The following is a 56,625-nucleotide window of genomic DNA, read 5'->3' as shown; positions in this document are numbered from 1 at the left end:
TCGCGCGCCGCGCCCTGGCCTTCGCCCCACAGTCGCACCTTCAGCGCACCGGGCCGCGCGGCGGCCCCGCGCACCTGGGCCAGCTGGTCCTCCGGCACGGTGAAGACGACATCGCGCGGGCCGTCGACGGCGACGCGCACGACCGGCGTGCCGGCCGCGACCACCATGCCGGGCTCGGCCTCGACCGCCGTCACCACGCCGGGCGCGTCGGCGACCAGCTGCGCATAGCCGGTCTGGTTGCCCTGGGCGCTGGCGGCCGCCTTGGCCTGCTCGAGCTGGGCCTGGGCGGCCTTGAAGGCGGTGTCGCGGCGCTCCAGTTCGGCCGCGCTGATGAAGCCCTGCTCCTTCAGCTCGACGAAACGCTTGTAGTCGGCGCTCATCTGGTCGCGGTTGACGCGCGCGGCCAGCAGGTTCGCCTTGGCCGATTCCTGCGCCAGCATCAGGTCCTGCGCATCGAGGCGGGCCAGCACCTGGCCGGGCTTGACCGTGTCGCCCAGATTGACGAGCCGGCTCTGCAGCTTGCCGCCGACGCGGAAGGACAGGCGCGACTCGGTGCGGGCGCGGATCTCGGCCGCGTACTCATGCGTCAGGCCGGCGGAATCACGGCTCAGCAGCTGGGTGCGCACGGCCCGCTCGGGTTCCGGCGCGGGCGCCTCCTTGCCGCAGCCGGCAAGCGCGAGCAGCGCGATCGACATCAGGGCCGGCGCCACCGCATGAAGCGCCTTGGACGGAACAGGGAGCATGAACACCTCGAACGACTCGGGTGGCGCCTCATAAAGGCCGGGCGCCGGTCTAACTGACTGATCGGTCAGTAATGTATGCAGCGCCCCCGGCGCTGTCAAACCGCGCGGCGCCGGGTACGCATCCGCTGCGCGCCGCCGACGCGGCAGCGCAATGGACACACAATCGCGGCCGTGAGCATAGAACACTACGAGAACTTTCCGGTCGCCTCCTGGCTGTGCCCGCCGCGGCTGCGGCCGGCCATCGCGGCGATCTACCATTTCGCCCGCACGGCCGACGATCTGGCCGACGAGGGCGAGGCCTCGCCGGCGCAGCGCAGCGCCGATCTGCAGGCCTACCGCGAGGACCTGCGGCGCGTCGTCGCCAGCCGGCCGCCCTCGCCGCGCTGGGCGCGGCCGGTGTTCGAGCCGCTGGCCCGCATGCTGGCCGAATATCGCCTGCCGCCCGCGCTGCTGCACGATCTGCTCGATGCCTTCGAGCAGGACCTGCACAAGAGCGAGTACGCCGACCGCGCCGAGTTGTTGGACTACTGCCGCCGCTCGGCCAATCCGGTCGGGCGACTGCTGCTGCATCTGTACGGCATCGCCGACCCGAGGGCGCTGCAACGCTCGGATGCGATCTGCTCGGCCTTGCAGCTGATCAATTTCTGGCAGGACATGACACGCGACTTACCCGCCGGCCGCGTCTACGCGCCGCTGGCCGACCTGGCCCGCCACGGCCTGACGGCCGCCGAGCTGCGCGAATGCCGCGACAGCCCACGGGCGCGCGCGCTGGTCGCCGAGCTCTGCGCCTGGGCCGGCGCGCTGATGCGCGAGGGCTCGGCCCTGGTGCACCAGATCCCGGGCCGCGCCGGCTGGGAGCTGCGGCTGGTGGTACAAGGCGGCCTGCGCATTCTGGAGAAAATCGAGGCCATGCATTTCGCGAGCCTGTTGCACCGCCCCGCCCTCACCGCCCTCGACGCCCCGCTGCTGCTGGGGCGTGCCCTGCTCATGCGCCGCGAGGGTCGCTCCGCATGACGCCCGAGCAATACGTCCAGGACAAGGCGGCCAAGAGCGGCTCGAGCTTCTATTACGCCTTTCTGTTCCTGCCGCCGCCGCGCCGCGCGGCAATCACCGCCTTCTACGCCTTCTGCCGCGAGGTCGACGATATCGTCGACGAGACGCATGACGCCGGTGTCGCCGCCACCAAGCTGGCCTGGTGGCGCAAGGAGGCGGCCGCCGCCTTCGCCGGCCATCCGACCCATCCGGTGATGCGTGCGCTGCTGCCGCATGTGCAGGCCTTCGACATCCGGCTCGAGCATCTGAACGCGGTCATCGAGGGCTGCCAGATGGACCTGGACCAGACCCGCTATCTGGACTACGCCGGCCTGCAGCGCTACTGCCATCTGGTGGCCGGCGTCGTCGGCGAGGTCGCCTCCGGCATCTTCGGCCGCAGCGATCCGCGCACGGTCGAATACGCCCACAAGCTGGGTCTGGCCATGCAGCTGACCAACATCATCCGCGACGTCGGTGACGACGCCCGCCGCGGCCGCATCTATCTGCCGATTTCGGAGTTGCAGCAGTTCGACGTCAAGGCGCACGAGATCCTCAAGCGGGAGTCGCCCTGGGGCTATAGCGAGCGCTTCACGGCGCTGATGAAGTTCCAGGCCGCGCGCGCCCATGCGCTGTACGACGAGGCCTTCGCGCTGCTGCCCGAGGCCGATCGCGCCGCGCAGAAGCCGGGCCTGATGATGGCCAATATCTACCGCGCGCTGCTGCGCGAAATCGAGGCCGAGAACTTCCAGGTGCTGCAGCAGCGCATCGCGCTGACCCCGCTGCGCAAGCTCTGGATCGCGATGAAGACGAACTGGCGCGGCCGGTGAGCAAGATCGCCGTCGTCGGCGGCGGCTGGGCCGGCTTGGCCGCCGCAGTGGCCGCCACCGAGCAAGGCCATGCCCTCACGCTGATCGAAATAGCACCGCAGCTGGGCGGCCGCGCGCGCAGCATTGCCGGCGCGGACGGCGAGCCGACGCTGGACAACGGCCAGCACATTCTGATCGGCGCCTACAGGGAATCGCTGGCCCTGATGCGCCGCGTCGGCGTCGATCCGGCGCAGGCCCTGCAGCGCCTGCCGCTGCGCCTGCGCTATCCCGATCACGAGGGTCTGGCCCTGCCCCCGGGCGAGCCGCAGTGGAGCTTTGTGCGCGGCGTGCTGGCCCATCGCCACTGGCCGCTGACCAGCCGCCTGCGTCTGCTGGCCACCGCCCTGCGCTGGCGGCTCGGCGGCTTCGATTGCGCGGCCTCGCTGAGCGTGGCCCAGCTCTGCGCGAGCCTGCCGCGGATCGTCAAGGAGGAACTGGTCGAGCCGCTGTGCGTGGCCGCGCTGAACACGCCGGCCGAGCGGGCCAGCGCGCGCGTCTTTCTGCGCGTGCTGGGCGATGCGCTGTTCGGCGGCGCCGGCGGCTCCGACCTGCTGCTGCCGCGCCGGCCACTGAGCGCCTTGCTGGCCGAACCGGCCGGCGACTGGCTGCGCGCGCAGGGCGCCGAGATCCGGCTCGGCAGCCGCGCCGGCGCATTGCAGGCGGAGAACGGCGCCTGGCGGCTCGACGGGGAGCGCTTCGACAAGCTCATCCTCGCCTGCCCGGCCGGCGAGGCGGCACGGCTGGCCGCCGACATCGCGCCCGCCTGGGCCGCGCAGGCCCGCGCCTTGCGCTTCGAGCCCATCGTCACCGTTTATCTGCACAGCGCCGGCTCGACCTTGCCGGCGCCCATGCTGGCCCTGCGCGAGAGCGCCGCGGCGCCGGCGCAGTTCGCCTTCGACCTCGGCCAGCTGGGCCAGCATGCGGGCCTGTTCGCCTTTGTCATCAGCGGCGCGGCGCCCTGGGTCGAGCGCGGCCTGGCCGAGACCGGCGAGGCGGTGCTGGCGCAGGCCATGCGCGAGCTCGGCTGGGCAAGGCCGCCGCGCGTGCTGCGCGTGCTGGCCGAGAAGCGCGCGACCTTTGCCTGCACGCCCGGACTGCAGCGCCCGGCCGCCCTGATCGCGCCGGGCCTGTGGGCGGCCGGCGACCATGTGGCCGGCCCCTATCCGGCGACCCTGGAGGGGGCCGTGCGCTCAGGCCTGGCGGCCGCCGCCGGCCTCGGCCAGATCGGCTAGGACAGCGCCGAAGCGGTGGAAGACGATGGACAGATGGCCCTCGTCCGCATACTCGCGCAGGCGGCCGTCGGCGAGCTGCCGAGCCATATGCCGCGCCATCGCCGGCGGCACATGGCGGTCGATGCCGCCCTGGTACAGATGGACCGGCATCGCGATGTCCTGCAGCGCAAAGCCGCGCGGGCCGGCAATCAGCTGCAGCTCGCGCGCCGGCCCGGCAACGCCCTGGCGGTAGGCCTCGGCCAGGCCGGCGGCTAAGCGGGCCGACTCGGCCGGATGCGCGGCCAGAAAGGCCTGGTCCGGCGGGGTCAGCAACTGGGCGATCATCTTGGCGGCCCGCCGCGGGTAACGGCGGAACATCAGCCGGTCCAGCGCCAGCAGCGGCGCGGCCGCCAGCGGATGCAGGCGCGCCAGGCGGAACATCAGGCCGAGGATGGGCAGTTGCCCGGCGCGCAGGGCCGGCTCGTCCATGGCGCCGATGCCGGCCAGCAGGCCCGCATACTCCAGCCGCGGCGCGAGCCGGTGCGCGCAGGCCAGCGCATAAGGCCCGCCGCAGGAGATGCCCAGCACGGCAAAGCGCGCATGGCCCAGCCGGTCGGCCAACTGGGCGACATCGTCGGCCCAGCCCAGGATCGTGCGTCGCGGCGCCGGATCGGAGGCGCCGAAGCCGGGCCGGTCCGGCGCGATCACCGCGACGCCGGCCGCCCTTCCCGGCTCGTGCAGGCCGAGGAACTGCGTGCGGCAGCCCGGAAAACCATGGAACAGGAACAGCGGCCGGCCCGCCGGGTCGCCGAAGCGGCAGAAGGCCAGCCGGCGGCCATCGTTCAGCAGACAGGTTTCGGTCAAGGGGGCGCTCGTCATGGCCGGCATTCTGGTCTAGCGCGGCGCGAACGGGGCAGCCAGCGGCTCGCCGATGAAGACCCCCTGCCCCGGCCAGGCCACGCTGCGCCAGTAGGCCTCCAGCGCCGTCGATCCCTGCAGATAGGACAGCAGCAGCAGTTGCGGATGCGGGAACTTCTGCAGATGGTTGCAGGGTTCGCTGACGTTGCCGTAGCTGGCCGTCGCGCCGGACTCCAACCACTCGATCGCATTCATCTGCCCCTGGCCCGGCGGATTGTCGAGCCGGCCACCGACCGAGGTCAGATGGTCGGCCAGCGCCCCGGGCAGCCAGTCGACCGCGTCCAGGCCCTGGACCCGTAGCAGCCCGGTCTGGTAGATCAGCGTGCGGGCCAGGGTGGCAGGCAAGGCCTGGCTCGATTCACGTCGAACCTCGAGGCCGAAGCGCGCCGGCAGGCGCCCGGCCGGCGGGAACAGCGCCGCACGCACATTGCGCGCCGCATCGGGCGTCGCGACGAAGAAGGCATTCGCCGGCGGCTGGCCCTCGGCCGGCAGGCTGTGGTCGGCGGCAATGCCGCGCTCGATCAGCGCTTCGGCATCGGCGACCGAGCGCGCCGCCAGCAGCATTGCCGGCCGCAGGCCCAGCTCGGCCTGCGGCCGCGCGCCGGTGTAGAAGACATAGGGCGAGGGCTTGGTCGGCGCACAACCGGCTTCGCACAGGCCCGGCTGGATGCCCAGGGCCAGCGCGCCGGTGATCGAGTTGCACTCGACCGCATAGGGCTGGCTCCAGGCCAGGGCCAGCCCTTGCACCGTGGCCGGCAGGCGCTCTTGCAGCTCGGCCTGCAGCGCCTCGAACTCGGCCCGGCTCAGCGAGGGCCGGCGCGGCAGGTGCAGCCGCAGGATCTGTGCCTCGGCAATGCCGCGCCGGCGGGCATAAAGCTCGCCGACCGCCACCGAATAGGGGTCGTCCAGATTGATCACCAGGCCCAGATCGGCCGCCTTCAGCCGGCCCTGGATGCGCGGCACCTGCAGCCAGCCCGCGGGTCGCGCCGTTGGCGCGGACCCAGGCCTCTGCCCCGCCGAGGCCGCGGTCGGCGGGGCATCCTGCGCCGAGGCCGCGCCGATCGCCAGCATCCAAAGCCCGCATTGCACGATGCGAAGCGCACCAGCTGTTGCAAAGCCGAAACTGCACAGAGCCGCGCGCCTAGATTTCGCCATCCAAAACAAAACAATCTCCCGCACAATCCGGTCCATGAAGAACAAAGAGGGTCAATCGCCGGCCATCCAGGTGCTGGAGCGCACATTCGCCTTGCTCGATGTGCTGGCCAGCCACCAGGATCCGGTCTCGCTGAAGGCGATCAGCGAATCGACGGGCCTGCACCCGTCGACCGCCCACCGGATTCTGAACGACCTGGCCCTGGGCCGCTTCGTCGACCGGCCCGAGGCCGGCAGCTACCGCCTGGGCATGCGGCTGCTGGAGCTGGGCAATCTGGTCAAGGCGCGGCTGGACGTGCGCGATGCGGCGCTGGGGCCCATGCGCGAGCTGCACAAATTCACCCACCAGCCGGTCAATCTCTCGGTGCGCCAGGGCGACGAGATCGTCTATATCGAGCGCACCTATAGCGAGCGCTCGGGCATGCAGGTGGTGCGTGCGGTCGGCGGCCGTGCGCCGCTGCACCTGACCTCGGTCGGCAAGCTCTTCCTGGCCAGCGACGATCCGCAGCGCGTGCGTGCCTACGCCACCCGCACCGGCCTGGCCGGCCACACCAAGAACAGCCTGACCGAGATCGGCGCGCTGGAGCGCGAGCTGGCGATGATCCGCCAGCGCGGCCTCTCGCGCGACGACGAGGAGCTGGAGCTGGGCGTGCGCTGCATGGCCGCCGGCATCTACGACGACCAGGCCAAGCTGATCGCCGGCCTGTCGATCTCGGCCCCGGCCGACCGGCTCGAGGAAGGCTGGCTGCCACGGCTGAAGGAGACGGCGGCGCATATCTCGTCGGCGCTCGGCTATCGGGGCTGAGCGCGGCCGAGCAGGCTTCAGGCCAAATGCAAACGGGCCCCGCGGGGCCCGTTCAGCTTTTGCGGCGGCGATCGCTCAACCGCCGAGTTTGGTCTGCGTGACCGCGGCGGCCGCGGCCGGATTGCCGCTCAGCCATTTGCGCACGCGCTCGGCGTCGCCGATACGCGCGTATTTGCCGGTCGAATCGAGGAAGACCATGATCAGCTTGCGGCCGGCCAGCTGGGCCTGCATCACCAGGCATTTGCCGGCCTCGTTGATGAAGCCGGTCTTCTGCAGGCCGATGTCCCAGCTGCCGCTGCGCACCAGGCCATTGGTGCTGTGGAAGGCCATCTGGCGGCGGCCGACCTGGACCTTGGCCTCCTTGGAGGTCGAGAACTCGCGCAAGAGCGGTACCTCGTGCGCAACCTTGACCAGGGCGGCCAGATCCTTGGCGCTGCTCTGGTTGCGGCTCGAGAGGCCGGTCGGCTCTACGTAATGCGTGTCCAGCATGCCCAGCTCTTTGGCCTTCGCGTTCATCGCGGTGACGAAGACGTCCAGGCCGCCGGGATAGTTGCGGCCCAGCGCATGGGCGGCGCGGTTCTCCGAGGACATCAGGGCCAGATGCAGCAGCTCGCCGCGGCTCAGCGTGGTGCCCACGGCCAGGCGCGAACCGGTGAACTTCTCGGTGTCCTTGTCCTCGTCGGTGATGGTGATCTTCTCGTCCAGCGGCTGGTTCGCCTCGACGACCAGCAGGGCCGTCATCAGCTTGGTGATCGACGCGATCGGCAGCACCGCCTGCGGGTTCTTCGAGAACAGCACCTCGTCGGTATCCTGGTCCATCACCAGCGCGACGCTGGAGGCCAGGTCGAGCGGATCATCGACCGCATGCAGGCCGTAGAGCTGGCCGAAGCTGGGCTTGGCGGCGATGGCCGGCACCACGCTGGCCTTGCGCGGCGAGCGCGAGGCCGGCTTGGCCTTGCGAACCTGCTGCTTCTGCGCCGTCGTGGCGGCCTCGGCCTGGGGTACCGGCAAGGCCAGCGCCGCGCCGGCCAGCGCCAGGCTCAAGCTCGATAAAACGGTGGAAAGATTCTTCAAGTCGGCCCCCAACAGCGGATCGCAGTTTATTGGATAGCAAAAACTCGCGCAAGATCAAAAACTTAGGCACGGCTCTTGAAGCTGTGCCTTTGCTCTCGATTTGCCTCGTTCCGGCCCCTGCGCCCGGTCTGGAAGACTGGCTTTCGCCGCCCCTAGCCTTGCGCCGCGACTCTCTCGGTCTTGCTCTGCAGCTTGTTCAACGCACTCAAATATGCTTTGGCCGACGCGACGACGATATCGGGGTCGGCCCCAACACCGTTGACGACGCGGCCGGCGTGCTGCAGACGCACCGTGACTTCGCCCTGCGATTCTGTACTGCCGCTGGTGATCGCATTGACCGAGTAGAGCAGCATTTCCGCGCCACTTTGCACGGTCGACTCGATTGCGCGCAGGCTGGCGTCGACCGGACCGTTGCCGTCGCTCTCGGCACGGTGCTCGACGCCGCCGGCCGCGAAGACGACGCTGGCATGCGGGCGCTCGCCGGTTTCCGAGCGCTGCGCCAGCGCGATCAGCCGGTAATGCTCCTGCTCGGCCGTCACCGATTCGTCCATCACCAGGGCGATGATGTCCTCGTCGAAGATCTCGTTCTTGCGGTCGGCCAGGTCCTTGAAGCGCACGAAGGCGGCATTGATCTCGGCCTCGGACTCCAGCGCGATGCCCAGTTCCTGCAGGCGCTGCTTGAAGGCATTGCGGCCGCTGAGCTTGCCCAGCACGATCTTGTTGGCGCTCCAGCCGACGTCCTCGGCCCGCATGATTTCGTAGGTGTCGCGCGCCTTCAGCACACCGTCCTGGTGGATGCCCGAGGCGTGGGCAAAGGCATTGGCGCCGACGACCGCCTTGTTCGGCTGCACGACGAAGCCGGTGGTCTGGCTGACCATGCGTGAGGCCGGCACGATCTGCGAGGCGTCGATATTGACGTCGAGGCCGAAGTAGTCGCGCCGCGTCTTCAGCGCCATCACCACCTCTTCCAGCGAGCAGTTGCCGGCCCGCTCGCCGAGGCCGTTGATCGTGCACTCGATCTGGCGCGCGCCGCCGATCTGCACGCCGGCCAGCGAGTTGGCCACCGCCATGCCGAGGTCGTTGTGGCAGTGCACGCTCCAGACCGCCTTGTCGGCGTTCGGCACGCGCTCGCGCAGGTTCTTGATGAAGTTGCCGTAGAGCTCCGGGATCGCATAGCCGACCGTGTCGGGAATGTTGATCGTCGTCGCGCCTTCCTTGATCACCGCCTCGACGACGCGGGCCAGGAAGTCCGGATCGGAGCGGTAGCCATCCTCCGGTGAGAACTCGATGTCGGCGCAGAGATTGCGGGCAAAGCGCACGGCCAGGATGGCCTGCTCCAGCACCTGCTCGCGCGTCATGCGCAGCTTCTTTTCCATATGCAGCTCGCTGGTCGCGATGAAGGTATGGATGCGCGAGCGCGCCGCACCGGCGAGCGCCTCGGCGGCGCGGGCGATGTCGCGGTCGTTGGCGCGGGCCAGCGAGCAGACGGTGCTGTCGCGCACCGCCGCGGCGATCGCCTTGACCGCCTCGAAGTCGCCATGGCTGGAGGCCGCGAAGCCGGCCTCGATCACGTCGACCTTGAGCCGCTCCAGCTGGCGCGCGATGCGCAGCTTCTCGTCCTTGGTCATCGAGGCGCCCGGCGATTGCTCGCCGTCGCGCAAGGTGGTGTCGAAGATGATCAGTTGGTCGGGCATGGGACGGCTCCTGCGGCAAATTCAAGCTGGCCACGCTGGGCGGCCCGGCGCAGGCCGGAGCTTATCGCCTTCAGCGAGGCCGAGACGATATTGGCGTCGATGCCGACGCCGAACAGGGTCAGGGCATCACCGATGCGCAGCTCCAGATAGGCGACCGCCTTGGCGTCGGCACCACTGCCGATCGCATGCTCGTGGTAGTCGAGCACGCGCACCGTCGTCGCCAGCTGCGCGTTCAGACCCTGGATGAAGGCGTCGATCGGGCCGGCGCCCTCGCCTTCGACGGCCAGCCGGCGCTGGCCCAGATCGGCATCGGCGCGCAGGCTGACGACGCCTGCCTCCGATTCGCTGAAGCTCAGGTGCAGCGGCGGCTGCGCGTCGCCGACGCCGTATTCGCGCGCGAAGATGGCCCAGATGTCGGCGGCGCTCTGCTCCTTGCCGCTGTCGTCCATCACCTGCTGCACGACCTGGCTGAACTCGATCTGCAGCCGGCGCGGCAGCTCGACACCGTACTCGGTCTCGAGCAAATAGGCGATGCCGCCCTTGCCCGACTGGCTGTTGACGCGGATCACCGCGTCGTAGCTGCGGCCCAGGTCCTTGGGGTCGATCGGCAGATAGGGCATGTTCCAGATCTCGTCGGCCTTGCGGGCGGCGAAGGCCTTCTTGATCGCATCCTGGTGCGAGCCGGAGAAGGAGGTGTAGACCAGATCGCCGGCATAAGGATGGCGCGGATGGACCGGCAGCTGCGTGCAATGCTCGGCGCAGCGGCGCACCTCGTCGATGTCGGAGAAGTCCAGCTGCGGCGACACGCCCTGCGTGTACAGGTTCAAGGCGATATTGACCAGATCGACATTGCCGGTTCGCTCGCCGCTGCCGAACAGACAGCCCTCGATGCGGTCGGCACCGGCCATCAGCGCGAACTCGCCGGCCGCCGTGCCGGTGCCGCGGTCATTGTGCGGATGGACCGAGAGCACGACGCCGTCGCGGCGCTCGATATGGCGGTGCATCCACTCGATCATGTCGGCGAAGATGTTCGGCGTCGAATGCTCGACGGTGGCCGGCAGATTGATGATGACCTTGCGCTCGGGCGTCGCGCCCCAGGCGGCGGTGACCGCATCGACGACGCGCTTGGAGAAGGCCAGCTCGGTGCCGGAGAACATCTCGGGCGAGTATTCGAAACCCCATTCGGTGCCGGGCCGTGCGTCGGCCATATCGCGGATCATCCGCGTGTGCGTGACGGCCAGCTCGACGATCTGCTCCTCGTCCAGGCCCAGCACGACCTTGCGCATCACCGGCGCGCAGGCGTTGTACAGATGGACGATCGCGCGCCTGGCGCCGACGAGAGCCTCGAAGGTGCGCGCGATCAGCGGCTGGCGCGCCTGCGTCAGCACCTGGATCGTCACGTCCTCGGGGATCAGATCCCGCTCGATCAGCAGGCGGACAAAATCGAAATCGGTCTGCGAGGCCGAGGGAAAGCCGACCTCGATCTCCTTGAAGCCGATCTTCACCAGCATCTCGAACATGCGCAGCTTGCGCTCGGCATCCATCGGCTCGATCAGCGCCTGGTTGCCGTCGCGCAGATCGGTGCTGAGCCAGATCGGCGCGCTTGTGAGCTGCGCGTCGGGCCAGGTCCGGTCGCGCAGGGCGACCGGCGCAAAGGCGCGGTACTTCAGGTTCGGTTGCTTCAACATGGGGGAGCTCCAAGTGAGATTCGCAACCTGCAGACTCGAAAAAGACTAACGGCCCGCTGCGGGTTGCATACGGGCCGTTGAGATCGATCGAGAGACGTTTTTCTGGACGTGCGCGATGGTCAGCGAACCCGGGGTTCACCTCGTAGTAGCAGCGCGATCGCGAAACGGTTCGACGTCATGGGGCTGGAATATAGCATGGGCCCGGGACGCTCGATCAACGGTGCAGACCCTGCTCGTCCGGCTCGTCGGTCGAAGTGGCGATCACGCTGACCGGCTTACCCTTCATGCGCTTGTAGCCGTAGACGACATAGCCCGAGAGGCCGTAGGCGCAGAAGATCGCGAACAGGCCTATCGGTGGGTTCTGGCTGATCAGCGCGATAGCCAGCGCGATCGCGACCAGCACGACGAAGGGCACGGTGCGCCGCGCGCCGACGACCTTGAAGCTGTAGAAGGGCGCGTTGGTGACCATGGACAGGCCGGCGAACAGGGTCAGGCCGAAGGCGGTCCAGACCACCCAGGGGAGGTTGGTGACCTGGCGCAGGCCTGCATCGTCGAAGGCCCAGATCATGCCGATCACGATGGCCGCCGCGGCCGGGCTGGGCAGACCCTGGAAGAAGCGCTTGTCGACGACGCCGATATTGACGTTGAAGCGCGCCAGCCGCAGCGCCGCGCCGGAGATGTAGACGAAGGACGGGATCCAGCCGAGCTTGCCCATGTCCTTGAAGGCCCAGATGTAGACGATCAGCGCCGGCGCGGCCCCGAAGCTGACCATGTCCGACAGGCTGTCCATCTGCTCGCCGAAGGCGCTCTGCGCATTGGTCATGCGGGCCACGCGGCCGTCCAGGCTGTCAAGCACGGCGGCGCAGAAGATCGCGATGCAGGCCAGCTCGAAGCGGCCGTTCATCGCCATCACGATCGCGTAGAAACCGGAGAACAGCGCCGCCAGCGTGATCGCATTGGGCAGGATGTAAATGCCCTTGCGGCGCGGCCGCAGCGGCGCCGGCAGTTCCTCGTCGTCCGGCAGCTCGTTCGGATTCTTGTTCTTCGCATCGGTCATGGGGCGGGAGGATAACAGGCCGGCCCCTGCGCCCCGATGGACCGAAGGCCTCAGTTCTTCAAGCCCAGCTGGCCCATCTGCCAGAGCAGGAAGCCGTAGATATCGGCGGCCAGCGCGATCGCCTGCGTGGCCGTGCTGCCGACGCCGTGGCCGGCCTGCAGATCCAGGCGCAGCAGCACCGGCTTGCCGCTGCTGCTGGCCGCCTGCAGCCGCGCGGCCGCCTTGGCGCTTTGCCAGACGTCGACGCGCGGATCGTTCATGCCATGCACCAGCAGCACCGCCGGATAGGCGGTGCCGTCCTTGATCTGGTGATAGCTGCTCATCTCCAGCAGGGCCGGGAACTCGGCCGCGTTCTTGGTGCTGCCGAACTCGGAGATATTGGTGATGCCGTTGGCGCTCTCCTCGACCCGCACCGTGTCCATGATGCCGACGTCGAACACGGCCGCCGCGAACAGCTCGGGCGACGTCGTCACCGCGCGGCCGACGAAGATGCCGCCGGCGCTGGTGCCCATCACCGCCAGCGTCTTGGGCGAGGCGATCTTGTGCGCTATCAGCCAGCGTGCGCAGGCCAGACCGTCCTTCCAGGTATTGGCCTTGCTCGCCTTGAAGCCGGCGCGGTACCAGTCGTCGCCGCGCACGCCGCTGCCGCGCACATTGGCCAGAGCCAGCACGCCGCCGCGCTCGATCCAGGCCAGCCAGGCCGGCGAGTAGCGCGCGCCAATCGAAAAGCCATAGGCGCCGTAACCGTAGAGCAAGGTCGGGTTGCTGCCGTCGCGCTGCAGGCCCTTCTTGTGCAAGAGCGTCAGCGGCACCCTGGCGCCGTCATGGCTGGCCACCTCGACGTCGACGACCTCGAGCTCGGGCAGGCCGGCCGGTGGCGTGCCGCCCTGCAGCCGGGCATCGACCGAGTTTGCGCCAGACAGCAGGAAGCTGCGCGGCAGCTGGGTCCAGCCGGCCAGCGTGTACAGCACATCGCCGTAGGCATGGGCCGGGTCGGCATGCAGCAAGGCCGCGCCCTTGAAGGGCATGGCGATCGGCTCGCCCAATCGGTCGCCCGGCTTGTAGCGGCGCAGCACCACGTCGGTGCCGATGCGCACGCTGGCGATCAGCGCATCGCGCGTCAGCACGAACTGCTCGAGCACCCCGCCCACCGGTGCGACGGCCACCTCGACGGCGCGCTTGAGATCGGGCTGGCGCAGATCGAGCTTGAGCACCTGCTTGCGCGGCGCCTTGGCGCGGCTCAGCAGATAGAGATCGTCGCCGCGCAGTTCCAGATCGACCAGCAGGTCGGCATAGCCGGCGATGCGCTGCCAGCGGATGCTGGGCTTGCCGAGGTCGGCCAGCGGCGCGGCGAACAGCAGGCCCTCCGGCAGCGTAGTGTCGGTGGTGCGCGCGATCGCCCAGCGGCTGCCGGGCGCGAAGCTCATCGTCGCGACGTCCAGCCGCGCCAGGCCCAGGCCGGTACTCACCGTGGGGCCGAACACCGGCTTGGCCTCGCTGGCCTTGTCGCCGACGCGCAGCCACAGCACGCGGCTGTCGAGGTAGGTCTCGCTGGCCGGCTCGCCGGCGGTCGGCGGCTTCAGCTGGTTGAAGGTCAGCGACTTGCTGTCGGGCAGCCAGCTGACCGGCGTCTCGTGCACACGCGGCACCGGCTCGCCGATGTTTTTGTTCTTGGCGATGTCGAGGATGTAGAGCGCCGCATCCTCGGAGCCGCCGGCCGACATGCCGTAGGCGATGTAGCGGCCGTCCCAGGAGGGCGCGAAGTAGTTGATCGCATGCGGCACGCCGCTGCGCTTGCTCTCGGCCTCGGGGTCGACCAGCACCTGCTCCTCGCCGGCCAGGCCCTGGCGCATCACCAGCTGGAACTGGCGCGCGCCGGCGGGCCGTTTCAAGTAGTAGATCCGGTCGCCCGGCATGCGCACGATGTCGCGCAGCAGATCGCCGCTGGCGGCGGTCAGCGCGGTGATGCGCTGCTCGATCGCGTCGCGCTGATCGATGCGGTCCAGCGTCTCGCGCGCATAGGCGGCCTGGCCGCGCAGCCAGTCCTGCACCGCGGGCGCCTTGACGTCTTCCATATAGCGATAGGGGTCGTGGACGACGACGCCGTGCAGGGTCTCGACGACGTCCTTGACCGGGGCCACCGGCGGCGAAGCGGCCTCGGCCATGGACAGCAGCGCGGACGTCAGCAGCAGCGCGCAGGAACGGGCAACGGTGGACATGGGAGCTCTCCGGATACGGGTCGTCGCCGACTGTAGCCGAGGCCTCCAAGGAAAAACCCCGCCGCAGCGGGGTTGTCGATCGGCCGGGCCGACGCTCAGCCCGTCCCGTGGCCGGGCCTGAGTCCGGCATCGGTCAGTGCACAGGCACTGCCCTCGGTCCGAATCTCAGTTCTTCGACTGGTCGACCAGGCGGTTCTTCTTGATCCAGGGCATCATCGCGCGCAGCTTCTCGCCGACCTGCTCGATCGGGTGCTCGGCGGTCAGGCGGCGGCGGCTCAGCAGGGTCGGGGCGCCGGCCTTGTTCTCGAGGATGAAGCTCTTCGCGTACTCGCCGGTCTGGATGTCCTTCAGGCACTGCTTCATGGCCTTCTTGGTCTCCTCGGTCACGACGCGCGGGCCGGTGACGTACTCGCCGTACTCGGCGTTGTTCGAGATCGAGTAGTTCATGTTGGCGATACCGCCTTCATAGATCAGGTCGACGATCAGCTTCAGTTCGTGCAGGCACTCGAAGTAGGCCATCTCGGGCGCGTAGCCGGCCTCGGTCAGCGTCTCGAAGCCCGCCTTGATCAGCTCGACGGCGCCGCCGCAGAGCACGGCCTGCTCGCCGAACAGATCGGTCTCGGTCTCTTCGCGGAAGTTGGTCTCGATGATGCCGGCCTTGCCGCCGCCATTGGCCGCGGCATAGCTCAGGGCCAGCTCGCGCGCCTTGCCGCTCTTGTCGGCATAGACGGCGATCAGGTGCGGCACGCCGCCGCCCTGGGTGTAGGTGCCGCGCACCGTGTGGCCCGGGGCCTTGGGCGCGACCATCCAGACGTCGAGGTCGGCGCGCGGCGTCACCTGGCCGTAATGGACGTTGAAGCCGTGCGCGAAGGCCAGCGAGGCGCCTTGCTTGATGTTGGGCTCGACTTCGTTGGCGTAGACGCCGGCGATCTGCTCGTCGGGCAGCAGGATCATCACGACATCGGCCGCCTTCACCGCGTCGGCGATCTCGGCGACCTTCAGGCCGGCGTTCTCGGCCTTGCTCCAGGACGCGCCGCCGCGGCGCAGGCCGACGGTGACCTTGACGCCGCTGTCGTTCAGGTTCTGCGCATGGGCATGGCCTTGTGAGCCATAGCCGATGATGGTGACGTTCTTGCCCTTGATCAGGGAGAGGTCGGCGTCCTTGTCATAAAAAACGTTCATGTCGTGCTCCAGGGAAAAATCGGTTCGGGATTGTTGGGAAGAAAGAGGTTCAGACGCGCAGGATGCGCTCGCCGCGGCCGATGCCGCTGGTGCCGGTGCGCACCGTCTCGAGGATGGCCGCGCGTTCGATCGCACCGATGAAGGCGTCGAGCTTGCCGGCGTCGCCGGTCAGCTCGATCGTGTAGGTCTTCTCGGTGACGTCGATGATGCGGCCGCGGAAGATGTCGGCGGTGCGCTTCATCTCCTCGCGCTCCTTGCCGACCGCGCGCACCTTGATCAGCATCAGCTCGCGTTCGGTGTAATGGCCCTCGGTCAGGTCGACGACCTTGACGACCTCGATCAGGCGGTTCAGGTGCTTGGTGATCTGCTCGATCACCTCGTCGGAGCCGGTCGTGACGATGGTCATGCGCGACAGCGAGGCGTCCTCGGTCGGCGCCACGGTCAGGCTCTCGATGTTGTAGCCACGGGCCGAGAACAGGGCGACGACGCGCGACAGCGCGCCCGGCTCGTTCTCGATGAGCAAAGCAATGATGTGTTTCATGATGGTGATCGTCCTTCGCGCTCTTCAGGCCGGCGGCGGTAACCGACGGCCCTTGGCCACGCTGTTCGATTGGCGAAAGTGGAAATGGCGGTGTCCGGGCCTTTGGACCTCTTCCCCGGCATCCCGGCCGCGCGCGGTAACGCAGCGGCGCGATGCCGACGTCGAGGCTCAGAGGTCTTCGGACCCCAGCAGCATCTCCGAGATGCCCTTGCCCGCCTGGACCATGGGCCAGACGTTCTCGGTCGGGTCGGTGCGGATGTCGAGGAATACCGTGCGGTCCTTCAGGCGGATCGCCTCCTTCAGCGCGCCCTCGACATCGCCGGGCTTCTCGACCAGCAGGCCCACATGGCCATAGGCCTCGGCCAGCTTGACGAAGTCCGGCAGCGCTTCCATATAGCTGTGCGAGTAGCGCTTGCCGTAGTCCAGCTCCTGCCACTGCCGCACCATGCCCAGGTAGCGGTTGTTCAGCGAGATCACCTTGACCGGCGTCTCGTACTGCTTGCAGGTGGACAGCTCCTGGATGCACATCTGGATCGAGCCCTCGCCGGTGATGCAGAACACATCCGACTCCGGCTTGGCCAGCTTGATGCCCATTGCATAGGGCAGGCCGACGCCCATGGTGCCCAGGCCGCCGGAATTGATCCAGCGGCGCGGCTCGTCGAAGCGGTAGTACTGGGCCGCCCACATCTGATGCTGGCCGACGTCCGAGGTGATGTAGGTGTCGCCGTCCTTGGTCAGCTTCCACAAGGTGTCGATCACCATCTGCGGCTTGATGAGCTCGCTGGACGGCTTGAAAGCCAGGCAGTCGCGGCGGCGCCACTCGTTGATCTGGCTCCACCAGGCATTGATCGCGGCCGAATCGGGCTTGGCCTGGGCCTCGCGGATCTGATGGATCAGTTCCTGCAGCACGTCCTTGACGTCACCGACGATGGGAATGTCCACGCGCACCCGCTTGGAGATCGAGCTGGGGTCGATGTCCACATGGATGATCTTGCGCTCGACCTGGGCGAAGTGGCGCGGGTTGCCGATCACCCGGTCGTCGAAGCGCGCGCCGACGGCCAGCAGCACATCGCAGTGCTGCATCGTCATATTCGCCTCGTAGGTGCCGTGCATGCCCAGCATGCCGAGGAACTGCGGATCGCTGGACGGCGTCGCGCCCAGGCCCATCAGCGTGTTCGTCACCGGATAGCCGAGCAGTTGGGTCAGCTCGCGCAGCTCGGCCGAAGCTTCGCCGAGGATTACGCCGCCGCCCGTATAGATATAGGGGCGCTTGGCCTGCAAGAGCAGTTGCACCGCCTTGCGGATCTGGCCGCTGTGGCCCTTGCGCACCGGGTTGTAGCTGCGCATCTCGACCTGCTTCGGATACTCGAAGCTGCCGGCCAGCTTGGTCATCGAGATGTCCTTCGGGATATCGACGACGACCGGGCCGGGACGGCCGGTGCGGGCGATATGGAAGGCCTTCTTCATCGTCAGCGCCAGATCGCGCACGTCCTTGACGAGGAAGTTGTGCTTGACGATGGGCCGGGTGATGCCGACGGTGTCGCACTCCTGGAAGGCGTCCAGGCCGATCGCCGGCGTCGGCACCTGGCCGGTCACGATCACCATCGGGATCGAGTCCATATAGGCGGTGGCGATGCCGGTCACCGCATTGGTGACGCCGGGGCCGGAGGTGACCAGGGCCACGCCGACATCGCCGGTGGCGCGGGCATAGCCGTCGGCCGCGTGGACCGCCGCCTGCTCATGCCGGACGAGCACATGCTGGATCGAGTCCTGCTTGTACAGCGCGTCGTAGATATAGAGCACGGCGCCGCCGGGATATCCCCAAAGGTATTTGACACCTTCGGCCTGCAGGCAGCGAACGAGGATTTCGGAGCCGTTGAGCTCCGAGGCTTGGGGGGAGGAGGAGTTTGGCTGCGCCCTGCTTTCCAATGCAGCGGCACGCTTGACTTCCGCGCTAGACATGTCCATTTCGAACCTCTGTGAATTTCTCTAACGAAAAACCATCGGTGCTCCTTCTCGCGCCCTCGTGAGGCGGATGTGGAGCCTGCGCGATCAACGAAACAGGCGCCCCGGTCGGGCGGCCAGCTTGAGACCAGATTCAGCTCTTGTGCGAAGCAGCATTATGCACGGTCCCGCGCCGGATCCGCGCCGCGAACGGCGAATCGCCCGGCCCGATGCGATAATTTGTCCATATCGCCAATCCGGGCTCCTCTTTCTTGGCCACCGACAAAGAACTCAACGACTTTCTGCGCAGCGTCGACAAACGCGCCTTCAAGCGCACCGCCTATATGGTGCGCGACGACGATGCCGCCCTGGACATCGTGCAGGACGCCATGATCCGGCTGGCCGAGAAGTACTTCGACCGCCCGGCGGCCGAACTCCCCCTTTTGTTCCAGCGCATTCTGTCGAATGCGACGATGGACTGGTTCCGCCGCCAGAAGGTGCGCAATGCGGTGATGCTCAATATGTCGGATTTCGAGTCTCCGGACCCGGAGTCGGAATTCGACCTACTGCAGATGCTGGAATCGCAGGACGGCGCGCTGGGCGCACTCAGTGCCGCGGACGAGGTCGCCCGGGCCCAGATCTTGCAAGCCATCGAACAAGAGGTTGCAATGTTGCCGGGACGTCAACGCGAAGCCTTCCTCCTGCGTTACTGGGAGGAACTGGATGTCGCGGAGACCGCCGCGGTGATGGAATGCTCGGAAGGCAGCGTCAAGACGCACTGCTCCCGGGCCGTTCACGCCTTGGCGAAGTCGCTGAAGGCCAAGGGGATCACATTATGAACAAGCAGCTGCATACGCATTTCGGACCCGAGTTGGAGGCGCGCACGACGCGCTTCGGCCTGCGCGTGGCCGCCGGCCTGTCCGAGCGCAGCGAGGCGCTGCCCCATGATGTGAGCGAGCGCCTGCGTTTCGCGCGCGAACAGGCGCTGCAGCGGGCGCAAAGCGCCCGCAAGGCGGCGGTCGGCCAGACCGAGCAGGCGGTCCAGACGGTACGCTCCGGTTCGGCCCTGGCCCTCGGCGGCCTGGGCGGCGGCTCCTCGCGCTGGCTGAAGTTCGCTTCCTTCCTGCCGCTGTTCCTGCTGGTGGTCGGCCTGCTGCTGATCCAGCATGGCCAGTGGTACGAGCAGATCCTGGCGGCGGCCGAGGTCGACACGGCGCTCTTGTCCGACAATCTGCCACCGGCCGCCTATGGCGATCCCGGTTTCTCGGAATACCTCAACGACGATGAGCAGCAAGAATGACGACAGGACCCGCATGACCCGGCTCCCGCTCGCCTGCCTGCTTTTCATCCGCCCTTCCCTCAGCCTCCTCGGCGCCGCCTGCCTGCTGCTGGCGGCGTCGTCGCATCCGGCCCGGGCCCAGGCCGAGGCCGCCGCCGCTTCGGCGCCCGCCGAGGCGGCGGCCAGCGCGCCGATCGTGAACACGCCGCCGCCGGTGGCACCGCAGCCACGCCCGCCGCGGACCGCGCCGCTGACCAGCCCGACGACCCTGCTGCCCCCGCCGCTGTGGCAGGAGCTCGGTCCGAACCAGAAACAGGCGCTGGCGCCGCTGGAGCGCGACTGGGACCGGCTCGACCCGTCCCAGCGCAGCAAGTGGCTGGAGATGGCGCCGCGCTTCGCCTCCCTGCCGCCCGAGGAGCAGGCCCGCCTGCACGAGCGCATGCGCGACTGGGCGCGGATGAGCCCCGTCGAGCGCCAGCAGGCGCGCGTCGGCTTCCAGGCCGCGCAGCAGCTCCATACCGGCGATCGCCAGGCCAAATGGGAGGCCTACCAGGCACTGCCTCCCGAGAAGCGCCAGGAACTGGCCGAGAAGGCGGCGCAGAAGCAGCAGGCGGACAAGCACGGCGGCGGCGCCAAGCCGCGGCCGGCCCCGGCTGCCGATGCCGCCCAGCCCAAGTCGAATCTGGTGCCGGCCCCGGCCAAGGGCCTGCCGCTGAAGCCGGTGGCGCCCTCGGTGCTGCAGGCCAAGCCCGGTGCCAGCACGGTGCTGATCACCCAGGGCGTGACGCCGCCGACGCACCAGCAGGCCGGCCAGACCAAGGTCTTCGCCGACCCGGAGCTGGTCGACAGCAAGACCCTGTTGCCGAAGCCGCAGGCGACGGCCTCCCGCTAAGCTTTCCGTCCCATGAGCGAACAAACCCTGCCGCCGGCGCCCGCCGCGGCGCCGGGCCTGGCGCGCCGCCTGGCCGCCTTCATCTACGAAGGCCTGCTGCTGTTTGCCGTCGCGATGGCGACCGGCCTGGTCTATTCGCCGCTGGCCCAGCAGCGCAATGCGCTGGAGCACCGCAGCGGCCTGATCATTGCGCTGGCGCTCAGCTTCGGCGCCTATTTCATCTACTTCTGGACCCGCAGTGGCCAGACCCTGCCGATGAAGACCTGGCATATGCGGCTGCAGCGCCAGGGCGGCGGCAATCTGGGCCTGGCGCAGGCGCTGCTGCGCTATCTGCTCAGCTATTGCTGGTGGGTGCTGCCCATCGCCGCGGCGGTGCAGATGCGGCGCTACGGGCTGGGCTTCGGGCCGATCGCCGCCGTCGGCAGCCTGGCCCTGCTCGGCTATGCGATGCTGTCCCTGGTGCTGCCGGGCCGGCAGTATCTGCACGATCTGCTGTGCCGGACCGAGCTGGTGACGCAGCGGCCGGCACCGAAAGCGCCCAAGCAATGAGCAACCCGCACAAGGGCCGCACCGGCCTGGACCGCCTGATGCGCGCGACCGGCTATTCGCTGGCCGGCCTGCGCGCCGCCTACCGCGGCGAGAGCGCCTTCCGCCAGGAGGTCTGGCTGACGGTGGTCGCGACGCCGCTGGCCTTCTGGCTCGGCCGCGACTGGGTGCAGATCGCGCTGCTGCTCGGCTCCCTGCTGCTGCTGCTGGTCGTCGAGCTGCTGAACTCGGCGATCGAGGCGGCGATCGACCGCATCTCCTACGAGCTGCACGATCTGTCCAAGCGGGCCAAGGACATCGCCAGCGCCGCCGTCATGCTGGCCCTGCTGCTGGCCGGCGGCATCTGGGCCGCCGCGCTGTGGCAGCGGCTGTTCGGCTGAAACCTTCTTAGACTGCCTCTTCGTCCCGGGACGTCTTAGACGGCCTCTTCGTCCGTTTCGCCGGTGCGGATGCGCACCACCTGCTCGACGGCGGTGACGAAGATCTTGCCGTCGCCGATCTTGCCGGTCTTGGCCGCCTTCAGGATCGCGTCGATGCAGCGCTCGACGTCATCGTCCTTGACGACGACCTCGACCTTGACCTTGGGCAGGAAGTCGACCACGTATTCGGCGCCGCGGTAGAGCTCGGTATGGCCCTTCTGGCGGCCGAAACCCTTGACCTCGGTGACGGTCAATCCGGAAGCGCCAACCTCCGCCAGGGACTCCCGGACTTCGTCCAGCTTGAAGGGCTTGATGATGGCGGTGATCTGCTTCATGGTGCTGCGCTCCGAAAGTGTTTTCTCGTCCGAATTTAAGCACGGAACGCGGGCTCAATCGGGGATGCGATCGAGCTCGGCCAGCCACACGGCGCTCTCCGAATCGCTGGGCGCCCGCCAGTCGCCGCGCGGCGACAGCGAGCCGCCGCTGCCCACCTTGGGCGCGTTCGGCACGCAGCTGCGCTTGAACTGGCTGCCCTTGAAGAAGCGCTGGACGAAGATGCGCAGCACGCGCTTGATCTCGGCCAGCGTGTACTCGTTGCGCTGCACATGGCTCTCGTCCGGCCAGGCGCCGCGCTCGCGGCTGCCCCAGGCGTGGCGGGCCAGGAAGGCGATCTTGCTGGGCGCATAGCCGTGGCGCAGCGTGAAGAACAGGTTGAAGTCCTGCAGCTCGTAGGGGCCGATCGCGCTCTCGGTGCTCTGCAAGACCTGACCCTTGGCACCCGGGTCGGCCGGCACCAGCTCGGGGCTGATCTCGGTGTCCAGGATGTCCAGCAGCACCTGGTGGTCGACCGCGCCCAGCTGGCGCGTCTCGGCCACCCAACGCACCAGATGCTTGATCAGCGTCTTCGGCACGCTGGCATTGACGTTGTAATGCGACATATGGTCGCCGACGCCATAGGTGCACCAGCCCAGCGCCAGCTCGCTCAGATCGCCGGTGCCCAGCACCAGCGCCTGCCGGTGGTTGGCCAGGCGGAACAGATGGCTGGTGCGTTCCCCCGCCTGCACGTTCTCGAAGGTGATGTCGTAGACCGGCTGGCCCTCGGCAAACGGGTGGCCCAGATCCTTCAGCATCTGCGTGCAGCTGGGCCGGATGTCGATCTCCTGCGCCTCGCAGCCGACCGCCGCCATCAACCGCAGCGCCTGGTCGCGCGTGCGCTCGCCGGTGGCGAAGCCGGGCATGGTCACGCCGATGATGTGGTTGCGCGGCAGGCCCAGCTGATCCATCGCGCGCGCGGCGACCAGCAGCGCATGGGTCGAATCGAGCCCGCCCGATACGCCGATCACCAGCCGGGCGATGCCGCTGGACGCCAGGCGCTGCACCAGCGCCTGCAGCTGGATGTTGTAGACCTCCTGGCAGCGCTCGTCGCGGCGGCTGCGCTCGGCCGGCACATAGGGGAAGCGCTCGACCTTGCGCTGCAAGGCCAGCGGCTGCTCGCGATCGAGGCCCAGCGCGAACTCGGTCGTGCGGAATTCCTTCACCTGCGCGGCATGCAGGCGCACCGACTGGCCGAAGCTGGTCTGGCGCATGCGCTCGCGCGCCAGGCGCTCCAGGTCGACGTCGGCGCCGATCCATTGCGAGCGGCGCTGGAAGCGCTCGCTCTCGGCCAGCGCCTCGCCGTTCTCGTAGATCAGCGCCTGGCCGTCCCAGGCCAGATCGGTGCTCGACTCGCCGGCGCCGGCCGAGGAGTAGACATAGGCCGCCAGGCAGCGCGCCGACTGCTGCGACACCAGCTGGCGCCGGTAGTTCGCCTTGCCGACGATCACGTTCGAGGCCGACAGATTCACCAGCACCGTCGCGCCGGCCAGGGCCGCGAACGAGGACGGCGGAATCGGCGTCCAGACGTCCTCGCAGATTTCCACATGCAGGCGCAGCAGCGGCAGGTCGGCGGCGGCGAAGATCTGCCGGCTGCCGAAGGGCACGCGCTGGCCCAGCAGTTCGATCGCATCGACGCTGGCCTCCTCGGCCGCGCTGAACTGGCGCGCCTCGTAGAACTCGCCGTAGTTCGGCAGGAAGGTCTTGGGCACGACGCCGAGGATGCGGCCCCGCTGCAGCACGACGGCGCAGTTGAACAGGCGCTGCTCGACGCGCAGCGGCATGCCGACGACGGCCACGGTCGGCAGCACCTCGGAAGCCTTCAGCACGGCGGCCAGTGCCTGCTCGCAGCCATCGAGCAGCGCGCGCTGGTGGAACAGATCGTCGCAGCTATAGGCCGACAGGCCCAGCTCCGGGAAGGCCACGAGGGCCACGCCGGCGGCGGCGGCCTCGAGCAGCAGCGCGATCGTCTGTTGGCCGTTGAAGAGCGGATCGGCGACCCGGCATTGCGGCAGGCCGACGGCGATGCGGGCGAAGTCGTGGCTGTAGAGATTGTCGAAGTGCATGACCGAATCCTGCCATCAAAGCGCCGGCTTTGCGTCTGCCCCTAAGATTTGCCTCCATCCATGAGCAATGACGAAGCGACGCTGCGCGTCGACGACCACCCCGCCGCCTTGGCGCCCGAAGCCTGGAACGCGCTGCTGGCCAGCGCCGACGCGCCGACGCCCTTCATGCGCCACGAGTACCTGCAGGCGCTGCACGACTCGGGCTCGGCCGTGGCCGACACCGGCTGGCGCGCGCAGTTCGCCAGCGTCTGGCGCGGCGACGAGCTGCTGGCCGCCTGCCCGGCCTATCTGAAGAGCCATTCCTACGGCGAGTATGTGTTCGACTGGGCCTGGGCCGATGCCTATCGTCGCCACGGCCTGGACTACTACCCCAAGCTGCTGGTCGCCGTGCCCTTCACGCCGGTGCCGGGCAGCCGGCTGCTGGCGCGCGATGCGCCCTCGCGCGCGCTGCTGATGCGCGGGCTGGAGCTGCTGGCCGAGCGGCTGGAGCTGTCCTCCGCGCATCTGCTGTTCGGCGACGCGGCCGACCGGGCGGCGGCCGGCGAACAAGGCTGGCTGGCGCGCAGCGGCGTGCAATTCCACTGGCAGAACGCCGGCTGGGCCGGCTTCGAGGACTTCCTCGCCTCGCTGCAGCGCGACAAGCGCAAGAAGATCCAGCAGGAGCAGCGCCGCGTGCGCGAGGCCGGCATCGAGTTCGAAGTGCGGCAGGGCGCGCAGATCACCGAGGCCGACTGGGACTTCTTCTACCGCTGCTATCAGCTGACCTACCGCGCCCACCACAGCACGCCCTATCTGACGCGCGACTTCTTCCGCCGCATGGCCTCGACCATGGCGGCGCACTGGCTGCTGTTCATCGCCAAGCGGGGTCAGACCCGGATTGCCGCCTCGCTGATCGCGCTCGATCCGGAACGCGGCCAGGCCTACGGCCGCTACTGGGGCGCCGTCGAGCCCGTGCCCTGCCTGCATTTCGATGCCTGCTACTACCAGCCGCTGGCCTGGTGCATCGCCAAGGGCTATGCCCGCTTCGAGGGCGGCGCACAGGGCGAACACAAGATGGCGCGCGGCCTGCTGCCGGTCGAGACCCATTCCAGCCATTGGCTGGCGCACCCGGACTTCAGCGACGCCGTCGCCGACTTCCTCGCCCGCGAGGGTCAGGCGATGCGCGGCTATATCGACGAGCTCGACGAGCATCGGCCGTTCAAGCGGCCATGAAAAAGAGCGCCCGCGGGCGCTCTTTCGATCGAAGGCCTGGCCTTGCGATTATTTCTGCAGCGACTTCGCGTAGGCAGCGATGCCGGAAACGATCTCGGCCTTGGCGGCCTCGGGGCCTTCCCAGCCCTTGACCTTGACCCACTTGCCCGGCTCGAGGTCCTTGTAGTGCTCGAAGAAATGCTGGATCGCGTTGAGGCGCATCTTGTTGACGTCCTCGGGCTTCTGCCAGTGGTCGTACATCGGCAGGATCTTGCTGGTCGGCACGGCCAGCAGCTTGGCGTCGCCGCCGGCCTCGTCGTCCATCTGCAGCACGCCGATAGCGCGGCAGGTCACGACCACGCCCGGGGTCAGCGGGAAGGGCGTGATCACCAGCACGTCGACCGGATCGCCATCGTCCGACAGCGTCTGCGGCACATAGCCGTAGTTGCAGGGGTAGTGCATGGCCGTCGTCATGAAGCGATCGACGAACAGCGCGCCGCTTTCCTTGTCGACCTCGTACTTGATCGGATCGGCGTTCATCGGGATCTCGATGATCACGTTGAATTGTTCGGGCGCCTTGGCGCCGGGCGTGACGTTGTGCAGGCTCATGATGTTCTGAAACGCGAGGGGAAACCCGGATTCTAGCGGCTGAGCTTGCCGCGCCCTGACGCCCGCACAGGGGGCAATCCGCTGGTAAACGATCAATTGCCGTGTCAAACGCGTCCCTTAGCATGCGGCGAGCGACCTGATCGATCGCGTGCAGCACTGGCGCTGAGAGACGGGCGTCCCCTTTATTCACACGGCAGATACACACAAGGAGACATGTTCATGTCGACGGAAGTAGCGCTGTATTTCGCGCTGGCCTGCGGGCTCGCCGCAGTCTTGTATGGCTTCATCCAACGAAGCTGGATCTTGAGCCAGGATGCGGGCAATGCCCGCATGCAGGAGATCGCCTCGGCCATCCAGCAGGGAGCGGCCGCCTATCTGGCCCGCCAGTACAAGACGATCGCCGTGGTCGGCATCGTGCTGGCCATCCTGATCGCGGTCTTTCTGGACAAGACCTCGGCGATCGGCTTCGTCATCGGCGCCGTGCTCTCGGGCGCCTGCGGCTTCATCGGCATGAATGTCTCGGTGCGTGCGAACGTGCGCACCGCCCAGGCGGCCACGCAGGGCATGGCCCCGGCGCTGGCCGTGGCCTTCAAGGGCGGCGCGATCACCGGCATGCTGGTCGTCGGCCTGGGCCTCCTGGGTGTCGGCCTGTTCTTCTGGATGCTCAGCGGCGGGCAGAAGGTCGATGCCGCCACGCTGAAGCCGCTCCTGGGCTTCGCCTTCGGCTCCTCGCTGATCTCGATCTTCGCCCGTCTGGGCGGGGGCATCTTCACCAAGGGCGCCGATGTCGGCGCCGACCTGGTCGGCAAGGTCGAGGCCGGCATCCCCGAGGATGACCCGCGCAATCCGGCCGTGATCGCCGACAACGTCGGCGACAACGTCGGCGACTGCGCCGGCATGGCGGCCGACCTGTTCGAGACCTACGCGGTCACCTTGATCGCGACCATGGCGCTGGGCGCGCTGATGGTCGGCGGCGCCACCATCAACGCGGTCGTCTACCCGCTGGTGCTCGGCGGCGTGTCCATCATCTGCTCGATCATCGGCTGCAGCTTCGTCAAGGCCAGCCCCGGCATGAAGAACGTGATGCCGGCGCTCTACAAGGGCCTGGCCGTCGCCGGCCTGCTGTCGCTGGTCGCCTTCTTCTTCATCACCCGCGTGATGTTCCCGCAAGGCCTGACCCTCAACGCCGGTGGCAGCGTGTCGGCGATGGCGCTGTTCGGCACCTGCGCCGTCGGCCTGGTGCTGACCGCGGCCCTGGTCTGGATCACCGAGTTCTACACCGGCACCCAGTACTCGCCGGTGCGCCATATCGCGCAGGCCTCGACGACCGGCCATGGCACCAACATCATCGCCGGCCTCGGCGTGTCGATGCGCTCGACCGCCTGGCCGGTGCTGTTCGTCTGCGTGGCCATCCTCTGCTCCTACTGGCTCGGCGGCCTGTACGGCATCGCCGTCGCCGCCACCTCGATGCTGAGCATGGCCGGCATCGTCGTCGCGCTGGACGCCTACGGCCCGATCACCGACAACGCCGGCGGCATCGCCGAGATGTCGGAGCTGCCGGACAGCGTGCGCGCCGTCACCGACCCGCTGGACGCCGTCGGCAACACGACCAAGGCGGTCACCAAGGGCTATGCGATCGGCTCGGCCGGTCTGGCGGCGCTGGTGCTGTTCGCCGACTACACGCACTCGCTCGAGAGCCGCGGCATGACGGTCAGCTTCGATCTGAGCGACCCGAAGGTGATCGTCGGCCTCTTCATCGGCGGCCTGATCCCCTATCTGTTCGGCGCGATGGCGATGGAGGCGGTCGGTCGCGCGGCCGGCGCCGTCGTCGTCGAAGTGCGGCGCCAGTTCCGCGACATCAAGGGCATCATGGACGGCTCGGGCAAGCCCGAGTACGGCAAGGCGGTCGACATGCTGACGACGGCCGCGATCAAGGAAATGATCGTGCCCTCGCTGCTGCCGGTGATCGTGCCTATCGTCGTCGGCCTGCTGCTGGGCCCGGCCGCGCTGGGAGGCCTGCTGATGGGCACCATCGTCACCGGCCTGTTCGTCGCGATCTCGATGTGCACCGGCGGCGGCGCCTGGGACAACGCCAAGAAGTACATCGAGGACGGCCACCACGGCGGCAAGGGCAGCGAGGCCCACAAGGCCGCGGTGACCGGCGACACCGTCGGCGACCCGTACAAGGACACGGCCGGCCCGGCGGTCAACCCGCTGATCAAGATCATCAACATCGTCGCCCTGCTGATCGTGCCGCTGCTGCCGATGACGGCGGCCAGCCAGAAGCCGGCCGAGCCGGCGGCCGTCGCGGCCAGCGCCGCGGCGCCGGCCTCGGCGCTCGATACGGCGGCGCCGGCTGCTCCGGCGGCGGCCAGCGAGCCGGCCTCGGCCGCTTCTCAGCCCTGAGTCGGGGCCGAGGGCAAGCCCTGCGGCTTGCCTGACGCCCGACGAAGGCCCGGCCGCCTGCCAGCGGACGGGCTGAGTCAAGCCCTTTCGTGACGGAATAGACAGCCCGCTTGCGGGCTGTTCCTACTTTGGGGCCGCGCAATCCGCGCCGACAATGGGGCCATGATGAACACGGCGATCACCCGGCAGGAACTGGAGCGGCGGCGCTCCCAGCTGCGCGATCTGCAGTCCTTCCTGGCCGATCAGGAGCAGGAATTCGCGTTGCTGCGCGGCCGGATCCAGGTCTTCGTCGACCGCTACACCGATCTGCTGGGCCCGCTGTACATGGAGCTCGATGCGCTGGAGTCGCAACTGCACTGCGCGACCAGCTATCTGGCCGAGGCGCTGCGCCGCAACGGCGTCGCCGCCCGCTCGCCGAAGCCGCCGCGCGCCACCGAGCTGCCGCGCCTGCCGCAGCTGCCCGGCGGCGCACCGCTGCCGCCCGAGCCCAAGGGCGGCCTGGTCGAGCTGGGCCCGCCCACGCTGAAGACCCTGTACCGGCGCGCGGCGATGCGCCTGCATCCCGATCTGGCGCCCAGCGAGCGCGAGCGCCGCCAGCGCGAGCAGCAGATGATGATCGTCAATGAGGCCTACGCGGCCGGCGACCGCCGGCGGCTCGAAAGCCTCTTGCTGGCGGCCGGCGAGGAGCCGCTGAAGGTCCATGGCGGCAATGCCGACGCCGTGCGCGACTGGCTCTCCCGCAGCGAGCAGGCGGTGCAGGGGCGGCTGCGCGTGGTCCAGGCCCATCTGGCGCTGCTGAAGGCACATGCGATGCACCAGATGTGGCAGGCCATCGCCGCCGCCGAGGCGCAGCAGCTCGATCCGCTGGCGGTGATGGCCAGCCGGCTGCGCGCGCAGATCGCCGAGCGCCGCCAGGAGCTCTATATCGGCCAGCGCCTGCAGCCGGACTCGGGCCTGGCCCAGGCCTTTCTGCACCGGCGCGTCGAGCGCATGGGCGCGAGCAGCAGCGCCCACTGAGCCCGCACCCGGGCCCGCCGGTCAGCGCTCGGCCGCCCAGGCCTGCAGCCCTTCGAACAGCTCGTCGGCCGCGGCCGCCAGTCCGGCGACCGCACCGGCCGCATTCGGCGCGGCGGGCCGGCCGATCTCGAAGCGCCTGAAGCGCGCCCCGGCCCCCTCGCCCAGCCAGGCCCGCACGCTGAGCCGCAGCTCGCTCTGCGTCGGCGAGGCAAAGACCTGCACGCAATCCTCCAGCTCCAGCCGCAGGGGCTGCCGGGCGGCTGCCGTCGGCGAGGCCGCGCGCTGGCGCAGACGTTCGGCCAGCAGCGCCGCCGGCGGCGCGACCCAGCGGCTGTCGCGGTAGAACTCGCGCCGGTAGCGATCGAGGTAGTCGAGCCGGTAGGCGATGCCGCTGCCGTTCATCCAGCTCGGCGCGTCGATGTCCAGCAGCTGCAGCTCGACCGCCGCGGCGGCGCTGCGCGGCGGCGGCGCGCCCAGCTCATAGAGCGCCGGCAAGGCCGGCGGCTGGCCCAGCGAACAAGCGGCCAGGGCCGGCAGCAGAAGGGAGACGAGGCGGCGCGGCGGCAGCATCAGCGCCCTCCCCGGCCGGCGTCGAAACCCGGCTCGCCGGGACCGGGCGCCGCCTGGGCGCGGCCGAAGATCAGGCTTTGCGGCTGCTCGCCGAGGCCGGTCGCGCTGCGCTCGACCGCGCGCGCGGCCAGGCCCAGCTCGTCGACCAGCGGCTGCTGGCGCAGCCGGTTGGCGCCGACCAGGGCCAGCTCCAGCCGCTGCGTGGTCTGCTGCAACTGCCGCGCCGCGACGGCCATCTGGTCCAGCGCCAGCGAGCGCTGGCGCAGCTCCTGCACCAGCAGGGTCGATTCGCCGGCCAGGCCGTCGACGCGCTGCAGGCTGCGCTCGGCCTCCAGCAGCAGATGGTCACCGCGCTGGGCCAGCGGCTGCAGCGCGGCGGCGGCCGGCCGCAGCGACTGCGCCAGCTGCGCGACGCTGCTGGACGCGTCGCCCAGATTCGCCAGCGCCCGCGCCAGCTCGCGCTGGTTGGCGTCGCTGAGCAGGCCGTTCAGACGCAGCGCCACCTCGTTGACGCCGGCCATCAGGCGCGGCGCATCGCCGCTCAGCTGCTCGAACAGCGAGGGCCGCAGCTCGATCGGCAGCTCGGGCGGCCGCGCCTGCGCGACCACGCCCTCGGCATCGCTCAGGTCGATGAAGGACAGGCCGGTGATGCCCTGGAAGCCGAGCCGGGCGAAGGTGGCCGTGGTCACCGGCGCGCTCTTCTCGACCTCGATCGTGACCCGGATCTGGCGCGGCTGCGCCGGGTCGAAGGCGATCTGCTCCACCTTGCCGATCGGCACGCCATGCAGCTTGACCGGCGCCTTCAGGTTCAGGCCCGGCACGCCCTGGCGCGCAAGAACGGTGTAGCTGGCCAGCTCGCGGTGGTCGCCCTGAAACCAGGCGACCACCGCGACCAGCACGGCTCCCAGTAGCACGATGAAGGCGCCGGTCGCCAGCGCATGGGAGCGGTTTTCCATCGCGTATCCTCAGGCGGCCAGCGGAGCGCGGGTCAGGCTCTCGCGATAGCTGCGGATGCTGTCCTCGGCGCATTCGGCCACATGGCCGAGGAAGAAGTTGCGGATGAAGGGATGCGGCTGGGCCGCCACCTCGGCCAGTGTGCCGACGGCCACCAGGCGCTGCTCGGCCAGCACGGCGACCCGGTCGGCCAGCGCGAACAGGGTGTCGACATCGTGGGTGACCATGACGACGGTCAGCTTCATTTCGTTGCGCAGGCGCTGGACCAGTTGCACGAACTGCTTGGCGCTGGCCGGATCGAGCCCGGCGGTCGGCTCGTCGAGGAAGAGCAGCTGCGGGTCGAGGATCAGCGCGCGCGCCAGCGAGACCCGCTTGACCATACCGCCGGACAGCTCGGCCGGCATCTTCAGCGCATCGGCCCCGGCCAGGCCCACCTGGGCCAGCTTGCGCATCACCAGTTCGGTGATCAGGCCCTTGGGCAGCGCCTTCAGCTCGCGCAGCGGCAAGGCCACGTTGTCGAACACGCTCAGCGAGGAGAACAGCGCGCCCTGCTGGAACAGCACGCCCCAGCGGTGCCGGACCTGGGCCAGATCGGCCGCCGCGCAGGCACCCAGGCGCTGGCCGAAGACCCGCACTTCGCCGGCCGCCGGCACCTCCAGACCCAGCATCAGGCGCAGCAGGGTGGTCTTGCCGCTGCCCGAGCCGCCGATCAGGGCCAGCACCTCACCGGCGCGCACGGTCAGGTCCAGATCGCGGTGGATGACGACGCCGCCGAGCCGGGTCGTCACGCCCCGGACCTCGATCACGCTTGTCTGGTCGGCGGCCATCGCTACAGCCCCACGCTGGAGAACGCGACCGCGAAGATCGCGTCGACGATGATGACGATGGTGATCGAGCTGACCACCGCATCGGTCGTGCCGGCACCGAGGCTGATGCTGTTGGGCCTGATGCGCAGGCCGAAATGGCAGGCGACGAAGGCGATCAGCAGGCCGAACACCACCGCCTTGGACAGGCCCAGCCACAGATTGGCCGCCGGCACCGCCGCCGGCAGGCCCTGCAGGAACTGCACGTATTCGAGTCCCAGGGTCGCCTGGGCGGCGACCATGCCGCCCAGCAGGATCATGCAGCTGGTCCAGACCACGATCAGCGGCAGCGAGACCGCCAGCGCCAGCAGCTTGGGGATCACCAGCCTGATCGTGTGCGAGATGCCCATCACCGACAGCGCGTCGAGCTCCTGCGTAACCCGCATGACGCCCAGCTGGGCCGTCATCGCCGAGCCGCTGCGCCCGGCCACCAGAATCGCCGCCAGCAGCGGCCCGAGCTCACGCCAGACGCTGATGCCCAGGATGTTGACGACGAAGATGTCGGCACCGAAGTTCTGCAGCTGGCGCGAGGTCAGATAGGACAGGGTCACGCCGACCAGGAAGCCGACCAGGGCGGTGATGCCCAGCGCCTGCGCGCCGGTGCGGTAGACATGCGCCGAGATGTCGCGCCAGGCGATCAGGCTTGGCTGTCGCGCAAGCTGCAGGCCGTCCAGCGCCAGTTGCCCCAGCAGCCGCGTCGCGTCGAGCAGGTGGTCCAGCAGCGCCAGCAGCTGCGGGCCCAGGCGGGCCAGGCCCTCGGGCATGCGCCGGCGCCGCACGCGCGGCAGGCCCGGCACGCTCAGCTGCGCGAACAGCGATTCATGCTCGGGCAGCCAGGCCAGCCGCGTCGGCTGCTGCCGGCCCCAGGCCTGCCACAGCAACAGCGCGCCGGCATTGTCCAGGCGGCTGAGGCCGCGCAGATCCCAGTCCTGCGTGCCGGCGCGCACCAGGCCGGCGACGCGCTCACCCAGCTCCTCGAAGCGCTCGCGCAGCGGCAGCAGCGTCCATTCGCCGGCCAGCCGGGCGACCAGGCCGCCATCGGCTCCGGGCTCGGTCTCCAGGGTCGGCAGCGCGGCGGCGTCCATGCGGCCAGCATAGCGGCGAACGGCGCCGGCGGCGACACCCCATGGGCCCGACCCGCCCAGGCGCGCCAGGTCTTGCCTGCCGCCGCAGGTAGCAATTCGCAACAGTCGCCGTCCTACAAGCGGCCGCGACCGAGGCCGACCAGGGCGCCGAAGACGCAAGCCTAGAGTAACTCTCAGCCGGTCCGCTTTTCCGGCCGACCCAAGCCACCCCACCGCCCCCGCCGGGGGTCGAACCGAAGGAGTACCTCATGAAGTCCTCGAAGTCTCTTGCCACCGGTATCGCCGCCGCCAGCCTGGTCGGCATCATCGGCCTCGCCTATGCCCAGTCGGACCAGACGCAGGCCACCGACACCCCGACGACGGCCGAGCAGATCGAGCGCGACCGCGCGGCGATCGACGCCCAGATGCAGCAGCAGCCGGTCGACCAGTTGGCCCAGTCCAGCACCGACAGCTCGCTGCAGCGGCAGAACACCCAGCCGCAGGCCAATGACACGACGCAGCTGCCGCCGGCCGACCGGGCGACCCAGTCGACCGAGGCGAACTCGATGAACAACAGCACGAACAACAACACGAGCAACAACACGAACAGCAGCTCGAGCCCCAGCTACAACAGCAGCTCGCCGAGCTACAGCAGCGACACGACCTCGCCGATGCCCGACCGCGCGACGACGGTGGTGCCGACCGAGCGCGCGCCGCAGGCCGACCGCAACTAATATCGGGTGAGTAGCCGCTACAAGCGCCGACAGGCGCCAACCGCCCCCTGCAGCGGCTTGCCGTGCAGGGGGCTTGCTCGGTCCGGGGGCAGCCCATGATGAGGACGATGGATCTCGCGATCGCCGCCCGTCGCTGGCTCGATGCCGATGTGCTGGACGGCATGAAACGGGGCCTGCTGCTCGGCACGGCGCTGCTGGTGCTGCTGGTTCCGCCCCTGCGCCCGCCGCGGCCTGCACCACATGCGCCTGCGCTGGCTCGCCATGCGCCATCACCGCCCGCCCTGCTCCAGCCCGCCGCCCCGACGCGCCGGCTGGAGATGAACGGCGAGCGCGCCTCGCAGCCGGTGCTGCGCGTCGCGCGCTGGGTCGTCGAATCCGGCGACAACGGCAGCCGCTTCTTCGCCATCCTGGACAAGAAGAACGCGCGCGTCTTCGTCTTCGAGCCCGGCGGCCGGCTGCGCGGCCAGACGCCGGTGCTGCTGGGCTTCGCGGCCGGCGACGACAGCGTCGAAGGCATCGGCGACCGTCCCATCGCCGAGGTCAAGCCGCAGGAGCGCACGACGCCGGCCGGCCGCTTCGTGGCCGAGCCGGGTCGCAATGCGAACAACGAAGAGGTGATCTGGGTCGATTACGACGCCGCCGTCTCCATGCACCGGGTGCGCCTGAACAACCCCAAGGAGCGCCGCGCCGAAAGGCTGGCCTCCCCGACCGCCGCCGACAACCGCATCAGCTATGGCTGCATCAACATGCCGCCGGCCTTCTTCGAGAAGGTGCTGTGGCCCAACTTCCGCGAGCGCGGCGGCATCGTCTACGTGCTGCCGGAAGTCAAGCCGCTGACGCGGGTGTTTCCCGCTCTGGCGAAAGCCGCCTGAAGCCCGGGCGTCGAATATTCGGCGAACGCCAGGGGTTTCTCGCTACAAATTGCAGCGTTTGTCGCCACTCCCACTACATTTGAGCGCTGGCGAGACGGGCCCTGCCGCCCGGACTCGAACAACGAGCAGTACGGGGTTGGTGGGCGATGGTCGGAATTTCGGCGGCGCGGGCCTGGGGTGCCCGCGGAGTGGTGGCGCTTGGCCTCTTGGCGGCCTTCGCCGCGCAGGCACAGACGGCACCGGCGGTCGGCAATGCCGACTTCCGCGGCCGCGAGGCCTCCGGCGAGGCGCGGCAGATCGCCCGCTGGGCGGCCGAGGCCGGCGATGCCGGCGGCCGGCCCTTCGCCATCGTCGACAAAAAGGCCGCCCAGATCTATGTCTTCGGTGCCGACGGGCTCCTGGTCGAGGCGGCGCCGGCGCTGCTGGGCCAGGCCAAGGGTGACGAGGCGGCGCCGGGCGTCGGCCGCATGGTGGCCACCGGCATCCCGGCCATGCTGCGCACCACGCCGGCCGGCCGCTTCGAATCGGAGCCCGGCCACAATCTGCGCGGCGAGGCCATCGTCTGGGTCGATTACGAGGCCGCCGTCGCGATCCACCGGCTACGCCCGACCGCCCCCGGCCAGCGCCGCCTCGAGCGCCTGTCCTCCGGCTCGCCCGAGGACAACCGCATCTCGCTGGGCTGCATCGTCGTCGACCCGGCCTTCTATGACGAGGTCGTCGCGCCGACCCTGGGACGCCAACGCGGCATCGTCTATGTGCTGCCCGACACGCGGCCCTGGCAGGCGGTGTTCAGCGGCGCGGCCGTGGTGACCACGGCCAGCGCCGCCACGCCGCTCTGACGGCCCTGCCGCCTCACTCCTCCGGCACGAAGATCCACAGCAGCAGATAGAGCAGCACCCCGCTGCCGGCGCAGACCGCCAGCAGGCAGGCGAGCAGCCGCCACAGCCAGGCGGCAACGCCGGTGGCCTGCGCGATGCCGCCGCAGACGCCGCCCAGCCAGCGATCGCTGCGGCTGCGCCGCAATCCATTGAGTCCGGCCAGCGCCGCGGCGTCGCCGGCCGCCGCCGCGCTCGCCGTGGGCCCGGTGCCCAGCACGCGCGCCTTGGCGCGGGCGAACTCCTCGTCGGACAGCGCGCCGCTGCGGTGCAGGGCCGCCAGTTTCTCCAGTTCCTCGCTATCGCTCATGGTCTTGCTCCCGGATCTTCAGTCATCGATGGCCGCAGCTTAGCCCCGGCCGCCGCGGCGCGGCGAGCGCGATCCGACGAACTGCAGCCCGGGCCGATGCGGCCGGGCTCCGGCGCGCCGGCCCGCTGTCGGACGCGCGGGCTGGGCCCCGTCCGACAGCGCGGTCGGCGCCGTCGCGCTACCTTGCTGCAGGACCCCAAGAAGACCCCTCGATGCCCGCCTCCACTTCCTCCAGCACCACCGCCCCGCCACCGCCGCGCCCCAAGCCCAAGCCCCGGTCGCGCAACCGCCCACCGCCCCTGTCGATGGAGGCCTGGCGGCAGTTCTTCCAGGTCGCCAAGCCCTACTGGCTGGGCAGCCAGCGTCGCGCCGCCTGGGGGCTGCTGGCCCTGCTGGTCGTGCTGATGCTGGCCGAGACGCAGTTCGCCGTGATGCTGAACCACCAGACCGGCGAGCTGACCTCGGCGCTGGCCGCCCGCGACGCCGATCGCTTCTGGCATTCGGTACGCCTGTGCCTGGCGATCCTCGCCTTCGCGGTGCCGATCTACGCCTTCTACTACTACATGCGCGACGCCTTCTCCAACCATTGGCGGCGCTGGCTGACCGGGCGCTTCCTGGACGGTTATCTGGCCGACCGCCGCTATTACGAGCTCGGCAACAGCGGCGAGATCGACAACCCCGACCAGCGCATCAGCGAGGACATCAACACCTTCACCGGCCGCTCCACCCATTTCCTCTTGATCTTCCTCGGCTCGCTGATGCAGCTGCTGGCCTTCGGCGCGGTGCTGTGGGCGATCTCGCCGCTGCTGGTCGGCATCCTGGCCGTCTACACCGTGCTGGGCACCGTCGTCGCGCTGTGGGTGTTCGGCGTGCCGTTGATCAAGCTGAATTTCTGGCAGCTGCGCCGCGAGGCCGACTTCCGCTTCGGCCTGATGCGCTTGCGCGAGAACGCCGAGGCGATCGCCTTCTACCGCGGCGAGCAGCAGGAGCGCGCGCAGATCGAGCGCCGCTTCGACGCGGTCTACCAGAACTATGCGGCGCTGATCAAGAAGCAGCGCGCGCTGAACCTGTTCCAGCGCGGCTTCAGCCAGCTGACCCTGGTCGTGCCCAGCGTGATCCTGGCCGGCCGGGTGCTGTCGGGCGAGCTGGAGGTCGGCCTGGCGGTGCAGGCCGGCGGCGCCTTTGCCGCGGTGCTGACGGCCGTCTCGCTGATCGTCGACAACTTCGAGAGCCTGAGCCGCTTCGTTGCCGGCATCGGGCGCCTGCACACGCTGTCGCAGCTGCTGCAGCACAAGCAGGACGTCAAGTCGGGCGCGCCGCGCCTGATCGAGCGACAGGAGGGCGAGCAGATCGCGCTGGAGCAGCTGAGCCTGTACACGCCGCAGCACGAGCGCGTGCTGATCAAGGCGCTGGACCTGCAGCTGGCGCCCGGCGACAGCCTGCTGATCACCGGCGCCAGCGGCTGCGGCAAGAGCTCGCTGCTGCGCGCGATTGCCGGACTCTGGCGCCTCGGCGAGGGCCGCGTGCGGCATCCGCCGCTGGAGCAGCTGTTCTTCCTGCCGCAGCGGCCCTATATGCAGCTGGGCAGCCTGCGCAGCCAGATCCTCTATCCGGGACTCTCGGCCGCCGGCACCGAGCCCGACGCCGCGCGGCTGCTGCAGATCCTCGCCGATGTGCAGCTGCCCGATCTGGCGGAACGGGTCGGCGGACTGGATGCCGAGCAGGACTGGGAGAAGCTGCTGTCGATCGGCGAGCAGCAGCGCCTGGCCTTCGCCCGCGTGCTGGTGCACCGGCCGGCCATCGTCATCCTCGACGAGGCGACCAGCGCGCTGGACAGCGCCAACGAGGCGCGGCTGTACGAGCTGCTGCGGGCCCAGCAGACCACGCTGATCAGCATCGCGCACCGCGCGGCCCTGCTGGTCCACCATCGCCAGGTGCTGGAGCTGCAGGGCGACGGCGGCTGGCGGCTGTGCGCGGCCAGCGATTACCGCTTCGAGGGCTAGGCTTGCAAGCCCGCCAGCACCGCCTGCGCCGAGGCTGCCGCATCGCCGCCGGCCGCCGCAAAGCTGGCCTCGAGCTCGCGCCAGTCCTCGGCCAGCAGATGGCGCTGCGCCTGCGGCAGCACGACGCCCTCCTCGCGGCCCAGATGGTCCCAGACATAGTCGATGTACTGTTCCAGCCCGCGCAGCAGCGCGCGCAGGCCGTCCGGCCGCTGCGCCGGGCCCAGGCGCTCCAGCCGCTCCAGCTGCCGGCCGACCTGCTGCAGCAGCTGCTGGTCGCGCCGGTGCCGGTGGTCGAGCTCGTCCAGCTCGGCATTCAGGGTCGAGGTGCGCTGGCGCAGCAGGCGGAACAGCTGCTCCGATTCCTTGCCATGGTGCAGATCGCCGTCGAAGGCCCGCAGGTAGTCGAGCGCCGCGCGCATCGCCGCCGCTGACGGCGCCAGGCCGCCGGCCAGCGCCTGGCGCAGGCGCTCGCGCCAGGCCTGCAGCACCGCGGCCAGCCCGCGGTGCTCCTCGCGGATCACCTCGATCGCGCGCTCGCGCGCCTGCAGCCGCGCGCCGGCGGCCACCAGCACCGGCACGCCGGCATGGCGCAGCACCTCGGCGGTGACCGCGCCCAGCGCCGCGCCGGGACGGGCGCGGCCGCCATGCGAGGCGATCACGATCAGATCGCAGCCCAGGCGCTGCGCACTCTCGACGATCAGCGCATCGGCCTGCTCGCCGGCGATGCACTCGCCACGGCAGGGCACGCCCGCGGCGCGGGCGGCCGCGTCGGCCATGGCCAGCAGCGCCTCGGCGCGGGCGGCGGCGGTCGGCTCGGCCTGCGCCTCGTCCAGCACATGCACGATGCTCAGGCGCGCGCCCATCGGCCGCGCCAGCGCGATCGCGTAGCCGACCAGGTCGATCGCCAGATCGCCGGCGTCGATCGGGACGAGAAGGTGCTGATACATGCGAAATCTCCATCTGCGCCGGCCATCCCGGGCGCTCTTCACCACGACCGCGATGCTAGGCAGGCAGCGCGCCGGCGATCCCACTCCTGCCGGGGGGGCCGCGCCGCGGACGCACCCGCGACGCCGGGCGGTACGATGTGCGCTCTTGCGAATGCCGTACACGCCTTGAGCTACCAACCCGCCCCCGATCTGCTGCTGAAGGTCACGCCGCCGCGCGTGCCGCGCCAGCTGCTGACGCGCGAGCCGCTGCAGATCGCCGGCGAGCGGCTCGGCGACGTGCCGACCCTGCTGGTGCAGGCGCCGGCCGGCTATGGCAAGACCTCGCTGCTGGCGCAGTGGCGGCTGGAGCTGCTGGGCCGCGGCACCGTCGTCGCCTGGCTGACCGGCCAGGCGCAGGACGACGAGGCGCGGCTGCTGCAGAGCCTGGCGCTGGCCGTGCGTATCGGCACCGGCCGGCCCGGTTTCGGCCAGCAGCTGCTCGAGGGCTCGGTGGTCTCGCCGCTGGAGGGCGTCACCCGCTGGCTGTCCGAGCTGGTGCAGAGCGCGCTGAATGTCGTGCTGGTGATCGACGACGTCGACCGCATGCCGCCCGCCGCGCATGCGATGCTGGCCTATCTGCTGCGCAACCAGCCCTCGAATCTGCGCGTGGTCATCGGCGCGCGCAGCGACTGCGATCTGGGCCTGGACGATCTGCTCAGCTATGGTCAGGCGCTGCGCCTGGGGCCGGCCGAGCTGCGCTTCGGCCTGGGCGAGGCGCTGGAGCTGATCCGCAGCCGGCTCGGCGCCGGCTTCGATGCCGATCTGGCCGCGCGCCTGCACGAATGCTGCGAGGGCTGGCCGCTGGGTCTGCAGTCGCTGCTGGCCGCCCTGTCCGGCGGCGCCGATCCGCGCGAGCTGCTGCAGTCGCTGGAGGACGGCAGCGCCGAGCCGGCGCGCGGCAGCGGCCTGCGCCAGCAGCTGATCGAGCTGCTGTTCTCCAAGCTGTCCGAGGCCGATCTGCACCTGCTGGAGAGCCTGTCCATCGCCGACCAGCTGCATCCGGAGCTGTGCCGGCTGCTGGGCGACGGCGAGGACGTGGCCAAGCGCCTGGACCGGCTGGCGCGCGACACGCCGCTGCTCAGCTATGCCGACCAGGGCGACTGGCTGCGCCTGCACACCCTGGCGCGCGACCGCCTGCGCCAGCGCGTGCAGCAGCGCCCGGCCGCCGCGCTGGCCGAGCTGCATGGCCGCGCGGCCGGCTGGCTGCGCCAGCAGGGCCTGCTCGATGCCGCCGCCCACCATGCCTGGGAGGCCGGCCGGCGCGAGGAAGCGCTCGATCTGGCCGAGCACAGCCTCTACGAGGCGCTGACCCAGCGCGGCCAGCAGTCGGTGCTGCGCAGCTGGCTGCAGCGCCTGCCCGAGACCGAGCTGCAGCGCCGCCCGCGCCTGCAGCTGGCGGCCGCCTGGTCGCAGGCGATCAGCGAGAACCACCAGGCGGCCGGCCATATCGTCGCCGTGCTGCTGGCCCAGCCCGAGGTCGCGCCGGCGCTGCGCTGCGAATGCGCGCTGATCCTCAGCGGGGCGGCGATCTTTGCCGACGACCCGGACCGCTTTGCCGCGCTGCACGATCCCTGGTCGGAGGCGCCGCCGCTGAGCGATCCGCTGCTGCTGCAGATGCACGCCAACCGCAGCGCCTTCCGCCTGCTGCTGCAGGGCGAGCCGGCGCTGGCGCGGGCGCGGCTGCAGCAGCATCCGCAGCTGCCGGCAACGATGCGCTACATCTCGCATTGGGCCGATCTGATCCAGGGCCTGTCCTATCTGTGGGAAGGCCAGGCGCGGCCGGCCGAGGCGCAGCTGCAGCCGGCGCTGCGGCGGGCCGAATCGGAGCTGGGACGGCGCAGCGCCTTTGCCTGCATGCTGGCCGCGCTGCTGGCCGCCTGCGTCTGGGAACAGGGCCGCGCCGCCGAGGCGCAGGCGCTGCTGGCCAACCGGCTCGACATCCTGGAGCGCAGCGGCCTGCCCGAGGCGGTGATGCTGGCCTACCGCACGATGGCGCGCATCGCCGCGATCGAGGGCGCGGAGCACCGCTCGCTCGACCTGCTGAACGGCCTGGACGCGGTCGGCCAGCTGCGCCAGCTGCCGCGCCTGCGCATCGCCAGCCTGGCCGAGCAGGTGCGCCTGCATGCGCGGCGCTATCGCAGCGAGACCTGCCGCGCGCTGCTGGCCCAGCTGGACGAATTGCTGGCCGCGCCCGAGCTGCCGCGCGGCCCGCTGTGGCATGGCGGCGTGGACATGCTGGCCGAGCTGGCGCGTGGCCAGGCAGCGATCGCCGCGCGCGACTGGCGCGGCGCGATCGCCCATCTGGAGCGCGCCGCCGCCGCCGCCCAGGCGCTGCGGCTGGGGCGTTTCCGCATCGAGGCGCAGGGCCTGCGCGCCTTTGCGCTGGAACGCTGCGGCGAGCGCGGCGCCCAGGCCCTGCTGCGCGAGAGCGTGGACCTGGCCGAGACCCTGGGCCTGCAGCGCGTGTTTGCCGACGCCCACCCGGATCTTGGCGAGATGGTGCGCCAGCTGGGCATGCCGGCCGCCGGCGCCGCGCCGGCCGCCCTGGTCGCCCCGCCGCCGCCGGCTCCGGCGCCGCGCCCGACCAGCAGCCTGGCGCTGACGCCCAAGGAGCGCGAGGTGCTGGACCTGCTGGCGCGCAATCTGACCAACAAGGAAGCGGCGCTGGCGATGCAGGTCGGCGAAGAGACGATCAAGTGGCATGTGAAGAACCTGTTCGCCAAGCTGGATGCCGGCACGCGCAAGCAGGTGGTCGGCCGCGCCCGCATCCTGGGCCTGCTGCCGCCGCTGGAATAGCGCCCGAATCAGCCCTCCCCCCTCGGCGATGGGGGGGTGTTCCGGCCCAAGCCTCCTTAATCTGCCGGGAACCGGTCCGCGCCGGGGCGTTCGCCCCGGCCGGGCCATCCCCCAGTGCCCAGGAGCCCGCAATGAACTTCCTCGACGGATCCCTCTTCCCCGAAAACCAGGACAAGCTGGTCATCACCGCCGCGCCCTACGGGCCCGAGTGGGTTCCCTCGGACTTCCCCGAGGACATCCCGGTGACGATGGAGGCGCAGATCCAGAAGGCCGTCGACTGCTACAACGCCGGCGCCACCGTGCTGCATCTGCATGTGCGCGAGCTGGACGGCAAGGGCAGCAAGCGCCTGTCGATGTTCAACGAGCTGATCGCCGGCGTGCGCAAGGCCGTGCCCGAGATGATCATCCAGGTCGGCGGCTCGATCTCCTTCGCGCCGGTCGGTGAAGGCGAGATCGCCAAATGGCTGTCGGACGACACCCGCCACATGCTGGCCGATCTGGATCCGAAGCCGGACCAGGTGACGGTGACGGTCAACACCTCGCAGATGAACGTGATCGAGCAGATGGATGCGCGCGACATCGCCGGCACCTCGCTGGGCGAGCCGGACGGCTTCCGCGCCTATACCGAAATGGTCGTGCCCTCGACGCCCAGCTTCTTCGAGGAGCATGTGCGCCGCCTGAGCAAGGCCGGCATCCAGAGCGCCTTCCAGTTCTACAACGTCAACAGCTACGAGACCGTCGAGCGCATGATCCGTCGCGGCATCTACAAGGGCCCGCTGATCTGCAACTGGGTCGCGATCGGTGGCGGCATGGATCAGCCGACCATCTACAGCCTGGCCAACTTCCTGCGCGCCATCCCCGACGGCACCATGCTGACGGTGGAGAGCAGCATGCTCAACACCCTGCCGATCAATATGATGGGCATCGCCATGGGCCTGCACGTGCGCTGCGGCATCGAGGACAACCTCTGGAACCAGAAGCGCACGGCCAAGATGACCACGGTCGAGCAGATCGAGCAGCTGGTGCGCATCTCCAAGGAATTCGGCCGCGACATCGCCACCGCCAAGGAAGCGCGCGAGATCTGCAAGATCGGCGTGTTCTACGACACGGTCGAGGAAACGCTGGCCGCGATCGGCTATGCGCCGAACGCCAAGGGCCGCCAGCAGGGCTGGCTCAACAAGGCGGCCTGATCGATGACGCTGGAGACGCGAGCGACCGTCCTGATCGTGCCGGGCCTGCGCGACGCGGTGCCCCAGCATTGGCAGACCTTGCTGGCGCCCAAGCTGGAACGCGTCGTCACGGTGCCGCCGATGGGGCGCGAGGATCTGGACTGCGCCAGGCGCGTCGCCGCGATCGAGGCGGCCGCGCGTGCCATTGACGGACCCATCGTCGTCGTCGCCCACAGCGGTGGCTGCATCATGCTGGCCCATTGGGCGCAGCAGAGCCGGCGCCCGGTGCATGCGGCGCTGCTGGCGACGCCGCCCGACTTCGAGACGCCGATGCCCGAGGGCTATCCCGAAATCGCCGCGCTGCGCGCCGGTGGCTGGCTGCCGGTGCCGCGCGAACCGCTGCCCTTCCGCAGCCTGGTTGCCGCCAGCCGCAACGACCCGCTGGGCACTTACGAGCGCATCGCCGCGCTGGCCGCCGACTGGGGCTCGGAGCTGCTGGACCTGGGCGAGGTCGGCCATCTGAACCCGGCCTCCGGCTACGGCGACTGGCCGCTGGCCAGCGAGTTGATCGCCCGCCTCGCCGCCACAGCCTGAGCGCAGCGATGCGCAGGCGTGCCGTTCTCTGCCTGCTGCCGGCGCTGGGCCTCGCCGCGCCGGCGCGCGCCCGGGTCGCGCCGGCCGACTCGCGCGAGCTGCCGCTGTACAACTACCAGACCGAGGCGGCCTACGCCGCCTGGACGCCGGGCGGCCTGACGCCACAGCTGGCGCATTGGCTGACCGAGCTGTCCGGCGGCCGCTACCGCTTCGTGCCGACGCAGCTGCCGCGGCCGCGCCTGGACCGCCTGCTGGCCGGCGAGGCCTGGACCGGCGTGCTGGCCTGGTCGAACCCGCGCTGGATCGGCGACCCGCAGCGCCAGCGCTTCCGCTGGAGCGGCCTGCTGCTGCGCGACCTGAAGCTCCTCGTCTCGCACCGCGAGCGGCCGGTCGACTACCGCGGCCCCGATTCGCTGGCCGGCCAGCGCCTGGGCACCGTGCGCAGCCACCGCTACGGCCCGCTGGCCGAGGCGATGGCCGCCGGCCGCATCCAGTACGAGGCCGTCAGCGACGAGGAGTCGAACCTGGCCAAGCTGCAGCGCCGCCGCATCGACGCCACCTTCATCAGCGCGGTCGCGCTGCTGCGCCTGCGCCGGCTCGACCCGGACGGCGCGCCGTGGCTGTACGTCTCGCGCCCGCCGCTGGCCAATGACCGCTATCTATGCTGCCAGCGCGACGATCCGGCGCTGGCGGCCCTGCTCGACCGCGCCACCGCCGCCTTTGCCCAGGCCCCGCAATGGCAGACGCTGCACGCCGAGCTGCGCGAGCTGGCGCGGCAGCGTCACGCCTGATCGGCGCGAGGGCATCGCGGGGACTCCGATGGCGCCTCGCAAATCGTAGTAGATTCCGCTGCGTTCGCATGGCGCCCGGCCATGCCCGGGACAGGCGAGGACCAATGAGCACAACAAGACCCCGAGACAGGGGCTGCGAGCAGCCGACCTGCCGGCGAGCAGCCGCGGCATGTCGCTGGACGCTGGCCCTGCTGCTGGCGGCCGCCCTCCGGCCCGAGGGCGCGCTGGCGGCCGGCGGCGGCCACCCGGACGAGGCCCCGCTCAAGCTCTATTTCTACGAGCGGCCGCCGTTTCACTACAGCGATGCGCAGGGCCGGGTCATCGGCAGCACCGCCGCGTCGACCGAGGAACTGCTGCGCCGCGCCGAGCTGCGCGTCCAGTGGGTCCCGCTGCCGGCCAACCGCATCCTCAACAGCCTGCGCAGCGAGCAGGCGCCAGCCTGCTCGCCGGGCTGGTATGCGACGCCCGAGCGGCGCGCCGAGTTTTGGTTCAGCCAGCCGACGATGCGCGACAAGCCGCTGATCGCGCTGCTGCGTGCCGACTTCGACGTGCCGGCCGGCATCACGGCCAAGGCCTTCTTCGAGCAGGCGCAGCTGCGCCTGCTGGTGAAGCAGAACTTCTCGCAGGGCGCCTATATGAACGCGCTGATCGCTCGCATGCCCGAGAGCCGCGTCCAGCGGGTCGCGCTGGAGGTGCCGGGCATGGTGCAGATGCTCAAGGCCAAGCGGGCCGATGCGATCATCACGACCGAGGCCGAGGCCGAACTCTTCGTCCAGGCCGCCGGCCTGTCGATGCGGGACTTCAGGATCGTCCGCTTCCCCGACGTGCCGGCCGACGAGTACCGCTACATCGTCTGCAGCCGCCAGGTCGATGCGCAGCTGCTCGCGCGTATCGACAAGGCGATCGCCGCGAGCAAGCCCTGAGCCCGGGCCCCAAAAGAGGCGGACGCCCTCAGGCCGCCGCTGAGGCCCCCGACAACCATTTCGCCTCGACCTCCGCCGCCGGCAGCGGGCGGGCGTAGTGGTAGCCCTGCGCGAAGTCGCAGCCATAGGCCTGCAGCAGATCGGCGGCGGCCTGGGTTTCGACGCCCTCGGCGACGACGACCATGCCGAAGCCATGGGCCAGCTGGATCGAGCTGCGCACGATGCGCTGGTCGGCATCGTCGCGCTCGACCTCACGCACGAAGACCTGATCGATCTTCAGCGCCTGCACCGGCAGCCGCTTCAGATAGGACAGCGACGCATAGCCGGTGCCGAAATCGTCGATCGACAGCTTGATGCCCAGCTCGCGCAGCGCCTGCAGCCGGCGTAACGCCAGATCGGCATGGCGCATCACCGCGCTCTCGGTCACCTCGAGCTCCAGCAGATCGGGCGCCAGCCGGTGCTGCTCCAGCAGCGCGCGCAGCATCTCCACGAAACCGGCATCGAGCAGATTGTTGGCGCTGATATTGACCGCCACCGGCACGCGGTGGCCGGCGTCGCGCCAGCGCGCCGCCTGGGCCAGGGCGAGGCCCAGCATGGCGCGGCTGAAGGCATGGATCAGCTCGGAGTTCTCGGCCAGCGGCACGAAACGCGCCGGCGGGATCGGTCCGCGCTGCGGATGGGTCCAGCGCGCCAGCGCCTCGACGCCGACCAGCGCGCCGTCGCTCAGCCGCACCTTGGGCTGGTAGACCTGCTCCAGCGCATCCTCGCGCAGCGCACGGGCGAACTCCGAGCGCAGGGCCAGCGCCTCGGCACTGAACTGGTCCATTGCCGGCTCGTAGCGGACGACGCGCTTCATCTCGTCCTTGGCCGCGTGCAGCGCGATGTCGGCGCGGCGCAGCAGGTCCAGCGCGTTCTGCGCATCGTCGGGGCACAGCGCGATGCCCATCGTCGAGCTCAGCTCGAGCTCCAGCTCGTCGACCCGCAGACCCTGGCCGAGGTCCGCGTCGAGCCGGGCCAGCAGCCGCTCGACGCTGGCCCGGTCCTCGACATCGCCGGCGGCCACGCTCCACTCGTCGCCGCCGACGCGGGCCACCAGCAGGCCTTGCGAGGCGGCCAGCTGCTGCAGGCGCCGGCCGATCTCGACCAGCACCTGGTCGCCGACCACATGGCCCAGCGTCTCGTTGATCGCCTTGAAGTTGTCCAGATCGAAGAGCACGACGCCGACGCGGCGGCCGCCGGACCGGTCGATCATCTCGGCCAGCCGGCGCCAGAAGGTGTCGCGGTTCAGCAGGCCGGTCAGCGCGTCGTGCTCGGCCAGATAGCGCTGGCGCTCCAGCGCCTGCTGCTGCTTGCGCAGCGCCCCCCGCAGCAGCACGGCGAAGACGACGATGCCGCCCAGACCGATCAGCAGCACCAGTCCCGGGCCGATCAGATCGCGCAGCCACAGCGCATCGAGCGCCGATTCGGGCAGGACGACGGCCACATAAAGCGGCAGGCTGGCGCTCTGCACATAACCGGCCAGTTGCTGACCCGGGTACAGCGCGCTGTCGAAGCGCAAGGTGCCGCTGGAGCGCGTCCGCAGCTCCCCCATGCGCTCGGGCGAGAGCGGCGGTCCGTTGGCCTCCAGCCGGCCTCCGGCATTGCCGAAGCGCAGCAGCCGCCGGCCGTCGGCAGCGACCAGGGCGACGCGGCTGTCCGGCAGCAGCTTGAGACTTTCGGCACCGTCGGCGAAGCGCGCCGCGCGAACCAGCGCGAACACCTGGCTGCGCGCGTCGACGCGCAGGCTCAGCGGCATCAGCCATTGCTCCTCGCCGGGCATCTGGATCAGCGGCTGCAGGCCGACGCCCTGCGCCGGCGGCTGCTCCAGCAGGGCGGCCAGCGCCTTTTCCTGTGCCGGCGAGGCGCGCGCGCCGGCGCGGTCGACCATCAAGACCCGACCCTGCTCATCGGTCCAGCCCAGCCAGGCCGACAGCGGGTCGTAGCGGGAGGCGGTGCGCAGCACCTGCTCGATGCGCTCGGCGGGCCCCGGATCGTCGGCCAGGTCGGCGACCATGCCGCGCAGGCTGGCGACCGACTGCAGCAGCCGCGCCGAGATCGAGGCTTCGAGGCCGCGGGCGACGTCCAGGGCGCTGGCCGCCGCATTGCGCTGGATGCTGTCGCGCTGCTGCGCCAGCAGATACAGGCCGCTGCTCAGCAGCAGGCCCACACTCGCGACGAGAATCCAGCCGACGCGGCGATCCGCCATGCAATCTCCCTGGGCAGGCCGCCTTGCGCGGCTCGTCAGCGGCGGGGCATCGCGATGCCCCACCTCACCAAGGCGGAGAATACCTTAGGCGTGGCCGGATGCGGCCTGCTGCGCCTTGCCCGGCAGCAGCCAGTGCGACAGCGCGGGGATCAGCAGCACGGCGCCGACCATGTTCCAGACGAACATGAAGGCCAGCAGGATGCCCATATCGGCCTGGAACTTGATCGGGCTCAGCGCCCAGGTGACGACGCCGGCGGCCAGGGTCACGCCGACCAGCACGACCACCTTGCCGGTGAACTGCAGCGAAATCCGGTAGGCCTCGCGCAGGCTGGCGCCACGGCGCTGCTGGGCCAGCTGCACCGACAGCAGGTAGAGCGCGTAGTCGACGCCGATGCCCACGCCCAGCGCGATCACCGGCAAGGTCGCGACCTTGACGCCGATGCCCAGGGCCACCATCAGCGCCTCGCACAGCACCGAGGTCAGGATCAGCGGCAGCACCGCGACGACGACCGCGCGCCAGCTGCGGAAGGTGATGAAGCACAGCAGCGCGACCGCGCCGTAGACCAGCAGCAGCATCTGGGTCCAGGCCTTCTTGACGACGACATTGGTGGCCGCCTCGATGCCGGCGCTGCCGGCCGCCAGCAGGAACTGGCGCTCGGGCGCGCTGTGCTCGCCGGCGAAGGCCTCGGCCGAGGCGGCGACGCGCGCCAGCGTGTCGGCGCGGTGGTCGGACAGATAGGCGATCACCGGCATCACCGAGCAGTTGGTGTTGAACAGATCGGGGTTGTTGACGCTGGCCTGCTGGGCGGCGTAGTTCAGCACGTCCTGGTTGCGCGTCAGGGTCAGCCACTTGGGATTGCCCTCGTTGCTGCCGGCGGTGATCTGGCGCACCGCATTGGTCAGCGCCACCGTCGTCTGCACGCCGGGGATCTGCTGCAGCTGCCAAGCCAGGCGGTCGGCCTCGACCAGGGTCTCGTACTTCAGGCAGCCCTCGGCCGGCGTCTTGACGATGACGGCGAAGGTGTCGCTGGACAGGCTGTAGTGGCTGGTCACATAGGCGTTGTCGCGGTTGTAGCGCGAGTCGGCGCGCAGTTCGGGCGCGCCCGGGTCGAGGTCGCCGATCTGCAGATGGCGGCTGACCAGCCAGCCGCCGACCAGCAGCAGCAGCGAGACGATCAGCGTCGGCAGCGCCCAGCGGCGCTCGACGAAGCGCTCGATCGCGGCCCAGACGCCGGTGTTCGTAGTGCCCTTCTGCTCGGCGGCCAGCGCGCGGGCGGCGGCCTTGGGGCTGACGCCCACATAGCTCAGCAGCACCGGCAGCAGCAGCAGATTGGTGAAGATCAGCACGGCGACGCCGAGGCTGGCGGTCAGCGCCAGGTCCTTGATCACCTCGATGTCGATCACCATCAGCACGCCGAAGCCGACCGCGTCGGCCAGCAGCGCGGTGAGGCCGGCCAGGAACAGGCGGCGGAAGGTGAAGCGGGCAGCGACCAGGCGATGCGCGCCGCGCGCGATGTCCTGCATGATGCCGTTCATCTTCTGCGCGCCATGGCTGACGCCGATGGCGAAGACCAGGAAGGGCACGAGGATCGAGTAGGGGTCGAGCTCGAAGCCGAGCGCGGCCACCAGGCCCAGCTGCCACAGCACGGCCACCAGCGAGCAGGCGATCACCAGCGCGGTGCTGCGCAGGCAGCGGGTGTAGATGTAGATGATGGCGGCCGCGACCGCCGCGGCCAGCGCGAAATACAGCGCGACCTGGTAGAGGCCGTCGATCAGATCGCCGACCAGCTTGGCGAAGCCGATCACATGGACCTTGACCTTGCCCTGCGCCTCGTACTTCTGCCGCAGCTGCTCGATCGAGGCCGACAGCGCGCGGTAGTCCAGCGGCTTGCCGCTGGCGCTGTCCTGGTCCAGCAGCGGCACCAGCAGCATGCTGGACTTGAAGTCGGTGCCAACCAGATTGCCGACGATGCCGGAGCGCGCGATATTGGCGCGCAGCTGCTCGGTATCCGCCGGCGAGCCCTTGTAGTTGTCCGGCATCACCGGGCCGCCGCGGAAGCCCTCCTCGGTCACCTCGTTCCAGCGCACGCCCGGCGCCCACAGCGACTTCAGCCAGCTGCGGTCGACGCCGGGCAGCAGGAAGAGCTCGTCGTGGATCTGCTTGAGCGTGTCCTGGTACTTGGCGTCGAAGATGTCGCCGTCCGGATTGGCGACGACGATGCGCAGCGAGTTGCCCAGGCCGCGCAGCTCGACCTTGTTCTCCAGGTAGTTCTGGATGTAGGGGTGGCTGCGCGGGATCATCTTCTCGAAGCTGGCGTTCAGGCGCAGCTTGGTGGCCGCGACGAAGCCGAGCACGAGCGTCACCAGCAGGCAGGCCAGCAGCACGCCGAGACGGTTGTTGAACACCAGCCGCTCCAGCAGCGAGCCGGAGCGGTGATCGAATTGGTCGAGCGAAGCGGGCAGCTTCAGCTCAGCGGTGGTCGGGGCGTGCATGAGTCGTCAATCCTTCGGTCGGGGCGCCGGGGGCGCTGCCGCGCGGGTCGGGCGGCGGCGGCCGGGGCCGCTGGGCATCAGGGCAGCGGGATGGCCTGGGCGCCGCGCGGGCCGACCATCACCAGGCCACGCGGGCCGGCGCCGATCAGCGCCGAAGCGGGCATCATGCGCTCGAGCTTCAGCGGCTGGAAGCTCTGCGCCTGGTCGCGGCTGGCCAGCACATGGCCGGACTGGCTGGCCAACAGCCAGCTGCCGTCGGCGGCGCGGGCGCTGGCGGTCAGGCCGACCTGCAGACCGCTGGGCACGGCGGTCCAGCTGCGGCCGCCGTCGATGCTGCGCAGCGCATTGCCGCGCAAGCCATGGACCAGCAGCAGCCCGGCATCGCCGTTGATGCCGAACAGGGTGCCCTGGTAGGGCATGTTCAGGGCCTCGAAGCGGCCGCTGGCCGGATCGAGTTTCAGGGCCAGGCCCTGCTCGCCGACCGCGTAGACGCTGCCGGCGATGCCGCGCACCGCATACAGGTGCAGGGCCTTGGGGTTTTCGACCAGATGCTGCAGCGGCTCCCAGTGCTGGCCGCCGTCGCGGGTCTGCAGGAACAGGCCGAAGGCGCCGACCGCATAGCCCTGGCGCGCATCGGCGAACCAGACGTCCAGCAGCGGCGTCTCGGCGCCCTGGGCGGCGAAACGCTTGGCCTCGGCCAGCGCCGCCTCGAGCGCGCGCTGCTCCGCCTCCTTGGGCGACTCGGCCAGGCGCTTTTCGTAGAAGGCCACCATCTGCGCGCCGAGCTGGCGGCCGTCGAGCTGGCGGGTCCAGGTCTTGCCGGCATCGCTGCTGGCCAGGATCACGCCGTCATGGCCGACCGCCCAGCCCTGCTGCGGCGTCGGGAAGCTCAGCGCCAGCAGGTCCGAGCTGACCGGCACCTGCGCCTGCTGCCAATGGGCGCCGGCGTCGTCGGTCCAGAGGATGTGGCCGCGCTGGCCGGCCGCCACGATCCGCTCGCCGGCCTGGGCCAGGCCGGACAGCGGCGCGCGCGGCGCCAGCGCGCTCTGCTGCGCCGGCGTGTCGAGCACGTCGCGAAAGCCGCTCTTGTTGTCGCCGGCGGCAAGCGCCGCCAGCGCCACTCCCAGGCTCAACAAGCCCAGGGATCGATGAACGAAGCTTCGTTTCATGCTCGAACTCCGGTACTGCAGGGGCGGCTTGCTCAGCGCACGCCGGAACCGGCCAGCGAATCGGCCGTCCACTCGCGCTCGGGCAGCGGCTTGGTGTGGCGCAGGCCGCCGGTCTCGGCGATGAAGCCCGTCACCGCGTAGACGCCGCCGATCAGATCGTAGTGGCTGAACATATCGGTGTACGGAGCCGGCAGATCGTAGCTCGGAGCCATATAGGCGAAGCCGGCACGGTAGAGCTGGCCGCGCGCGTCATAGGCATCCGAGGCGACGGCCGCCCACGAATCCTCGTCCAGGTAGAAGGTGCGCTTGCTGTAGATATGGCGCTTGCCTTCGCGCAGCGTCGCCTCGACGACCCAGACGCGGTGCAGCTCCCAGCGCACCAGATCCGGATTCAGGTGCTTGGGCTTGAGCAGATCGTCCTGCTTGGCGCCGTAGACGGCCTGGTAGGCGTTGTAGGGAACGATCATCTCCTTCTTGCCCACCAGCTTGAAGTCGAAGCGGTCCATCGAGCCGTTGAAGATGAAGGTGTCGTCGAAGGTCGACGCACCGGCCGTGCCCGGGTTCGGGGTGTCGAAGCTCAGGTCCGGCGCGACCTTGGTGCGGCGCTGGCCCGGCAGATAGCTCCAGGCGCGGCGCTCCTTGGCGCCGGCGTCCAGCGGGTCGACGATCAAGAGGCCTTCGCCGGCGCGACGGGCCGGGCCGCTATAGGTCAGCTTCAGGCGCCAGTAGGTGTCGGCGCTCTGCTTGCTGTTGTCCCAGAACGGGTACTCCTGCACGCTCATGCCCTCGGTCGCCAGATTGGCGCGGCCGCTGGCGTCGACGGTCAGATTGCGGTACTTGGCCTCGTAGGCCGGGCCGTTGAAGCGCAGCAGATGGTTCCACATCGCCTCGTAGCCGGTCTTGGGCATCGGGAAGGGGAAGCCGGCGTGGGCCTCCTGGATGCTGCGGCCCTCGTTCGTCGTCTTGGCCTTGACCGCGTTCTTGGCGGTGTTGTCGGTCACCCACTTCGGGAAGGCGACGCTGCGCTGGGTCGGGTAGACGTCGACGCGGAAGCTCGGGTACTTCTGCATCAGCGCCTTGGTGCCCTCGGTCAGTTGGCCGCTGAACTGGGCCATGTTCTTGGCGTCGATCGAGACGCGCGGCTTGTCGGCGGCGAAGGGGTTCGGGCGGATGCCGTCACCGGCCTTGAAGCCGGCCGGCAGCGTAGTGTTGCCGCCGGTATAGGCCGGAATGGTGCCGTCCTTGTTGGCGCTCTTGTCGGCGCCCACGGCGGTCAAGGTCGTGCCGAGCTGCTTGGCCTCGTCGGCGCTGACGGCGGCCAGGGCCGGCAGGCTGCCGGCGGCCATCAGCACGGTCAGGGCGGTGAGCTTGAATTGATTCATCGCTGTGCTCCTCAGAAAGTGGTCTTGAAGGTCAGGCTCACGAAGCCGCGGTCCTTCAGCAAGGTGGTGAAGCCGTTCTGCGCGGTCACGGCGGTGCCGTTGTCCTTGGTGCGACCGAAGTAGTCGATGTACTTCAGGTCGAAACGATACTTCTGGAACACGTCGGCGCCCAGGCCCAGGCTGTAATTGCCCATCTCCTCGTTGCCGCCGAAGGTGGTGGCGGCATTGCCGCGCAGGCCGACCGAGGCGGTGATCGGGGCCGACAGGTCGACGCCGGGCAAGACCTGGAACCAGGTCGGGGTGAAGCCCAGGCCCAGGCCGGTATAGGACTTGGTCGTGCAGCCGTTCCACTTGTCCACGCCCGGCGCATTGCAGGCGGCCGCGTAGCCGGCGCCGATCGCGTTGAACAGGTTGGCGCCGCTGCGCACCTTGGTGTATTCGGACCAGGTCACCTCGGCCGCCCAGGAGGCGGTGTCGAAGATCGGCGTCTTGGCGATCACACCCAGCATATTGATCAGGAAGTGGGTGGTGTCGCCGCGCGCGCCCTTGGTCTGCCCTTGCGCCGGCAGGCCCGGCGCGATGCCCAGCGTCTGCGTGGACAGCGGCGTGTTGCGGCGGAAGGACAGCTCGGTGCCGACGCTGACGCCGCCGATGTTCTTGGCCAGGCTGACGCCGTACAGCATGATGTCGTCGGCGTAGATCAGGTTGTAGACGCCCTTGCCCGGCACCGGGTTGGTGATCAGGGCCTGCGGCATCTTGTCGGCGTAGTCACGCACATAGAAGCCCAGCGTGCCGTCCAGCCACTCGGGGCTCCAGCGGGCGGCCAGGCCCCATTCGCCGCGCTGCTTGGGCGCGACCTCGCCGCCGTTGGCGATGAAGCCCAGCTGCGCGTTGATCTGACCGTTCGGGCCGTTGAAGGCGAAGTCGACCGGGCCGAGATAGGTGCCACCCTCGGGGTAGCGGAACGATTCCCACTCGAGCATGTATTGCGCGGCCAGCGACAGCGTGTCGGTGACCTGGGCCTGGACCGAGAACTGGTTCAGCGGGCGGAACAGCTCCTTGGCCTCGGTGCCCGGCGTGGCGAAACCCTTCTGCAGGTCCAGCGGATTCTGCGAATAGGCGATGCCGTGCATATTGCCGCCCAGCAGCAGCGACTCGCCCCAGTAGACGGTGTGGCGACCCAGCTTGGCCTGCACCGGCACGTCGCCGATGTCGACACCACCGAACACGAAGGCGTCCATCACCTCGCCCGAACCACCCTGGTAGAAGCGGTTGACGTACTTGCTGTACTTCTGGCCGACATAGCTCGGCGTGTACAGCGGCGAAGCGGCCGGGTTGCGACGGCTGTTGCCGTCGTAGGCGAAGTCGCGCCAGGCGGTACCGCTGAAGCGGGCGCCGAAGCGCTTCTTGTAGACGATGTCCAGCTCGGTCAGCAGGTCGATGCGCTCGGCGACGGCGTCACCGCGGTCGAAGCTGTAGGTGCCTTCGTCGGCGATCGGCGAATTGCCGATCTTGCTGTCGCGGCTCTCGACGCGCTGCGCGTAGTTCAGGCGCACCGTGTTGTCGAAACGGACCGACAGGTCCTGATTGCCGGTTTCGATCTCGAAGGCGCCGGCCGAGCAGGCCAGCAGAGCCAGGGCCAGGGGGCTGAGGCGCAGGCTGAGAGGAAGGGACTTGTGGCTCACGTTGTCTCCGCGGTTTGGTGGGTCGTCGCTCGCCGCGGACAGCCGCGTCGATGCCATGGATCACGAGGAAATTCTGGGAGTCGCCCCCCGTTATTGCCCCCCTCTTGGCTGGGGGGGGCGGGCTCAGCGCTTGCCAGTGCCCGGCGCTGTTTTCCCAGGCATTTCAGGCACTTGGCGCAGGCGCATCAATGCTTTGCGGAAATTCGTCTAAGTCGAGCGCGTGAAAAAGGCGCCACCAGGCCCGGCGGCAGCTTGCCATCGGGCCGAAGCGGGGGGCATCCCCCCGCTTGCGGGCGAAGCGCCGCGCGCGGCGTGCTCAGAGGCGGAAGCGCGCCACCGTCGCGTTCAGCTGCTCGGCCTGCTGGCGCAGGCTTTCGGCCGCGGCGGCGCTCTGCTCGACCAGCGCGCTGTTCTGCTGCGTGACCTGGTCGAGCTGCCCCACCGCCTCGCCGACCTGGGCGATGCCCTGGGTCTGCGATTCGCTGGCGGCGCTGATCGCGTCGATCAGCTCGGTCACGCGCTGCACCTGCAGCACCACGTCGCTGACGGTGCGGCCGGCATCGCCGACCAGCACGCCGCCGCTCTCGACGGTGTCGACGCTGGCGCCGATCAGGGCCTTGATCTCGCGCGCCGCCTCGGCCGAGCGCTGCGCCAGCGCGCGCACCTCGCCGGCGACGACGGCAAAGCCGCGCCCCTGCTCGCCGGCGCGCGCCGCCTCGACGGCCGCGTTCAGCGCGAGGATGTTGGTCTGGAACGCGATCCCGTCGATGGTGCCGATGATGTCGACGATGCGGCGCGAGCTGGCGCTGATCTCGCCCATGGTGCCGACCACGCGTTCCATCAACTCGCCGCCCTGGCGCGCCGCGCCCGAGGCGCCGCCGGCCAGCTGCGCGGCCTGGCGCGCGGTCTCGTTATTGTTCTGCACGGTGCCGGTCAGCTGCTCCATCGCGGCGGCGGTCTGCTGCAGATTGGAGGCGGTCTGCTCGGTGCGCTGGCTCAGGTCGGCATTGCCGGCGGCAATCTGCGCGCTGCCGGTGGCGATGCTCTCGCTGCCATCGCGCACCTGGCGCACCAGCTCGGCCAGCTGCTCGGCCATGCGCTGCATCGCGCGGATCAGCTGGCCGGTCTCGTCGCCGGCGCTGCTGACGGTCTGGTTCAGGCGCAGATCGCCGGAGGCGACCTGCTCGGCCATGCGCACCGCCGCGCGCAGCGGATCGACGATGGAGCGCAGGATGTTGTGGGCCAACGCGCCCAGCACCGCCAGCACTAGCACGGTGATGACGATATTGCGCAGCCTGGCCGCCTCGTAGCCGGCGCGCTCGGCCTCGTCGCGGCGCTCGGCATCGTCGAGCTGCAGGGCGATCAGCCGGTCGATCGCCGCGACGACCGGCCGCACGGCGGCGTCCAGCGGCTGATCGGCCAGATCGCGCAGGGCGACCAGGCGCTCGTTCTGCAGGGCATCGCGCAGCTCGGCCAGTCTCGGCTCGGCCGTCTGCATCGCGGCCTGCACCTGGCCGGCCAGCTGGCGCTCGTCGTCCTGGCTCAGCCCGCCCTCATAGGCCTTCCAGGCCGTGTTGGCGGCCTGGCGCGACTCGTCGAGCTGGCGCAGCGCCTGCGGCACCTCGATCGCACCATTGACCGCCTTGCGCGCCGCGTCGCCGATGCGGTCGGCATAGACATCGGACACCTGCTTGAGCTTGCGCAGCGCGACGATGCGCTCGACGACCAAGCCGTGCATGGCCTCGCTGGACTGGCGCTGGCGCAGCAGATTGGCGATGACGGCCAGCAGCAGCATGCCGGCCATCACCAGGACCAGGATCAGCAGGCGGGTGCGAATGCTCAGGTTCCGCATCGGGCGGCTCCTTGTGGGGGCTGAAGAAAGGGAAAACGGCGGCGGGCTGTATGCCGGCCGCCGCGCCGGGAGGCTGCGCTGCGCGCGCTCAGTAGGTGGCGTCGCCCTTGATGCCGGCGCGCTCCATCTTGCGGTGGCAGGGCGGGTAGTCCATCACCGCGTAATGCTGGGTGCTGCGGTTGTCCCAGAAGGCCATCGAGTTCGGCTTCCAGCGCCAGCGCACCTGGTACTCGGGGATCGCCGCCTGGCTGATCAGATAACGCAGCAGATCGCTGCCGCCATGCGTGTAGTCCTGGCCATAGCGCACGTTCTCGGGCGTGTGGAAGTTCGTGAAGTGGGTCGTGAAGGCATTGACGAACAGCACCTTCTCGCCGGTCTCCGGGTGGATGCGCACGACCGGGTGCTCGGCATCGGGGAACTGCGCATGCAGGCCCAGGCGCTTCTCGACCGGCATCGCCGCGCCGAAGCTGGCCTCGATGCTGTGGCGGGCGCGCAGGCCGGCGATCCGGCTCTTCACGTCCTCGGGCAGCTTCTCGTAGGCCAGCACCATATTGGCCCACATCGTGTCGCCGCCGACCGGCGGGCATTCGACGCAGCGCAGCACGCAGCCGAAGGGCGGCTGCTCGCGCCAGGTCGCGTCGGTGTGCCAGGCGTTCTCGTAGCGGTCGTTCGGCTGCTCGGGCGATTTGTAGATGCGCACCAGACCCGGGTTGTCGGGATCGGAGCCGGCCACCGGATGGTCCTCCAGCTCGCCGAAGTGGCGGGCAAAGGCGACATGCTCGGCGCGCGTGATGTCCTGGTCGCGGAAGAAGAGCACGCGGTGCTTCAGCAGCAGCGCGCGGATCTCGGCCACCAGACCGGGGTCGCGCGAGGCGGCACCGAGGTTCACATTGGAGAGCTCCGCGCCGATGGCGCAAGTCAGCTGCTCGACCCGGATGCTGCGCGTCAGCGCGGCGGCTTGGACAACGGCCGGTGCGCCGTCGATGCTGTGGCTCATCATCATTCCTTTGCCCGCGCAGAACTGCGAGCGTGGCGCAGTATTGGGCGGAGGACCCCGCCGATGCTTGACTTCAGAAGACGCAGACTTATCATTTCGCGCCACTAGCGAGCAGCCCTATTGATGCAAACCCTGATCCGTGCTGCCAGTCTCACCCACTTCGTCGACGTCGCGCGCAGCGTGGGCCTGGACCCCTTGCGCCTGCTGGCCGATGTGGGCCTCGGGCCGGACGTGCTGCGTGAACCCGATCTTCACATCTCGTCCGAGCGCGTCACCGAGCTGCTCGAGCGGGCGGCCGCGCAGTCCGGCTGCGAATCCTTCGGCCTGCGCATGGCCGAGTCGCGCCAGGCCGGCAACCAGCTCGGCAATCTGGGG

General features: G+C 69.7%; 49 protein-coding genes (2 of these 49 running past the window's edge). 22 read left to right on the top strand and 27 right to left on the bottom strand.

The annotated features are described in order from the left end of the window. Positions 1-743, bottom strand: partial view of an efflux RND transporter periplasmic adaptor subunit gene (locus QWJ38_RS22080; RefSeq protein ID WP_290361297.1) — the 5' portion only. It extends 412 nt beyond the left edge of the window; 743 of the gene's 1,155 nt are visible here — the first part of the coding sequence; the start codon lies at positions 741-743; the stop codon falls past the left edge of the window. Positions 744-914: 171 nt separating this feature from the next. Between QWJ38_RS22080 and hpnC the strand changes: the two genes are divergently transcribed. From hpnC to hpnE, 3 genes are read left to right on the top strand one after another with little or no spacing between them, the layout of a single operon-like run. Continuing rightward, complete coding sequence (gene hpnC, locus QWJ38_RS22075; RefSeq protein ID WP_290361296.1) at positions 915-1,757, top strand: squalene synthase HpnC; 843 nt, start codon at positions 915-917, stop codon at positions 1,755-1,757. Next, the gene (hpnD, locus tag QWJ38_RS22070) at positions 1,754-2,602 is read left to right on the top strand and encodes a presqualene diphosphate synthase HpnD (RefSeq protein WP_290361295.1); all 849 of its coding nucleotides are present in this window, start codon (positions 1,754-1,756) and stop codon (positions 2,600-2,602) included. Before hpnC ends, hpnD begins: the two co-directional genes overlap by 4 nt. Further along, positions 2,599-3,873, top strand: coding sequence for a hydroxysqualene dehydroxylase HpnE (gene hpnE / locus QWJ38_RS22065; RefSeq protein WP_290361294.1), 1,275 nt, complete (start codon positions 2,599-2,601; stop codon positions 3,871-3,873). Before hpnD ends, hpnE begins: the two co-directional genes overlap by 4 nt. On the opposite strand, the gene QWJ38_RS22060 is transcribed toward hpnE, so the two are convergent. Together QWJ38_RS22060 and QWJ38_RS22055 are read right to left on the bottom strand one after the other, a co-directional pair. Next, a complete protein-coding gene (locus QWJ38_RS22060) occupies positions 3,832-4,731 on the bottom strand; it encodes an alpha/beta fold hydrolase (protein WP_290361293.1) in 900 nt (299 codons plus the stop codon). The genes hpnE and QWJ38_RS22060 overlap by 42 nt on opposite strands. A gap of 15 nt (positions 4,732-4,746) precedes the next feature. Next, the gene (locus QWJ38_RS22055) at positions 4,747-5,733 is read right to left on the bottom strand and encodes a TIGR03790 family protein (protein ID WP_290361292.1); all 987 of its coding nucleotides are present in this window, start codon (positions 5,731-5,733) and stop codon (positions 4,747-4,749) included. 226 nt (positions 5,734-5,959) lie between these two features. On the opposite strand from QWJ38_RS22055, the gene QWJ38_RS22050 reads away from it, so the two are divergent. After that, entirely contained in the window at positions 5,960-6,727 is a 768-nt protein-coding gene (locus QWJ38_RS22050) for an IclR family transcriptional regulator (protein ID WP_290361291.1), read from the top strand. Between the two features lie 75 nt (positions 6,728-6,802). Here QWJ38_RS22050 and pbpG read toward each other — a convergent pair whose 3' ends face one another. The 8 genes from pbpG to QWJ38_RS22010 all read right to left on the bottom strand — a co-directional run bounded on the left by pbpG (position 6,803) and on the right by QWJ38_RS22010 (position 18,150). Further along, on the bottom strand, positions 6,803-7,801 hold the full coding sequence (gene pbpG, locus QWJ38_RS22045; protein WP_434064016.1) for a D-alanyl-D-alanine endopeptidase: 999 nt from the start codon (positions 7,799-7,801) through the stop codon (positions 6,803-6,805). A 152-nt stretch (positions 7,802-7,953) separates the two neighbouring features. Further along, positions 7,954-9,495, bottom strand: a complete 1,542-nt coding sequence (locus QWJ38_RS22040; RefSeq protein ID WP_290361290.1) for a 2-isopropylmalate synthase — start codon at positions 9,493-9,495, stop codon at positions 7,954-7,956. Beyond that, positions 9,480-11,183 (bottom strand): 2-isopropylmalate synthase, encoded by a 1,704-nt coding sequence (gene leuA, locus QWJ38_RS22035; protein ID WP_290361289.1) that lies wholly within the window; start codon positions 11,181-11,183, stop codon positions 9,480-9,482. Before leuA ends, QWJ38_RS22040 begins: the two co-directional genes overlap by 16 nt. A 214-nt stretch (positions 11,184-11,397) precedes the next feature. Continuing rightward, positions 11,398-12,240, bottom strand: coding sequence for a CDP-diacylglycerol--serine O-phosphatidyltransferase (gene pssA, locus QWJ38_RS22030; protein WP_290361288.1), 843 nt, complete (start codon positions 12,238-12,240; stop codon positions 11,398-11,400). Between the two features lie 50 nt (positions 12,241-12,290). Then, a complete protein-coding gene (locus QWJ38_RS22025) occupies positions 12,291-14,459 on the bottom strand; it encodes a prolyl oligopeptidase family serine peptidase (RefSeq protein WP_290361287.1) in 2,169 nt (722 codons plus the stop codon). A gap of 165 nt (positions 14,460-14,624) precedes the next feature. Continuing rightward, positions 14,625-15,641 carry a ketol-acid reductoisomerase gene (gene ilvC / locus QWJ38_RS22020; RefSeq protein WP_290361286.1) on the bottom strand — a complete coding sequence of 339 codons (1,017 nt, stop codon included), beginning with the start codon at positions 15,639-15,641 and terminating at the stop codon, positions 14,625-14,627. Positions 15,642-15,690: 49 nt separating this feature from the next. Continuing rightward, entirely contained in the window at positions 15,691-16,182 is a 492-nt protein-coding gene (gene ilvN, locus QWJ38_RS22015) for an acetolactate synthase small subunit (protein ID WP_290361285.1), read from the bottom strand. 168 nt (positions 16,183-16,350) lie between these two features. Continuing rightward, a complete protein-coding gene (locus QWJ38_RS22010; RefSeq protein WP_290361284.1) occupies positions 16,351-18,150 on the bottom strand; it encodes an acetolactate synthase 3 catalytic subunit in 1,800 nt (599 codons plus the stop codon). A gap of 248 nt (positions 18,151-18,398) precedes the next feature. On the opposite strand from QWJ38_RS22010, the gene QWJ38_RS22005 reads away from it, so the two are divergent. Genes QWJ38_RS22005 through QWJ38_RS21985 form a run of 5 tightly spaced genes read left to right on the top strand, consistent with a single transcriptional unit; the run spans position 18,399 to position 21,223 of the window. Continuing rightward, positions 18,399-18,965, top strand: a complete 567-nt coding sequence (locus QWJ38_RS22005; RefSeq protein WP_290361283.1) for an RNA polymerase sigma factor — start codon at positions 18,399-18,401, stop codon at positions 18,963-18,965. Next, the gene (locus QWJ38_RS22000; protein WP_290361282.1) at positions 18,962-19,426 is read left to right on the top strand and encodes a DUF3619 family protein; all 465 of its coding nucleotides are present in this window, start codon (positions 18,962-18,964) and stop codon (positions 19,424-19,426) included. The genes QWJ38_RS22005 and QWJ38_RS22000 overlap by 4 nt, the downstream gene beginning before the upstream one ends. Next, positions 19,410-20,297, top strand: coding sequence for a DUF3106 domain-containing protein (locus QWJ38_RS21995; RefSeq protein WP_290361281.1), 888 nt, complete (start codon positions 19,410-19,412; stop codon positions 20,295-20,297). Before QWJ38_RS22000 ends, QWJ38_RS21995 begins: the two co-directional genes overlap by 17 nt. 12 nt (positions 20,298-20,309) lie before the next feature. Beyond that, a complete protein-coding gene (locus QWJ38_RS21990) occupies positions 20,310-20,846 on the top strand; it encodes an RDD family protein (RefSeq protein WP_290361280.1) in 537 nt (178 codons plus the stop codon). Further along, a complete protein-coding gene (locus tag QWJ38_RS21985) occupies positions 20,843-21,223 on the top strand; it encodes a diacylglycerol kinase (protein WP_290361279.1) in 381 nt (126 codons plus the stop codon). The genes QWJ38_RS21990 and QWJ38_RS21985 overlap by 4 nt, the downstream gene beginning before the upstream one ends. A 35-nt stretch (positions 21,224-21,258) precedes the next feature. On the opposite strand, the gene QWJ38_RS21980 is transcribed toward QWJ38_RS21985, so the two are convergent. Continuing rightward, positions 21,259-21,597, bottom strand: coding sequence for a P-II family nitrogen regulator (locus tag QWJ38_RS21980; RefSeq protein ID WP_290361278.1), 339 nt, complete (start codon positions 21,595-21,597; stop codon positions 21,259-21,261). Between the two features lie 54 nt (positions 21,598-21,651). Next, positions 21,652-23,700, bottom strand: coding sequence for an NAD(+) synthase (locus QWJ38_RS21975; RefSeq protein WP_290361277.1), 2,049 nt, complete (start codon positions 23,698-23,700; stop codon positions 21,652-21,654). 60 nt (positions 23,701-23,760) lie between these two features. Here QWJ38_RS21975 and QWJ38_RS21970 point away from each other — a divergent pair, with 60 nt between their 5' ends. Beyond that, entirely contained in the window at positions 23,761-24,912 is a 1,152-nt protein-coding gene (locus tag QWJ38_RS21970) for a GNAT family N-acetyltransferase (RefSeq protein WP_290361276.1), read from the top strand. A gap of 48 nt (positions 24,913-24,960) precedes the next feature. On the opposite strand, the gene ppa is transcribed toward QWJ38_RS21970, so the two are convergent. Further along, entirely contained in the window at positions 24,961-25,500 is a 540-nt protein-coding gene (ppa, locus tag QWJ38_RS21965; RefSeq protein ID WP_290361275.1) for an inorganic diphosphatase, read from the bottom strand. A 219-nt stretch (positions 25,501-25,719) separates the two neighbouring features. Between ppa and QWJ38_RS21960 the strand changes: the two genes are divergently transcribed. Together QWJ38_RS21960 and QWJ38_RS21955 are read left to right on the top strand one after the other, a co-directional pair. Further along, complete coding sequence (locus QWJ38_RS21960; protein ID WP_290361274.1) at positions 25,720-27,906, top strand: sodium-translocating pyrophosphatase; 2,187 nt, start codon at positions 25,720-25,722, stop codon at positions 27,904-27,906. A gap of 162 nt (positions 27,907-28,068) precedes the next feature. Further along, on the top strand, positions 28,069-28,923 hold the full coding sequence (locus tag QWJ38_RS21955; protein ID WP_290361273.1) for a J domain-containing protein: 855 nt from the start codon (positions 28,069-28,071) through the stop codon (positions 28,921-28,923). Between the two features lie 21 nt (positions 28,924-28,944). Here the strand turns inward: QWJ38_RS21955 and QWJ38_RS21950 are convergent, their stop codons facing one another. From QWJ38_RS21950 to QWJ38_RS21935, 4 genes are read right to left on the bottom strand one after another with little or no spacing between them, the layout of a single operon-like run. After that, positions 28,945-29,493, bottom strand: coding sequence for an ABC-type transport auxiliary lipoprotein family protein (locus QWJ38_RS21950; RefSeq protein WP_290361272.1), 549 nt, complete (start codon positions 29,491-29,493; stop codon positions 28,945-28,947). After that, a complete protein-coding gene (locus QWJ38_RS21945; RefSeq protein WP_290361271.1) occupies positions 29,493-30,449 on the bottom strand; it encodes an MlaD family protein in 957 nt (318 codons plus the stop codon). The genes QWJ38_RS21950 and QWJ38_RS21945 overlap by 1 nt, the downstream gene beginning before the upstream one ends. A 9-nt stretch (positions 30,450-30,458) precedes the next feature. Next, positions 30,459-31,274, bottom strand: a complete 816-nt coding sequence (locus QWJ38_RS21940) for an ABC transporter ATP-binding protein (protein WP_290361270.1) — start codon at positions 31,272-31,274, stop codon at positions 30,459-30,461. Between the two features lie 2 nt (positions 31,275-31,276). Further along, positions 31,277-32,395: an ABC transporter permease gene (locus tag QWJ38_RS21935; RefSeq protein WP_290361269.1), complete on the bottom strand. Its 1,119-nt coding sequence runs from the start codon at positions 32,393-32,395 to the stop codon at positions 31,277-31,279. Positions 32,396-32,643: 248 nt separating this feature from the next. On the opposite strand from QWJ38_RS21935, the gene QWJ38_RS21930 reads away from it, so the two are divergent. The 3 genes from QWJ38_RS21930 (at position 32,644) to QWJ38_RS21920 (ending at position 34,819) form a co-directional block, all read left to right on the top strand. Next, entirely contained in the window at positions 32,644-33,108 is a 465-nt protein-coding gene (locus QWJ38_RS21930) for a hypothetical protein (protein WP_290361268.1), read from the top strand. A 107-nt stretch (positions 33,109-33,215) separates the two neighbouring features. Beyond that, complete coding sequence (locus QWJ38_RS21925; RefSeq protein WP_290361267.1) at positions 33,216-33,980, top strand: L,D-transpeptidase family protein; 765 nt, start codon at positions 33,216-33,218, stop codon at positions 33,978-33,980. Positions 33,981-34,126: 146 nt separating this feature from the next. Further along, positions 34,127-34,819, top strand: a complete 693-nt coding sequence (locus QWJ38_RS21920; protein WP_290361266.1) for a hypothetical protein — start codon at positions 34,127-34,129, stop codon at positions 34,817-34,819. 13 nt (positions 34,820-34,832) lie between these two features. On the opposite strand, the gene QWJ38_RS21915 is transcribed toward QWJ38_RS21920, so the two are convergent. Then, the gene (locus QWJ38_RS21915; protein ID WP_290361265.1) at positions 34,833-35,165 is read right to left on the bottom strand and encodes a PspC domain-containing protein; all 333 of its coding nucleotides are present in this window, start codon (positions 35,163-35,165) and stop codon (positions 34,833-34,835) included. Between the two features lie 212 nt (positions 35,166-35,377). Here QWJ38_RS21915 and QWJ38_RS21910 point away from each other — a divergent pair, with 212 nt between their 5' ends. Next, positions 35,378-37,168 (top strand): ABC transporter ATP-binding protein/permease, encoded by a 1,791-nt coding sequence (locus QWJ38_RS21910; RefSeq protein WP_290361264.1) that lies wholly within the window; start codon positions 35,378-35,380, stop codon positions 37,166-37,168. On the opposite strand, the gene QWJ38_RS21905 is transcribed toward QWJ38_RS21910, so the two are convergent. Further along, the gene (locus tag QWJ38_RS21905; protein WP_290361263.1) at positions 37,165-38,115 is read right to left on the bottom strand and encodes a universal stress protein; all 951 of its coding nucleotides are present in this window, start codon (positions 38,113-38,115) and stop codon (positions 37,165-37,167) included. The genes QWJ38_RS21910 and QWJ38_RS21905 overlap by 4 nt on opposite strands. Before the next feature lie 165 nt (positions 38,116-38,280). Between QWJ38_RS21905 and QWJ38_RS21900 the strand changes: the two genes are divergently transcribed. The 5 genes from QWJ38_RS21900 to QWJ38_RS21880 all read left to right on the top strand — a co-directional run bounded on the left by QWJ38_RS21900 (position 38,281) and on the right by QWJ38_RS21880 (position 44,427). Continuing rightward, positions 38,281-40,950, top strand: a complete 2,670-nt coding sequence (locus QWJ38_RS21900; RefSeq protein WP_290361262.1) for a winged helix-turn-helix domain-containing protein — start codon at positions 38,281-38,283, stop codon at positions 40,948-40,950. 131 nt (positions 40,951-41,081) lie between these two features. Next, positions 41,082-42,140, top strand: coding sequence for a beta-keto acid cleavage family enzyme (locus tag QWJ38_RS21895; RefSeq protein ID WP_290361261.1), 1,059 nt, complete (start codon positions 41,082-41,084; stop codon positions 42,138-42,140). Between the two features lie 3 nt (positions 42,141-42,143). Beyond that, the gene (locus tag QWJ38_RS21890) at positions 42,144-42,713 is read left to right on the top strand and encodes an RBBP9/YdeN family alpha/beta hydrolase (RefSeq protein ID WP_290361260.1); all 570 of its coding nucleotides are present in this window, start codon (positions 42,144-42,146) and stop codon (positions 42,711-42,713) included. An 8-nt stretch (positions 42,714-42,721) separates the two neighbouring features. Further along, complete coding sequence (locus tag QWJ38_RS21885; protein ID WP_290361259.1) at positions 42,722-43,504, top strand: substrate-binding periplasmic protein; 783 nt, start codon at positions 42,722-42,724, stop codon at positions 43,502-43,504. Between the two features lie 104 nt (positions 43,505-43,608). Next, entirely contained in the window at positions 43,609-44,427 is an 819-nt protein-coding gene (locus tag QWJ38_RS21880) for a substrate-binding periplasmic protein (protein WP_290361258.1), read from the top strand. Between the two features lie 28 nt (positions 44,428-44,455). Here the strand turns inward: QWJ38_RS21880 and QWJ38_RS21875 are convergent, their stop codons facing one another. The 7 genes from QWJ38_RS21875 to QWJ38_RS21845 form a co-directional block, all read right to left on the bottom strand. Further along, a complete protein-coding gene (locus QWJ38_RS21875) occupies positions 44,456-46,672 on the bottom strand; it encodes a putative bifunctional diguanylate cyclase/phosphodiesterase (protein WP_290361257.1) in 2,217 nt (738 codons plus the stop codon). A gap of 84 nt (positions 46,673-46,756) precedes the next feature. Next, entirely contained in the window at positions 46,757-49,165 is a 2,409-nt protein-coding gene (locus QWJ38_RS21870; RefSeq protein ID WP_290361256.1) for an efflux RND transporter permease subunit, read from the bottom strand. Positions 49,166-49,242: 77 nt separating this feature from the next. Beyond that, a complete protein-coding gene (locus QWJ38_RS21865) occupies positions 49,243-50,334 on the bottom strand; it encodes a WD40/YVTN/BNR-like repeat-containing protein (protein ID WP_290361255.1) in 1,092 nt (363 codons plus the stop codon). A gap of 32 nt (positions 50,335-50,366) precedes the next feature. Next, positions 50,367-51,716, bottom strand: coding sequence for a DUF1329 domain-containing protein (locus tag QWJ38_RS21860; protein WP_290361254.1), 1,350 nt, complete (start codon positions 51,714-51,716; stop codon positions 50,367-50,369). A gap of 11 nt (positions 51,717-51,727) precedes the next feature. Next, complete coding sequence (locus QWJ38_RS21855) at positions 51,728-53,401, bottom strand: DUF1302 domain-containing protein (RefSeq protein WP_290361253.1); 1,674 nt, start codon at positions 53,399-53,401, stop codon at positions 51,728-51,730. Positions 53,402-53,717: 316 nt separating this feature from the next. Continuing rightward, positions 53,718-55,253, bottom strand: coding sequence for a methyl-accepting chemotaxis protein (locus QWJ38_RS21850; RefSeq protein WP_290361252.1), 1,536 nt, complete (start codon positions 55,251-55,253; stop codon positions 53,718-53,720). Positions 55,254-55,341: 88 nt separating this feature from the next. Beyond that, complete coding sequence (locus tag QWJ38_RS21845; protein ID WP_290361251.1) at positions 55,342-56,250, bottom strand: TauD/TfdA dioxygenase family protein; 909 nt, start codon at positions 56,248-56,250, stop codon at positions 55,342-55,344. 123 nt (positions 56,251-56,373) lie between these two features. On the opposite strand from QWJ38_RS21845, the gene QWJ38_RS21840 reads away from it, so the two are divergent. Continuing rightward, positions 56,374-56,625, top strand: the 5' portion of a protein-coding gene (locus tag QWJ38_RS21840) for an AraC family transcriptional regulator (protein WP_290361250.1). It continues 777 nt past the right edge of the window; only the first 252 of its 1,029 coding nucleotides appear in the window; its start codon is at positions 56,374-56,376; its stop codon lies off the right edge, out of view.

Source organism: Roseateles violae (genome assembly GCF_030410485.1).
Classification (GTDB): Bacteria; Pseudomonadota; Gammaproteobacteria; order Burkholderiales; family Burkholderiaceae_C; genus Roseateles_D; species Roseateles_D violae.
This window is presented reverse-complemented; position numbering and strand designations above follow the sequence as displayed.

What these genes read in the sequence shown, in the direction of transcription:
- QWJ38_RS21920 (WP_290361266.1), top strand. Translation starts at nt 34,127, where the DNA reads ATGGTCGGAATTTCGGCGGCGCGGGCCTGGGGTGCCCGCGGAGTGGTG.
- QWJ38_RS21995 (WP_290361281.1), top strand. Translation starts at nt 19,410, where the DNA reads ATGAGCAGCAAGAATGACGACAGGACCCGCATGACCCGGCTCCCGCTC.
- QWJ38_RS21980 (WP_290361278.1), bottom strand. Translation starts at nt 21,597, where the DNA reads ATGAAGCAGATCACCGCCATCATCAAGCCCTTCAAGCTGGACGAAGTC.
- leuA (WP_290361289.1), bottom strand. Translation starts at nt 11,183, where the DNA reads ATGTTGAAGCAACCGAACCTGAAGTACCGCGCCTTTGCGCCGGTCGCC.
- QWJ38_RS21875 (WP_290361257.1), bottom strand. Translation starts at nt 46,672, where the DNA reads ATGGCGGATCGCCGCGTCGGCTGGATTCTCGTCGCGAGTGTGGGCCTG.
- ilvN (WP_290361285.1), bottom strand. Translation starts at nt 16,182, where the DNA reads ATGAAACACATCATTGCTTTGCTCATCGAGAACGAGCCGGGCGCGCTG.
- pssA (WP_290361288.1), bottom strand. Translation starts at nt 12,240, where the DNA reads ATGACCGATGCGAAGAACAAGAATCCGAACGAGCTGCCGGACGACGAG.
- QWJ38_RS21990 (WP_290361280.1), top strand. Translation starts at nt 20,310, where the DNA reads ATGAGCGAACAAACCCTGCCGCCGGCGCCCGCCGCGGCGCCGGGCCTG.
- QWJ38_RS21950 (WP_290361272.1), bottom strand. Translation starts at nt 29,493, where the DNA reads ATGCTGCCGCCGCGCCGCCTCGTCTCCCTTCTGCTGCCGGCCCTGGCC.
- QWJ38_RS21930 (WP_290361268.1), top strand. Translation starts at nt 32,644, where the DNA reads ATGAAGTCCTCGAAGTCTCTTGCCACCGGTATCGCCGCCGCCAGCCTG.
- hpnD (WP_290361295.1), top strand. Translation starts at nt 1,754, where the DNA reads ATGACGCCCGAGCAATACGTCCAGGACAAGGCGGCCAAGAGCGGCTCG.
- QWJ38_RS21870 (WP_290361256.1), bottom strand. Translation starts at nt 49,165, where the DNA reads ATGCACGCCCCGACCACCGCTGAGCTGAAGCTGCCCGCTTCGCTCGAC.
- QWJ38_RS21895 (WP_290361261.1), top strand. Translation starts at nt 41,082, where the DNA reads ATGAACTTCCTCGACGGATCCCTCTTCCCCGAAAACCAGGACAAGCTG.
- QWJ38_RS21915 (WP_290361265.1), bottom strand. Translation starts at nt 35,165, where the DNA reads ATGAGCGATAGCGAGGAACTGGAGAAACTGGCGGCCCTGCACCGCAGC.
- QWJ38_RS21885 (WP_290361259.1), top strand. Translation starts at nt 42,722, where the DNA reads ATGCGCAGGCGTGCCGTTCTCTGCCTGCTGCCGGCGCTGGGCCTCGCC.
- QWJ38_RS21925 (WP_290361267.1), top strand. Translation starts at nt 33,216, where the DNA reads ATGGATCTCGCGATCGCCGCCCGTCGCTGGCTCGATGCCGATGTGCTG.
- QWJ38_RS21955 (WP_290361273.1), top strand. Translation starts at nt 28,069, where the DNA reads ATGATGAACACGGCGATCACCCGGCAGGAACTGGAGCGGCGGCGCTCC.
- QWJ38_RS21985 (WP_290361279.1), top strand. Translation starts at nt 20,843, where the DNA reads ATGAGCAACCCGCACAAGGGCCGCACCGGCCTGGACCGCCTGATGCGC.
- QWJ38_RS21890 (WP_290361260.1), top strand. Translation starts at nt 42,144, where the DNA reads ATGACGCTGGAGACGCGAGCGACCGTCCTGATCGTGCCGGGCCTGCGC.
- QWJ38_RS22000 (WP_290361282.1), top strand. Translation starts at nt 18,962, where the DNA reads ATGAACAAGCAGCTGCATACGCATTTCGGACCCGAGTTGGAGGCGCGC.
- QWJ38_RS22050 (WP_290361291.1), top strand. Translation starts at nt 5,960, where the DNA reads ATGAAGAACAAAGAGGGTCAATCGCCGGCCATCCAGGTGCTGGAGCGC.
- QWJ38_RS21975 (WP_290361277.1), bottom strand. Translation starts at nt 23,700, where the DNA reads ATGCACTTCGACAATCTCTACAGCCACGACTTCGCCCGCATCGCCGTC.
- QWJ38_RS22040 (WP_290361290.1), bottom strand. Translation starts at nt 9,495, where the DNA reads ATGCCCGACCAACTGATCATCTTCGACACCACCTTGCGCGACGGCGAG.
- QWJ38_RS21910 (WP_290361264.1), top strand. Translation starts at nt 35,378, where the DNA reads ATGCCCGCCTCCACTTCCTCCAGCACCACCGCCCCGCCACCGCCGCGC.
- QWJ38_RS21905 (WP_290361263.1), bottom strand. Translation starts at nt 38,115, where the DNA reads ATGTATCAGCACCTTCTCGTCCCGATCGACGCCGGCGATCTGGCGATC.
- QWJ38_RS21970 (WP_290361276.1), top strand. Translation starts at nt 23,761, where the DNA reads ATGAGCAATGACGAAGCGACGCTGCGCGTCGACGACCACCCCGCCGCC.
- QWJ38_RS21940 (WP_290361270.1), bottom strand. Translation starts at nt 31,274, where the DNA reads ATGGCCGCCGACCAGACAAGCGTGATCGAGGTCCGGGGCGTGACGACC.
- QWJ38_RS22025 (WP_290361287.1), bottom strand. Translation starts at nt 14,459, where the DNA reads ATGTCCACCGTTGCCCGTTCCTGCGCGCTGCTGCTGACGTCCGCGCTG.
- QWJ38_RS21865 (WP_290361255.1), bottom strand. Translation starts at nt 50,334, where the DNA reads ATGAAACGAAGCTTCGTTCATCGATCCCTGGGCTTGTTGAGCCTGGGA.
- QWJ38_RS21880 (WP_290361258.1), top strand. Translation starts at nt 43,609, where the DNA reads ATGAGCACAACAAGACCCCGAGACAGGGGCTGCGAGCAGCCGACCTGC.
- QWJ38_RS21845 (WP_290361251.1), bottom strand. Translation starts at nt 56,250, where the DNA reads ATGAGCCACAGCATCGACGGCGCACCGGCCGTTGTCCAAGCCGCCGCG.
- QWJ38_RS21860 (WP_290361254.1), bottom strand. Translation starts at nt 51,716, where the DNA reads ATGAATCAATTCAAGCTCACCGCCCTGACCGTGCTGATGGCCGCCGGC.
- QWJ38_RS21850 (WP_290361252.1), bottom strand. Translation starts at nt 55,253, where the DNA reads ATGCGGAACCTGAGCATTCGCACCCGCCTGCTGATCCTGGTCCTGGTG.
- QWJ38_RS21945 (WP_290361271.1), bottom strand. Translation starts at nt 30,449, where the DNA reads ATGGAAAACCGCTCCCATGCGCTGGCGACCGGCGCCTTCATCGTGCTA.
- ilvC (WP_290361286.1), bottom strand. Translation starts at nt 15,641, where the DNA reads ATGAACGTTTTTTATGACAAGGACGCCGACCTCTCCCTGATCAAGGGC.
- ppa (WP_290361275.1), bottom strand. Translation starts at nt 25,500, where the DNA reads ATGAGCCTGCACAACGTCACGCCCGGCGCCAAGGCGCCCGAACAATTC.
- QWJ38_RS22060 (WP_290361293.1), bottom strand. Translation starts at nt 4,731, where the DNA reads ATGACGAGCGCCCCCTTGACCGAAACCTGTCTGCTGAACGATGGCCGC.
- QWJ38_RS21935 (WP_290361269.1), bottom strand. Translation starts at nt 32,395, where the DNA reads ATGGACGCCGCCGCGCTGCCGACCCTGGAGACCGAGCCCGGAGCCGAT.
- QWJ38_RS21960 (WP_290361274.1), top strand. Translation starts at nt 25,720, where the DNA reads ATGTCGACGGAAGTAGCGCTGTATTTCGCGCTGGCCTGCGGGCTCGCC.
- QWJ38_RS22010 (WP_290361284.1), bottom strand. Translation starts at nt 18,150, where the DNA reads ATGGACATGTCTAGCGCGGAAGTCAAGCGTGCCGCTGCATTGGAAAGC.